The sequence below is a fragment of the Pseudoalteromonas luteoviolacea NCIMB 1944 genome (genome assembly GCF_001625565.1).
Taxonomy (GTDB): Bacteria; Pseudomonadota; Gammaproteobacteria; order Enterobacterales; family Alteromonadaceae; genus Pseudoalteromonas; species Pseudoalteromonas luteoviolacea_F.
This window is the reverse complement of record NZ_AUXS01000040.1, coordinates 1-57671: the sequence shown is the minus strand read 5'-3', so window position 1 is coordinate 57671 and position 57671 is coordinate 1. Positions and strand designations below refer to the sequence as shown.

General features: G+C 42.4%; 50 protein-coding genes and 1 tRNA gene (1 of these 51 running past the window's edge). 18 read left to right on the top strand and 33 right to left on the bottom strand.

Annotated elements, in window-relative coordinates:
• The 4 genes in view from N483_RS14805 to N483_RS14790 are tightly spaced (at most 24 nt apart) and all read right to left on the bottom strand, a layout consistent with a single transcriptional unit that may run on beyond the window.
• Window positions 1–510 carry the beginning of an ABC transporter permease gene (locus N483_RS14805; RefSeq protein ID WP_023398231.1) on the bottom strand. Its footprint begins 714 nt before the window's first position, so only the first 510 of its 1224 coding nucleotides appear in the window; the start codon lies at window positions 508–510; its stop codon lies beyond the left edge, outside the window.
• Between the two features lie 10 nt (window positions 511–520).
• Window positions 521–1810 (bottom strand): ABC transporter permease, encoded by a 1290-nt coding sequence (locus tag N483_RS14800; RefSeq protein WP_023398232.1) that lies wholly within the window; start codon window positions 1808–1810, stop codon window positions 521–523.
• A gap of 10 nt (window positions 1811–1820) precedes the next feature.
• Complete coding sequence (locus N483_RS14795; RefSeq protein WP_023398233.1) at window positions 1821–2543, bottom strand: ABC transporter ATP-binding protein; 723 nt, start codon at window positions 2541–2543, stop codon at window positions 1821–1823.
• A 24-nt stretch (window positions 2544–2567) separates the two neighbouring features.
• Window positions 2568–3836: an efflux RND transporter periplasmic adaptor subunit gene (locus tag N483_RS14790; RefSeq protein WP_023398234.1), complete on the bottom strand. Its 1269-nt coding sequence runs from the start codon at window positions 3834–3836 to the stop codon at window positions 2568–2570.
• 455 nt (window positions 3837–4291) lie between these two features.
• Between N483_RS14790 and N483_RS14785 the strand changes: the two genes are divergently transcribed.
• Entirely contained in the window at window positions 4292–4516 is a 225-nt protein-coding gene (locus tag N483_RS14785) for a hypothetical protein (RefSeq protein WP_023398235.1), read from the top strand.
• A 177-nt stretch (window positions 4517–4693) separates the two neighbouring features.
• On the opposite strand, the gene N483_RS14780 is transcribed toward N483_RS14785, so the two are convergent.
• Window positions 4694–5158, bottom strand: a complete 465-nt coding sequence (locus tag N483_RS14780) for a hypothetical protein (RefSeq protein ID WP_023398236.1) — start codon at window positions 5156–5158, stop codon at window positions 4694–4696.
• A gap of 245 nt (window positions 5159–5403) precedes the next feature.
• A complete protein-coding gene (locus N483_RS14775) occupies window positions 5404–6030 on the bottom strand; it encodes an NAD(P)H-dependent oxidoreductase (protein ID WP_023398237.1) in 627 nt (208 codons plus the stop codon).
• 452 nt (window positions 6031–6482) lie between these two features.
• Between N483_RS14775 and N483_RS14770 the strand changes: the two genes are divergently transcribed.
• Window positions 6483–8660 carry a fasciclin domain-containing protein gene (locus N483_RS14770; protein WP_036975384.1) on the top strand — a complete coding sequence of 726 codons (2178 nt, stop codon included), beginning with the start codon at window positions 6483–6485 and terminating at the stop codon, window positions 8658–8660.
• A 67-nt stretch (window positions 8661–8727) separates the two neighbouring features.
• On the opposite strand, the gene N483_RS14765 is transcribed toward N483_RS14770, so the two are convergent.
• The 3 genes from N483_RS14765 to N483_RS14755 all read right to left on the bottom strand — a co-directional run bounded on the left by N483_RS14765 (window position 8728) and on the right by N483_RS14755 (window position 14936).
• Complete coding sequence (locus N483_RS14765; protein ID WP_023398239.1) at window positions 8728–9603, bottom strand: ROK family protein; 876 nt, start codon at window positions 9601–9603, stop codon at window positions 8728–8730.
• Between the two features lies 1 nt (window position 9604).
• Entirely contained in the window at window positions 9605–10852 is a 1248-nt protein-coding gene (locus N483_RS14760; protein WP_023398240.1) for an MFS transporter, read from the bottom strand.
• Between the two features lie 1111 nt (window positions 10853–11963).
• Window positions 11964–14936: a TonB-dependent receptor gene (locus N483_RS14755; protein ID WP_023398241.1), complete on the bottom strand. Its 2973-nt coding sequence runs from the start codon at window positions 14934–14936 to the stop codon at window positions 11964–11966.
• 512 nt (window positions 14937–15448) lie between these two features.
• On the opposite strand from N483_RS14755, the gene N483_RS14750 reads away from it, so the two are divergent.
• A complete protein-coding gene (locus N483_RS14750) occupies window positions 15449–16315 on the top strand; it encodes a helix-turn-helix domain-containing protein (protein WP_023398242.1) in 867 nt (288 codons plus the stop codon).
• A 128-nt stretch (window positions 16316–16443) separates the two neighbouring features.
• Window positions 16444–17232, top strand: coding sequence for a serine hydrolase (locus tag N483_RS14745; protein WP_023398243.1), 789 nt, complete (start codon window positions 16444–16446; stop codon window positions 17230–17232).
• Between the two features lie 61 nt (window positions 17233–17293).
• Here N483_RS14745 and N483_RS14740 read toward each other — a convergent pair whose 3' ends face one another.
• Window positions 17294–19798, bottom strand: a complete 2505-nt coding sequence (locus N483_RS14740; RefSeq protein ID WP_023398244.1) for an ABC transporter permease — start codon at window positions 19796–19798, stop codon at window positions 17294–17296.
• Entirely contained in the window at window positions 19788–20507 is a 720-nt protein-coding gene (locus N483_RS14735) for an ABC transporter ATP-binding protein (protein ID WP_023398245.1), read from the bottom strand. The genes N483_RS14740 and N483_RS14735 overlap by 11 nt, the downstream gene beginning before the upstream one ends.
• Here N483_RS14735 and N483_RS14730 point away from each other — a divergent pair.
• On the top strand, window positions 20506–21132 hold the full coding sequence (locus tag N483_RS14730) for an arylesterase (RefSeq protein WP_036975387.1): 627 nt from the start codon (window positions 20506–20508) through the stop codon (window positions 21130–21132). The two genes, N483_RS14735 and N483_RS14730, sit on opposite strands and share 2 nt — an antisense overlap.
• A 141-nt stretch (window positions 21133–21273) precedes the next feature.
• Window positions 21274–21894 (top strand): hypothetical protein, encoded by a 621-nt coding sequence (locus N483_RS14725; RefSeq protein ID WP_023398247.1) that lies wholly within the window; start codon window positions 21274–21276, stop codon window positions 21892–21894.
• Between the two features lie 44 nt (window positions 21895–21938).
• Here the strand turns inward: N483_RS14725 and N483_RS14720 are convergent, their stop codons facing one another.
• The 4 genes from N483_RS14720 to N483_RS14705 all read right to left on the bottom strand — a co-directional run bounded on the left by N483_RS14720 (window position 21939) and on the right by N483_RS14705 (window position 26080).
• On the bottom strand, window positions 21939–23192 hold the full coding sequence (locus N483_RS14720; RefSeq protein WP_023398248.1) for a sensor histidine kinase: 1254 nt from the start codon (window positions 23190–23192) through the stop codon (window positions 21939–21941).
• Between the two features lie 4 nt (window positions 23193–23196).
• Entirely contained in the window at window positions 23197–23907 is a 711-nt protein-coding gene (locus N483_RS14715; RefSeq protein ID WP_023398249.1) for a response regulator transcription factor, read from the bottom strand.
• Between the two features lie 283 nt (window positions 23908–24190).
• Window positions 24191–24607 (bottom strand): winged helix-turn-helix domain-containing protein, encoded by a 417-nt coding sequence (locus N483_RS14710; RefSeq protein ID WP_023398250.1) that lies wholly within the window; start codon window positions 24605–24607, stop codon window positions 24191–24193.
• 366 nt (window positions 24608–24973) lie between these two features.
• Window positions 24974–26080 carry a DJ-1/PfpI family protein gene (locus N483_RS14705; RefSeq protein ID WP_023398251.1) on the bottom strand — a complete coding sequence of 369 codons (1107 nt, stop codon included), beginning with the start codon at window positions 26078–26080 and terminating at the stop codon, window positions 24974–24976.
• 257 nt (window positions 26081–26337) lie between these two features.
• On the opposite strand from N483_RS14705, the gene N483_RS14700 reads away from it, so the two are divergent.
• Both N483_RS14700 and N483_RS14695 read left to right on the top strand, forming a co-directional pair.
• Entirely contained in the window at window positions 26338–26805 is a 468-nt protein-coding gene (locus N483_RS14700; RefSeq protein WP_023398252.1) for a DUF3293 domain-containing protein, read from the top strand.
• A 314-nt stretch (window positions 26806–27119) separates the two neighbouring features.
• Entirely contained in the window at window positions 27120–29507 is a 2388-nt protein-coding gene (locus N483_RS14695; RefSeq protein ID WP_023398253.1) for an ATP-binding protein, read from the top strand.
• Here N483_RS14695 and N483_RS14690 read toward each other — a convergent pair.
• From N483_RS14690 to N483_RS14680, 3 genes are all read right to left on the bottom strand, one after another.
• Window positions 29487–29813 (bottom strand): cupin domain-containing protein, encoded by a 327-nt coding sequence (locus tag N483_RS14690; RefSeq protein ID WP_023398254.1) that lies wholly within the window; start codon window positions 29811–29813, stop codon window positions 29487–29489. The two genes, N483_RS14695 and N483_RS14690, sit on opposite strands and share 21 nt — an antisense overlap.
• A gap of 79 nt (window positions 29814–29892) precedes the next feature.
• A tRNA-Ala gene (locus N483_RS14685) sits at window positions 29893–29968 on the bottom strand.
• A gap of 167 nt (window positions 29969–30135) precedes the next feature.
• Window positions 30136–30663, bottom strand: coding sequence for an NADPH-dependent FMN reductase (locus N483_RS14680; RefSeq protein WP_023398255.1), 528 nt, complete (start codon window positions 30661–30663; stop codon window positions 30136–30138).
• Window positions 30664–30783: 120 nt separating this feature from the next.
• On the opposite strand from N483_RS14680, the gene N483_RS14675 reads away from it, so the two are divergent.
• The gene (locus N483_RS14675) at window positions 30784–31680 is read left to right on the top strand and encodes a LysR family transcriptional regulator (protein WP_023398256.1); all 897 of its coding nucleotides are present in this window, start codon (window positions 30784–30786) and stop codon (window positions 31678–31680) included.
• Between the two features lie 11 nt (window positions 31681–31691).
• Here the strand turns inward: N483_RS14675 and N483_RS14670 are convergent, their stop codons facing one another.
• The gene (locus tag N483_RS14670) at window positions 31692–32426 is read right to left on the bottom strand and encodes a substrate-binding periplasmic protein (RefSeq protein WP_023398257.1); all 735 of its coding nucleotides are present in this window, start codon (window positions 32424–32426) and stop codon (window positions 31692–31694) included.
• 395 nt (window positions 32427–32821) lie between these two features.
• Here N483_RS14670 and N483_RS14665 point away from each other — a divergent pair, with 395 nt between their 5' ends.
• From N483_RS14665 to N483_RS14655, 3 genes are all read left to right on the top strand, one after another.
• The gene (locus N483_RS14665; RefSeq protein ID WP_023398258.1) at window positions 32822–33205 is read left to right on the top strand and encodes a hypothetical protein; all 384 of its coding nucleotides are present in this window, start codon (window positions 32822–32824) and stop codon (window positions 33203–33205) included.
• Between the two features lie 404 nt (window positions 33206–33609).
• Window positions 33610–34251: a response regulator gene (locus tag N483_RS14660; RefSeq protein WP_023398259.1), complete on the top strand. Its 642-nt coding sequence runs from the start codon at window positions 33610–33612 to the stop codon at window positions 34249–34251.
• A gap of 222 nt (window positions 34252–34473) precedes the next feature.
• Window positions 34474–35109, top strand: coding sequence for a cohesin domain-containing protein (locus tag N483_RS14655; RefSeq protein ID WP_023398260.1), 636 nt, complete (start codon window positions 34474–34476; stop codon window positions 35107–35109).
• A 151-nt stretch (window positions 35110–35260) separates the two neighbouring features.
• Here the strand turns inward: N483_RS14655 and N483_RS14650 are convergent, their stop codons facing one another.
• The 3 genes from N483_RS14650 to N483_RS14640 all read right to left on the bottom strand — a co-directional run bounded on the left by N483_RS14650 (window position 35261) and on the right by N483_RS14640 (window position 38821).
• Window positions 35261–36418, bottom strand: coding sequence for a PQQ-binding-like beta-propeller repeat protein (locus N483_RS14650; protein WP_023398261.1), 1158 nt, complete (start codon window positions 36416–36418; stop codon window positions 35261–35263).
• An 87-nt stretch (window positions 36419–36505) separates the two neighbouring features.
• Complete coding sequence (locus tag N483_RS14645) at window positions 36506–37888, bottom strand: winged helix-turn-helix domain-containing protein (RefSeq protein ID WP_023398262.1); 1383 nt, start codon at window positions 37886–37888, stop codon at window positions 36506–36508.
• Between the two features lie 180 nt (window positions 37889–38068).
• Window positions 38069–38821 carry a hypothetical protein gene (locus N483_RS14640; protein ID WP_023398263.1) on the bottom strand — a complete coding sequence of 251 codons (753 nt, stop codon included), beginning with the start codon at window positions 38819–38821 and terminating at the stop codon, window positions 38069–38071.
• A gap of 563 nt (window positions 38822–39384) precedes the next feature.
• Between N483_RS14640 and N483_RS14635 the strand changes: the two genes are divergently transcribed.
• Both N483_RS14635 and N483_RS14630 read left to right on the top strand, forming a co-directional pair.
• Window positions 39385–40146, top strand: a complete 762-nt coding sequence (locus N483_RS14635) for a hypothetical protein (RefSeq protein WP_023398264.1) — start codon at window positions 39385–39387, stop codon at window positions 40144–40146.
• 591 nt (window positions 40147–40737) lie between these two features.
• Complete coding sequence (locus N483_RS14630) at window positions 40738–41574, top strand: hypothetical protein (protein ID WP_023398265.1); 837 nt, start codon at window positions 40738–40740, stop codon at window positions 41572–41574.
• Window positions 41575–42041: 467 nt separating this feature from the next.
• Here the strand turns inward: N483_RS14630 and N483_RS14625 are convergent, their stop codons facing one another.
• The 3 genes from N483_RS14625 to N483_RS14615 form a co-directional block, all read right to left on the bottom strand.
• On the bottom strand, window positions 42042–42647 hold the full coding sequence (locus tag N483_RS14625; RefSeq protein WP_023398266.1) for a glutathione S-transferase family protein: 606 nt from the start codon (window positions 42645–42647) through the stop codon (window positions 42042–42044).
• Window positions 42648–42773: 126 nt separating this feature from the next.
• A complete protein-coding gene (locus tag N483_RS14620) occupies window positions 42774–43187 on the bottom strand; it encodes a VOC family protein (RefSeq protein ID WP_023398267.1) in 414 nt (137 codons plus the stop codon).
• Window positions 43188–43353: 166 nt separating this feature from the next.
• Window positions 43354–44259 (bottom strand): LysR family transcriptional regulator, encoded by a 906-nt coding sequence (locus N483_RS14615; RefSeq protein WP_023398268.1) that lies wholly within the window; start codon window positions 44257–44259, stop codon window positions 43354–43356.
• Between the two features lie 125 nt (window positions 44260–44384).
• Here N483_RS14615 and N483_RS14610 point away from each other — a divergent pair, with 125 nt between their 5' ends.
• Together N483_RS14610 and N483_RS14605 are read left to right on the top strand one after the other, a co-directional pair.
• A complete protein-coding gene (locus tag N483_RS14610) occupies window positions 44385–45071 on the top strand; it encodes a pirin family protein (protein WP_023398269.1) in 687 nt (228 codons plus the stop codon).
• A 29-nt stretch (window positions 45072–45100) separates the two neighbouring features.
• Window positions 45101–45316: a hypothetical protein gene (locus tag N483_RS14605; protein WP_023398270.1), complete on the top strand. Its 216-nt coding sequence runs from the start codon at window positions 45101–45103 to the stop codon at window positions 45314–45316.
• 58 nt (window positions 45317–45374) lie between these two features.
• Here the strand turns inward: N483_RS14605 and N483_RS14600 are convergent, their stop codons facing one another.
• The 5 genes from N483_RS14600 to N483_RS14585 all read right to left on the bottom strand — a co-directional run bounded on the left by N483_RS14600 (window position 45375) and on the right by N483_RS14585 (window position 52529).
• A complete protein-coding gene (locus N483_RS14600) occupies window positions 45375–46223 on the bottom strand; it encodes a hypothetical protein (protein ID WP_023398271.1) in 849 nt (282 codons plus the stop codon).
• A gap of 232 nt (window positions 46224–46455) precedes the next feature.
• Window positions 46456–46668, bottom strand: a complete 213-nt coding sequence (locus tag N483_RS27025) for a hypothetical protein (protein ID WP_023398272.1) — start codon at window positions 46666–46668, stop codon at window positions 46456–46458.
• 12 nt (window positions 46669–46680) lie between these two features.
• The gene (locus tag N483_RS14595) at window positions 46681–48750 is read right to left on the bottom strand and encodes a S8 family serine peptidase (RefSeq protein ID WP_023398273.1); all 2070 of its coding nucleotides are present in this window, start codon (window positions 48748–48750) and stop codon (window positions 46681–46683) included.
• Window positions 48751–49014: 264 nt separating this feature from the next.
• Window positions 49015–51105, bottom strand: a complete 2091-nt coding sequence (locus N483_RS27290; protein WP_023398274.1) for a S8 family serine peptidase — start codon at window positions 51103–51105, stop codon at window positions 49015–49017.
• 584 nt (window positions 51106–51689) lie between these two features.
• Entirely contained in the window at window positions 51690–52529 is an 840-nt protein-coding gene (locus tag N483_RS14585) for a helix-turn-helix domain-containing protein (RefSeq protein ID WP_023398275.1), read from the bottom strand.
• A 448-nt stretch (window positions 52530–52977) separates the two neighbouring features.
• Between N483_RS14585 and N483_RS14580 the strand changes: the two genes are divergently transcribed.
• A complete protein-coding gene (locus tag N483_RS14580; RefSeq protein ID WP_023398276.1) occupies window positions 52978–53856 on the top strand; it encodes a DMT family transporter in 879 nt (292 codons plus the stop codon).
• 41 nt (window positions 53857–53897) lie between these two features.
• The gene (locus N483_RS14575) at window positions 53898–54425 is read left to right on the top strand and encodes a hypothetical protein (protein ID WP_023398277.1); all 528 of its coding nucleotides are present in this window, start codon (window positions 53898–53900) and stop codon (window positions 54423–54425) included.
• 45 nt (window positions 54426–54470) lie between these two features.
• Here the strand turns inward: N483_RS14575 and N483_RS14570 are convergent, their stop codons facing one another.
• The 3 genes from N483_RS14570 to N483_RS14560 form a co-directional block, all read right to left on the bottom strand.
• Window positions 54471–55487 carry a serine hydrolase domain-containing protein gene (locus N483_RS14570; RefSeq protein ID WP_023398278.1) on the bottom strand — a complete coding sequence of 339 codons (1017 nt, stop codon included), beginning with the start codon at window positions 55485–55487 and terminating at the stop codon, window positions 54471–54473.
• 114 nt (window positions 55488–55601) lie between these two features.
• Entirely contained in the window at window positions 55602–56600 is a 999-nt protein-coding gene (locus N483_RS14565) for an AraC family transcriptional regulator (RefSeq protein WP_023398279.1), read from the bottom strand.
• A gap of 6 nt (window positions 56601–56606) precedes the next feature.
• On the bottom strand, window positions 56607–57380 hold the full coding sequence (locus tag N483_RS14560; RefSeq protein WP_023398280.1) for an SDR family NAD(P)-dependent oxidoreductase: 774 nt from the start codon (window positions 57378–57380) through the stop codon (window positions 56607–56609).
• Between the last annotated feature and the right edge of the window lie 291 nt (window positions 57381–57671).

Below are 57671 nucleotides of genomic sequence, written 5' to 3'. Positions count from 1 at the left end.
AGGCTCAAAATCAGGGGACTCTAAATAACCACGTGTCGCATTGTCGCCCTCGTTAAAGTTTCTGCCAAGGTGAATTGGCGCATCTAATAACGTAAAGAAATCTTGCCCAACATAGTAGGTAGGTATGCCGCTAAATTGACGGTCAACGGGCATATCTTCTGGGTGATTAATATCTTCAATTGAATGATAGTTCCCGCCACGCATTAACGGTAACTGGTTGGTATACGTCACCCTGTCTACCACTTCGAGATTTGCCAATGCAGCCATGTCTTCATCAACGACTGATAAAAAGAAATCTGCATCTAAGAAAGCTTCTGATGTGGGGCGTACTTGGAATGCCAACACATTTTCCATATCAAAGCCAACATCACGAGATAACTTTTCATTCGCTTCAATACTTAGCAATAAGCTGTTGCAAGCTAGCCCGATAGTTAGAACCAGTTGAAAAATGAGTAAGCCCGTCGCAAACTTGCGCAGTAACATTGATTTAAATAGTGCTTTTATGTTCATCAGCCTGCCCCTACTTTAAAATACTTGCCAATGGCGTACGAGCGCCTTGAACCAATGGGTAAATCGTACTTAATAAACTCGATGTGAGCGCCACACCGAACCCAATCACGACCATATGCAAGGGTAATTCTGCTACCGGCGCTAGGTCTTCAAAAAGCTGACGGTACAAAGCCAACAAACTGATTGCCAGCACCAAGGATACCAATGCACACGTTATACCTAAAATAACGCTTTCAATAACCCCTTGATAAAACACCTGTTTGCGACTTGCACCAACAGCGCGCCTTAAATTGGACTCAAACTGCCCTGCTTGATAGCGCGACAACATTAAGCTATTGGCATTGAAAATACATACGAGTAGAAACAGCCCAGTGGCAAATGTAAACGCCAATAGATCTTTGTCTATCACTTCGTTTTGCTCAAGCCACGCATTGACATCATATAAGCGATTGTCGACTTCATGACGATGATTACCTTTCTCGTGCAACTGCTGTGCATAGGTATCAATAAAGGTCTGAAAAGCGAGTTGCTGCTCAGCGTCTATCAGTTCAACAAACGATTGAATGTAGTATGCATTTATCTGTCTTGTTTCACTTAAGGTGGTGTAGTCATCGGTTGACAATGTACGGGCGTGTACGGCCCAGTTATTATCAATCGCCACTTCAATTGGCACAAAAATATCATCGGTTTTGTTAAACGCTCGCCCTTCTGTTGCATGATAAAATAGAGGCTTCATGATCCACGGTTTTAGTACCCCGACGATATTATAAATTTGGCCTTGTAACTCTAACTGTTCACCAACACTGTTTTCGCCCCCAAACAATTTGATGTTAAGTTCATGGCCAATCACGATGCTGTTGCTGTGCTCATTTTTCCACGTTTCGCCAAACGCAAATTCAGCCCCCATCATGGCGAAAAAAGACGCTGTGGTTGCACGCGTTGCGCTTGAATAACGCGTTAAGTCTTGCGAATCTGCACGACGGCTGTAAACGTGGGTCGCATAGTGCATCGTAGCGCGATGCGCGACTCCTGCATCAACAATCGCTTTGGCATCGCTATACCTTATGGTGTGCATACTACCAAAGGTATTATTTGCCCCCGCGTACGTGTTCATATTCACACTAAATATTTGGTCACTTTTTCCCGGAATAGGGTCCTGCGACATCAATGACAGCATGGATAAGTTGGCCAGTAAAGTTCCTATGCCTATTGATAAAGTAAGCATGATCAAAGCGAAAAATAGCGGTGTTCGTCTAAAGTTTCGTATGCAAAGTTGGACATAATAGGTAAACATTTCCATTGTGAGCTCCTTAAATCGACAGCGGTTCTTGACTGGTTTGTTGCGCCTTACTGACTGGTGCGTAGATGCTGTAGTCTGTGATCTGCCCATCAATGATTTGAATATTGCGATTCACCTCACGAGCCTGATCCGGATCATGGGTCACCATAATAATGGTACTGCCCTCTTTGTTAATGTCTTTGAGCAGGTCCATGATCTGTCTCGCCATTAAAGAGTCGAGGTTACCTGTTGGTTCATCCGCTAATAAAATTTTAGGCTCTCCAGCCAAAGCTCGAGCGATGGCAACACGCTGCTGCTGACCACCAGAGAGCTGGCTTGGCAAATAGGCATGACGACTGGCAAGGCCCACCAACTCAAGCGCATGCTCAATACGACTGCGTCTTTGCTTTGAACTCAGGCCGCGATAGCGCAGTGGCATGTCCACGTTGTCGTAAATACTGTAATCAGGGATCAAGTTGTAGTTTTGAAAGATAAATCCTATTTTTTCATTTCTCAGACGAGACAGGTCGTCGTCTGACAAACCATTTACACTTGTCCCATCTAAGATATATTCCCCTTCATTAAAGTCATCGAGTAATCCAGCCACGTTTAAAAACGTTGATTTACCCGAGCCCGATGGTCCTGTCACAGCGACAAACTCGCCAGCCTCAACTTGCAGATTAAAATCGCGCAGTGCGTGAGTTTGAATGGTTTCACTGCGATATACTCGGCTAATATTTTTCATAGAAAGCATAATGAGATCCTTAATTCTTATTAATTATTTTGAAATTTTAAAAGTTTTACTTTGGCTGAATGCGTCATAATCTGAAATGATCACTTCATCACCTTCTTGAACACCGCTGAGTAGCTCTACGTACTCTACACTCGATGCCCCCACTTGAATATTCATTAATTGCGCAACTTGGTCGCGAATAACAAAGGCTTGTTTACCACCAAAACTGGTTAAAAATGGTCCTCGTTTTACTTGCAGAACCTGCGATTTTTTCTCAAATTCGATTCGCCCATTTACACGTTGGTTTTGGCGCAATTTTACATTGTTGCCAGATGCCAATTTAACTCGCACAGCAACTTGGTTTTGCTTAATTTCTGGTGACACTGAGCTGATCGCACCCTGGTACTGTTGACCTGAAAATGTGATCTCAACATTTAAGCCAATGCCTAAATCATCTGCATAAAACTCAGGCACTTGTAACTCTGCTTCATATTCTGACAAGTCAACTATGCTCATCAAGGCCTGTGCATCTGCCACTTGCTCTTTTTGTTGCACTAGCCAACTTCCCACCACACCATTGACAGGTGCACGTACTTCTAGCGCGCGCTTTCGGCGCTGTAACTCTTGCAATATTTGAGTTTGGCGTTTAACAGATAAGTCACGAGTTTGCGCTTCAAAATCTAGGCGCTTTTTTGCCATGCTGACACGCTTTTGAGCATGTTTGTGCATTAGCTGAGCTTCAAGCAGCGTATCTTGACTGCGCGCATAATCTAACTCACTTATCACTTGTTTATCGAAAGATTCTTGCGAGCGCTGCTGTTCACGCTTTGCAGCATTGAGGCGTACCACAGCTTCATCTAAGCTGCGTTCTAAGTCCAATTGCGCCTCTTCATCTGCCAATGTGCCTCGGTCGGCATCTAACTTCAATTGCGACAATAACGAAGTCTGCTGTTCTATTTGCGCACTCAACTCAGGGCTTTCTAAAGTGGCTATCACTGTGTTTTTTTCAACAGTATCTCCAGGTTTAACTAGTAAAGTAACTTGACCCGGCTCAGGGCTATAGACCTGTGGAGCATTGGCAGCAACCAAACGACCAGATACTGATGCATCTCTAATTAGGTCTTGTTTAATTACCTTAGCGGTAAGCAATTGTTCGTATGAAACCGTTTTGATCCCTGAGTACCATTGACTGATCGCCGGGATAGACAGCACAGTGAAAAGTGTCATAAATACCGCTGACACAACATATTTAAGTTTGCTTTTTGCCTTACTTGGCGCGATGACTTCATCCTGAGACTGAGTTCCTTTAATCATAATCCTATACCTGTTAATTGATATACCTAGGTATAAGCGAGGACAGTGCCAAAATTTCAATAAAAATAAACCATTGAAAAATATAAACTTTTATAAATATGGGAAATAATTGGTGTCCGAATGGACACCAGCGCTGTCCAATAGTGTCACAGTGACACGGGTGTGGACACTCAGTGTCCACACCCGTGTCCGTCCACCTGTCCCGTCGCGATTTTCATTAACTTGTCAAAATTTCAACGCGGTGAACTAGGGCTAAATGCACTACAGCGCACCATTGATTCAGCGCTGCAAATACAACTCTTGTTTCCAATAAAGATACTCCTTCAATACTGATCACGCGGTTGTACATGAAATGCGATCAGATCACATGGTCAACAATTGAACAATTCAATCTCATCTTTTAGGGTAAGTACCAACTTAATTCAATAAACCACAATGGAAACAAGGGAATAACTATGCATAAAATTAAACTATTAATCTGTTCAATGTTCGTGGTCTTCGCTAGCAGCGCAAGTGCTTGGACAACCTCTCCAGCAGGTGTTGTGGAAAACTGTACTTGGCAGTATGTAAATACGTATAAAGGGATCGGTGTGTATATTGTTGAATACCGCTCTGTAGGCAGCTGCCGCTACAACACAAAGCTATATGATTACAGAGTGCGTGAGATCCGCTACTACTAATAAACCATCGACAGGATAGCGAGTTGATACACCAGTTCATTATTTCCTAGATATACGCTAGTAAAAGGGAGTTTACTCCCTTATTTACTTTTACGAAGCTTTGATCAAACTACCAGTATTGTATCTAGCAATAAGTTTGATAACACAGCACCATCAGCTCATCGCCAATGGCCATTGTTAACCATGATGTCGTCGTATGTGCGTAATTAATCCGCTGCTATCAAATTCTAGTGACACTATATTGGTTGTTTTGTAGTCGATGGTTTTGTCCAAGTGTGCGGGCTTAACTTGGCCAGATTCTGTCATTTTAATGATCACGACATTACGTCCAATCATCATATTATTAATTTCAATGTGACTGTGGATGACTTTATCTTTGAGTTTAGCAACCATGTCATCTCGTAGTACGGCTTTACTGGTGTATGTAAAGTTGTATTTAACGTGTTCGTCTACAAATTCATCGGCCAATAATGAGAGAAAATATTCAATATCTTTACGCGTTGAATTTGGCTGTTGGCGTGCATTTTTCGCCGCAACAAACCCATTGGCTTTTGCGACTAGCTGCGCGCGGGTTAGATCACCTTTGGCATATGCCAGACAAGAAATAAGAGATAGAATTGTGATTAATAGTGCTTTTTTCACTGCTTGCTTCCTTTCACTGACATTTTGGCGACAGTAATCGCGATTTAAGTCGTTCAATTACGCCGCTCATGCTATTCACTAACTGTGATGTTGATATATTTAGTTAATAGAGTAATGACTAAATTAGCGCCTTCCAAACTAACCTCACATTCCCTTTACTCATATTAAGACCCCGCATAGGGTACAACTCTAATATAAATAACCATGACTGTAAAATCATGCGCAATATCTCAAGTAAAAGCCCCCTAACTTTGCGCTAACGTCAATTTTTTTTGTATATGAGCCGTGTAACTTGCAAGTATATCAAGCCGCTGTTGGTGACTTTTTTGTTGCACACCATGGGCAATGAATGGCGGGATAATCTCCCAGCCCATGAAGGCAAATACATCCTGATACAAGCCGTCTATTTTTGCTTGATAGTAGTCGAGTTCAGACTGATTTTTAGCCCCTCCAGTTGTGATAGAGTACATCACTTTTTTCGCTTTTAGGGTTGCACCTTCCCCATAGGCAAACCCGGATGTAAGCACTCGGTCAATCCACCCCTTTAAAATGGCCGGAAATGACCACCACCACAGTGGAAATTGCAGCACCAAAACATCACACTCTTTAAGCTTGTTTTGTTCGTGTTTGATTTGCCTAATAAATGCATTGTTTTCCAGCGCAAAGCGCTGTGCCTTGGCAAGATTGAAAGACTCTCCATCAGGAAACCCTATCACGTCATCGTGTCCCGCTACGGGGTTAAACGAGTCAGCATATAAATTAGATTCACTATATCTAATGCCCATACCGCTCAAAGTTTCGATGGCAACGCAGTGTAGTGCATAATTGAAAGAAGACTTTTCTGGGTGGGCTACGACTAAGTGGACATGCATTGTGGTTCCTTTGTCAGATATTATCTTTATACTCTATTTAAATCATAGAGTTGTGAATCATGAAAAAGTTCCTCTACAGCGCGCCAAACTAAAACTCATTATTTACACCAGCTCAAACTTGATACTTTTGCAGTTTGTCGGTATCTAATCTCACCTTGTTTCAGTTGATGTTAACCGAACTTAAAGTGTACAAAATACAGCCGATTAAATTCTTTATCATATTTAGGTTAAAGTTTTTTGTCTTTTTTTAAAAGCGAGTTAGCTTAACTTTAAGTATGGTGGATTAAAAATAAATATCAAATAAAATCAAACATATAAATCAACAACCATTGATTAAAAACATTGCTGTTGTCGAAATAAAAATTTAAGAAAGTTAGTTTTTTATACTTGAAACACCTGATCTGAATTTAAACCAAGCCCGTATTGCCGGAAAATTAACCACTCCAATGGAGATGATCGTGAAAGTACTTGCAAAACTGGCTATTGTTGCCATTGTTGGGCTTCTCTCTGCTTGTTCAGATGACGACGACCCAGTTATAACCCCACAGCCACACCAACCAGAAAACTCAGTCTATGACGCTGCAAAAGCAGCAGGGTCATTCAACACCTTAGTTGCAGCGCTCGATGCGACTGGGTTAAACGCAACACTAGATGATACGAACAATAAATTTACCGTGTTTGCACCCACTGATGCTGCTTTCGAATTGTTGGGTACACAGGCCATTAATGACCTGTTAGCTGACACAGATACACTCAGCAAAATTCTAACTTATCATGTGCTCAATTCCGAAGTGAATGCAGAAACGGCGTTGACGCTCGCAGGACAAACAGCTGACACCGTAAACGGGGCAAAAATTGCACTGTCTCTATCTGGTGAAAGTTTGCTGATCAACACCGCAACCGTTACACAAACAGACATTCAAACTGACAATGGTATAATTCATGTTATCGACGCCGTGCTCATGCCACCTGTAGAATCAACACCATCCCAAAATATTGCGGAAGTCGCGACCCAAGATGGTAACTTTACTACTTTATTGAAGGCGGTCGAAACCGCCGGTCTCACTAGCGCGTTGACAGGCTCTGATCCGCTCACAGTCTTTGCACCCACTGATGCCGCTTTTGCCGCACTCGGGACTAGTACCATCAATACTCTGTTGGCCAACCCCGATGTCCTCGGTGATATCTTAAAACAACACATCGTTTCGGGCAGCGTGGATGCAGTAACCGCAATGTCACTCAATGGTAAAAACGCCACAACATTGTTGGGTAATCAAAAAAGCGTGGCCATTGACCCGGCAGCTGACATGCTAAAATTCGCTGGGATCAAAGTTACACAAACGGATGTACGCGCATCAAATGGGATTATTCATGTACTGGATGCCGTTGTTGTTGGAGATATAACTGTGCCCGAGTCTCTTGGCTTGATCCCCGAAGTTGCCTCTAACGCCGGTTCATTCAACACCTTGATCAGTCTATTAAGTGCAACCGGTTTGGACCAAACCTTGTCTGATCCCACGGTGAAGTTTACCGTATTCGCGCCAACGGATGACGCTTTTTCAGCGCTTGGACAAGCTACATTAGATGCACTCGGCGCTGACACTGAAATGCTCAAAGATATTTTACTTTATCATGTTGTCTCTGGTCAGAGTGTGATGTCTGACGCAGCTGCCGCAATTGCTTCTTCTCAAGACAATATGGTTACGATGGCCAATACCGATATGGCGGCGCTAAGTACGGTGGATAGTAAGTTATTCATTGACGATGCAGTTATAAGAACAGCCAATGTGAAAGCGGACAATGGCGTTATTCATGTGTTGGATAAGGTCATTATGCCACCAGCTGAGAAAGTAACTTCTAACACAACAATTGCACAAGTGGCTTCGGAAACCGATGACTTATCAACCTTGGTGACGGCACTTACAGCAGCAAACTTGGTCGATACCCTGTCTGACACAAGTGCTCAGTTCACTGTGTTTGCACCAACCAACCGCGCATTTCAAAAAATTCCAGCTGATACACTCAACGCGTTATTGGCCGACCAAGCAGGATTAACCCAAGTACTGACCCAACATGTACTTGCACTCGAAGCGCCTGCTATGACTGCACTTAAGCTCAATGGTAAACAAGTTGAAACGATCGCAAAAAACATGTTGGATATTAGAGTCGTTGACTTTGCAGGAACAACCAATAGCGAAACCGATGCCGTGGCTTACGACGCAAACCAGCAGACTTTGGTCGCAGGCAAAGGGCACGACAAAGCTGGGTTCACGCTATATGTATTTGATAACGACCTGAGCTTTGCACAGAGCCAGTGCAACGACGCATGTGCAGCCGCGTGGCCCCCTGTGATTGCAACACAAGCACAAATCGCCAACATTCCTGGATTGAGTTTGATTGCTCGTCAAGACAGTCAAATGCAAGTCGCCTATTTGGGACGTCCGCTTTATCTGTATGCGTCAGACACAGCACCTGGGGACATGTTAGGCAGCGCTATCAATAATTGGTCGCATATTAGCTTGCCTACATCAGGGCTGCAAATCGAGGGCAGTAATGTGATCCAAAAAGATATTTACACCGCAAATGGGGTGGTGCATTTAATTGATACTGTGATCACATCTGTCGACTAGTTTCCTCTTCCTTTGAGTTAGGTATGGTTGTCTGAATTAGCCAACCATACCTTATTTCGAAAGGTATCTAGATACATTCCCTCTCAAAAGAAGCAACTTTATATTTTTGCTCAAACAGTGCACATGCCCCTAACAATGCTGCATAAGGAAGCTGGCTCACGCGAATATTCAATTGTTTGCACTGCTCATACTGTGTAAATGATGACAGCATATGCTCGCCAAATAAGTCATAGGCTTGGGTTACCGAGCCCCCCAATACAATCACGTCTGGATCATAAGCTAGCTGCATATGAGCAAACGCTATTCCAAGGTGCGTACCGAGTTGCTCAAATAATTTCAGCGATTCTACATTGCCTGCTTTGGCCAATTGATATTGAAACGCACCGTCCGTCCCCTGCTGATTAAAAAACTGGCCACTACAATAGTCTTCAATGGTTTTGCCAAGATAAGGCGCACTGCCAAATTCTCCTGCCAACCCATATCGCCCCGTATATAACTTTTCGTCAATCACCACCCCTGCACCAAGCCCTGTACCTAGGCAAACTCCCAATATGTTTTTACACGGCATAAAGTCACCACCATGACTTCCAAAGCGGTACTCACCAAAAGTGAAACAATTGACATCATTATGAACAAGAACAGGGACGTGAAACCGTTGGCTTAACTCCTCAGCCAACTGTACATCGCGCCACGCTGGTATATTTGTAACTTCAAACACTTCTCCGGTGTCACTATTTACAACCCCTGGGATCCCAATGGCTACGCCGATGCAATCCGCAGTTATCGTCATTCTAACAAGCTCGACAATATAGCTAGTCACTTCTTTCTTTGTGCCTGAAGCTGGCACTGGGTAGCGCTTCACCTGCCCTACACGCCCTTGTTTCGCTAAACCACACAATGCTTTAGTACCACCAAGGTCAATACAAACAATCATTCCTGACATCTTATGCTTCCTGCTCTGGTGATTTTCTTTCAAAAAGACGGAATGTATGGTTATTTACCAACGGATTTGATGAATTTGCTATATAAGCCATGTACCCCAAAGGAATAAATAACAAACATAGCGCTAGCGTCAATGAACCAGATATATACGTCACGGCCCCAATTAATGGTGAAGCCACCGCTCCGCCAACAATACCCGTGCATAGGATCCCAGCGATCGCACCGTGTCCTTGAGCAAATGAATTCAGCGCTAATGAAAATAACGCGGACCACATAATGGATAAGAAAAACCCTGCGGCAGGAAATGCAATCAATGCCAGTTCGGCAGAGCCAAATATCGCCATTGCCAAACTCACTCCCGCGCCGAGACAAAACCACACAAGCACCTTGCGCACGTCGAATAACTTCATCAAGACCAAGCCGACCATGCAACCGATTGTCAGCATAAGCCAAAATTGACTCACCACTTTAGCCCCAACATTTTTTGCATCTAGATCATGGGTTTGCTGTAAAAAAATGGCTATGGAATTCGCAATCCCTTGCTCCAAAGCAACATAGGCTGCAATCGCAAAAAAGAACTTTATGACTGTTTTATTCTTAAATAACGCCGTACAGTCACCTAAGGTGTAATTTGCCATGTGCTCGTCGTCAACAACAGCAAAGCGAGTCAGTGCACTCCACACCAACATCGCCAAGCACACCAAAGCAAATAGCCAATACATACTTAGCCACTCCATTTGCGCAGGAACCAGAATACTCATCAAAGAGTTAGAGTTTTGGGCCGTCTCAGATAATCCGACATATACAACTGGTGAGAGGGTCGCGCCAGCACCAAACAGCAATTGCGCCACGACAGATAACACGGCAAAGTGTTCACTGCCACCGGCGCGGCGTAAAAGAGGGTTGATGGCTACTTGTAAAAATGCCATGGCACTGCCAATCATAAATAGGGCAAACATGGCAAGTGCAAAGCTGGGTAAGAGTGCAAAAAGCAGCGAGCCGCTGGCAGCCAAGCTAAAAGCGATCAACATGACAAATTTTTCGCCAATACGCTGCGCTAACAAACCTGCCGGGATAGACATTACGCCATAGGCGGCGAAAAAAGCAAAAGGAAAAAAGCCAGCCAGCACAATGCCGATATCAAAGCTTTTTATCAATTCAGGAAAGATTGGACCAAGAATATTGGTGATAAAAGAGATCGTAAAGAACGTCGCGAGAACCACAAGCACCGCAGGCAAATTCTTCTTCATTACTAGTACCTTATTTAATAAAAAGGCGATGGCAAAAATAGGATCTGTTTGTTGGCAGACAAATGATCCAAGGGGAATCCGCCATCACCTTAACTCGTCAAATAAGGTTAGTGTGCCGCCAATTAACTTCATATTGCGGCACTATTCAATCCTTTATCAATACAATTCAAGCCCACCAGCAGCAACAGACAACCTACCCCTGTATGTTAGTATTTCCTGTTACCTTGTTTGCACTGATAAGCATGATTGAAAGGCTTGATTTCAATACTGATTTATCACATAACTTTAATTATAGCGTCTGAAATTGTAACCATGGATCGCAGAGGCTGCTGCGCAGTTTTGCTCGTTGAATAGCTTGATTAAAAGTAAACCTAAAGAATTCATATTCGAAACTTAACACTATAACATTCACATTTACCCATCATAAGTATTAGAAAAAATAAAGTTATAGCAACTATATATGGTATCAAATTGGCTTTGTAACTCTCACTTTTGTGCTAAAGCTGTGTCGATTACACTTTAGATATTGTACTATTTTCACCCGGCCAACCGCATAAGCCTACGATGTTAACATCTAGACTTTTCGTTGCTTTGTGACACCAGATAATCGTCATTCCAAGTCCATTTAGACTACTAACTTCAGCCATCATACTTTAGTGATTTAACATTAACATTTTGAAGTATAAGTTTATTTATAATATTGGTATAAACCCCAATCATTTTCTGAATAAGGCTTCTCAGCTATTTTACGCCTTAATTCGCCTCATGATGACTCCCTCTTTATCTCTTGCACTACAACCTATGCCGCTTTGAACTATGTTACTCACTCTGGTTGTGCTTGACATAACTGAGCACCCTTTTACGCTAGTTGCACAACTTTACATAACCAATTGTTCCTTTGTGACAGCATTAGTAGTATTGATAATTTTTGGCGTATTAACATGATGTATATGCAATTATATTAAGTTGAGATTAAATCCTCAGACTCACAGGCGCAGGCTTCATTTTTGCAATTAGCACCACTGAAGAAACATCATTGGAAATTACTCTGCTGCTAACAAAAAAGGCCGTTAAGGCCTTTGTGCTACGATAATGAAAAGGAAGTTAGTGACTACCAGCGACCACGTACACCCAGAGTAAAGCGGCGCTCATAGATATTTTGTGCCATGCGGTTGTCTTGCCACTGCGCGTATTGTGATTCATACTCTTCGGTCAAGTTGCTGCCTGACATATACACAGTAAGATTGTCATTTATGTCATAACTTGCAGACATATCAATGTAGGTAGTCGGCTCTGTCCAAACACCTATATTACCCATACCACCTGGTGTTGACACCGTATGCAAACGCTTGGAGCGGTAGTTTGCGGCCAATCTGAATTGAAACCCATACTGCTCGTACCATAAAACTGCGTTACCTGATTCTTTAGAGTTGTCTTCAAGCGGCAATGGCTCCCCACCAAAACCTTCTTTGCCACTTTCACTTTCCGAATATGTATAGTTGAATGCAGCACCAAAGCCACTCCAAAAACCGGGCAAAAAGTCAAAAGCTTGCTGGTAGCTAAACTCCGCACCTTCCATCGTGCCACCTTGACCGTTAATTTGACCATTCACTGTAACATTACGACGCACTACACCATCGCCATCTTCTGCGGCGATCTGCCACTGTGCAGATTCAATAAATGACTCTAAATCAATGTTGAACAATGCAACACTAACCAGCGCACTTGGCGAGAAATACCATTCCAATGTCACATCGGTATTTTCTGCGCGCCAAGGCTCAAGATCTGGGTTACCTTGCATGGTAGCGTTAGTTGCGATCAGTAGATCCGGGCTGATCCCTTCGCTGGCAGCCAACTCATCACCCGCTCTAGCTCGGCTAATCGTAAGACCGCCACCGAGTGACTTTAGGTCCAAACGTGTCATTGTTTTACCCCAGGATGTACGCAAAATTACATCGTCTCTCAGGTTAAACGCCACATTCACAGACGGTAAAAAGTCACTGTAAGAGCGTGCGGTTACAATGTCACCCACATCTTTTGCCACTTCACCAGGACAGTTAGTACAAATAGAATCACCCACTTCGTTTTGTACGATATCAAGATCGGTTTCTATGTATTGAAAACCCACGTTAGCACGATAAAAATCATTTGATAGATCGGCGCGCCAATAAACAGACTGCGTTTGCTCTTCTATTTTATAAGAGCTTCCAGGCACTCCACCTCTGATATTGCCCGGATAGAGCGCATTTTGAAATGCAAACGGATCATCAAGTTGGCGCGGATCAACGAAATAGTATTCACCTAAATTAACTGGACCAAAGTCGCTGTTTTTTTCCACCCACCCTTCTGGCAAACCAGTAAAATTAAATGGTGTATTAGCTCCCATGGTAATATCGCCATCTACGACACTAACTTCCCCATCACCATTTGTATCAAATGCAGCCAATCCCTGATCTTTCCACATGACATTGACACTGCCCTCGCCCACAGGGTTGGAAAAAGGCGCGAGCAAAACAAACTGATCACGTGTTACGTCACGCTGACCAACTCGCACGCCAAATGACATCTTTTCAAGGTGCTTATAGTCAAACTGATACTCACCATCCAATCGCAAAACATCTAAGCTCGCTTCTTCGTCATAGTTATTTTCGGAATAGGTAGAGACAATGGCATAGCGGTTGATATTGGAGCCAAAGACCTCTCCTTGCAGCTCACTAGGCCCAGTCAATGAAGGATGTTTGCCTTTGAAATTCAAACGCATCGGAATAGGGTTTGGCCCATACCCGCCAGGATTTACAGCAATTGGACCTGTGCCATCATTTCTTCGTAAGCCATGGGCAAGGCCATTGGTCAGGTAACCCTGAGCGACGTTTTCAGTGTGGCTACGCTCAGCATCCGCAGTAATAAAACGCGCTTTACCGGAAAAATTACCGTCTCCTTTAAATTCTAACTCAAAATTAAAGTTTGTTGACTCACGCTGGTTAGTATGACTTTCTGAGTGGGACACAACACGCGGTGAATTGAGCGTTATATCTTGCGCTGTATACAGGTTGTGGCCATTATCTAGCACACCCCGGTTAATGGGGTCATGCTGATCTTGCCAGTGCCAGTGACCGCCCCAAGCATTGTCAGCTGTGATCCCTTTATGACGATCAGCATCATCCATATCCGTATAAAAAACATCACTACTGAAGGTCCAGTTGTCACTTAACTGAGCTTGGAAGCTTACCGTTGCGCCGAGGCGCTCACGCTCAGTGAAGCGGTTCATAATACCGTAACTCACATAAGTGAATTCGGCGTCATCAGAGTCCCCATCACCATTCATATCCTGTTTGGGACAAAACCAACATGACACTTCTTCGTGGTTTTCAAACGGCGCATATGCCCAACCATCATCAGTCGAACCATAGCGGTAGTTTGCCAGGTTTGCCTCATCGTACGAAAGGGTAGCCAGCACCGCAAAGCGGTCACCGTTATAGCCTGCGGACACCATAAACTTTGGATCTGTTTCTTCTGAGTATGACCCCGTTGAAGCCTCCGCCAGTGCCGCACCACTGAACCCCTCTTCCAGATCAAAGGGTTTACGCGTTAATAAATCAACCGTACCGGATATACCACCTGCAAGGGTGTCTGCGGTTGGCGATTTCATCACGTTCATAGAGCCAACCAAGCTGGAGGGAATATCGGTGAAGTCCGGCTGCACTTTAGTGATAGAGCCTGCACTTAAAAATTGCTCTCCGTTAAGCAAGGTTGTTACCTGAGGCATACCACGGACATTGATAGTAGAACCTTCACCAGCACTGCGACGAATTTGGATCCCCGGAACACGTTGCAGAGAGTCAGCAATGGTTATATCCGGTAATTTACCGATATCTTCAGCTGTAATAGAGTCAACCACACCATCGGCAAATCGCTTGGTATTTAAACTTCGTTCGGTAGAGGCTCTGATCCCGCGAACCTCGATAACTTCAACTTGCTCTGCTTGAACACCTGCATCTTCTGCATATGCGCCAACAGACAGAACAGCAGCCATAACAGCAAAAGATACGCGTGACCGTTTAAATGGAGATAAATTATGTTTCATCACTTTTCTCTCTGATCTATTTTTTTATCTGTTTTTGAAAAGAAAATTAGAGAAAACTCAACACTTATTAACTAAGTAAACACCTTGACCTAGTCGCCCAAGGGTACTGAGCGCCTGAATAAATCACGTAACGAAAAATGCTACTTAAAATTAACAACTCTAATTTCAACCTTTACATATTTGAGCAGTCAGGGAGACAAGATGTTTGCATTTTCTATCTCATACAGGTACAAATCTATCAATAAACAGCGCTGTCATCTCAGTGGATGAACCTTTATTAGGTATTAATCGTGAAAAACATGGCAGTTCCCGAGGTGAATATGAAGTGGATAGATAAGTATTATGATTGATTTGAAATGTATCACCACGTTTTACATAGGTGATTGAGTATTTAAATATATGTAACAAAGAGTAATAACGCTTAAAGGCTTAAGCGTCGAATAATTACCTTACAACATGTGCTCGTTAAATATTTTTAAAACATATAAAGAACAAAAATTAAGGACAATATTATGAGAGCGATGTGCGAAAAAATCATACCTTCAACCAATTGTTCTTGGCGATACTGTTTATACCAGTTAAATGAAATTCCATTCAATTGGCACTATCACCCAGAGTATGAGATATGCCTCACATTAAATAGTAAAGGTGTGTGTCATATTGGCGACTATATTGCGCCATTCGGTGACTATGACTTAGTCTTATTAGGACCTGAACTCCCCCATACATGGCAGTCAAAACCTAATCATGATGGCAGTATGCAAAAAGTATATGTCGCACAGATCCCAGCACTTTGGCTAGAGCAGCAACTGCGGCTCAACAAAGAGTTTGAAAGTTTGCACACCCTGCTGCACAAGGCAAAGTGCGGATTAAAGTTCAGTGAACACCTTGCTAGGACCACTGAGCAACTGTTTATCCAGATGGCTGAAGCTAACCCTCTAGAGCGATATGTACTGTTATTTAATATGCTCAACTTGATGGCGACCAGCGACTATGACACGCTTTCTAGTATGGAGTTTAGCTACGCTAATCAACAAGATCCGGCGAAAGACAAATTTGATCGCGTGATCAACTTCATCTATGAAAACTATACTGAGCAATTAAATGCGGACCTATTAGCTGAGCAAGCCCACATGAGTACCAACCATTTCCATCGATTCTTTAAAAAGCGCACCGAAAAAACAGTCACAGAATTTATCAATCAGTTACGTATTGCCAGAGCCTGTAAATTACTGATCAGTTCTAAAGCACCCATTACTGTGATCAGCGATCAATGCGGGTTTAATAACCTGTCAAACTTTAACAGGCGGTTTCTTGCGATTAAGGCCTGCACCCCGAGTCAATTTCGCTCTCGAATACAGCACAAAGCCCTGCTGTAAAAATGCTTTATCCACAAGCTAACAACTGACTTTAACACTAGGATTGTCAAAAAGGGGTCAGTTCAGGGTAAAGTCAGTTGTCACTAGGTAATTTGCACACAAAATAAAAATAGATCCAAGGAACAACCATGCGGTTTCAACTCTGTGCGCTGCTCGCCAGCGGGCTAATACTCTCCACTTCTCATGACACCTTTGCCGAAGAAGGGTGTCAAAAAGATCAACGCTGTACCATGGTGGTTTACAGTGAACAAACAGATAAATGGCAAGTCATCAATAAGTCCCGGGCAGAACGTGCTTTTAGCCCTTTCTCTACATACAAGATCCCCAATACGCTGATTTTGCTTGAAGAGCAAAAAATTGATACCAAGACAAGCTATAAAGTTGATACCCAAGCATACCCGGTAAAGAAATGGTGGCCGAGTGTCTGGCAAAGTGACGATATTAAAGTGAAGGATGCATTTAGCTACTCAGTGCTCCCCTTATACCAAATGTGGACCAATTCACTAAGCAAGCCCGAAATAAAGACCTATTTGTCACAATTTAACTATGGAAACCAAGATATCAACGGTCCGCTAGACGAGTTTTGGCTCAATTCAAGCCTGCAAATCTCAGCAATGGAACAAATTGAATTCTTACGTCAACTCGACGATAAAACGCTTGGATTAAGCAAGCAAACTTACCAAACTTTCGATGCGATTTTCTTAAAACAAAGTACACCTGAGTATCAGCTATACGCTAAAACAGGAACAGGCCCTATTGCTAAAAAAACATACTTAGGTTGGTATGTAGGTAAAATAGAAAACGCCCAAGGAACACACTATTTTGCATTTAATATGCATGCCCCCTCATTCAAAGAAATGGTGAATGTACGTGTGGATAAAGCACATGCAACGCTCAAGGCACTGAAGATAATTTAAAAGAGCAACACCGTTTCACGCACAAAAAAAGAGGTAACTTCGTTACCTCTTTTTTAATTTCCTAAGCAAGTTTTCTCAATAAGCCTTGGGTGTTTTGCCGCATCGTACTGGCCACCATAAAGTAACCTATCGCAGCCACAAACAAGGCACCACTTGCAGGACCCAATGCCCAAATATATGGATGCAGCTTACCGTCTACTTCAAACAACTCTCGTTGGATGATAAGTAAAGTGACGTCACTGACCAAGGCAGCAACAAAGCCCGCCAAAGCACCCAATAGTAAAAACTCATACAAGGTTGCCAATTTAATCAAGCGTCCACGTGCGCCTAAAGTACGCAAAATAACGATCTCCTGCATACGCTCGGCTAGGCTCGCCTGTACCTGAGATATCAGTACTAAAGCACCACTGGTTAACACGATAGCCAATACGAAACTGATAGCCAAAGACACTTGGGCAATCATTGACTGCGCTTGCTCTAAACGACTTTTAATATCAATCATACTCACTGTAGGGTGCTGCCTAAGTAGCGTACTGACGGTTTTTTCATCTCCTTCACCAAATTGCGCTGCACTGAAATAAGTCACAGGAAATTTACCCGCGACAGGAGGGTTAAATATCATCACAAAATTGGGCTTAAGCGATCCCCAGTCAACGCTGCGAAGACTGGTAACCTTAGCATCAAAACTGCGCTCATTTACTAAGAATGTCAGCGTATCACCAACTTCAATCCCTATCCCTTGCGCCATTCCTCGAGAAACAGACACTTCTAATTCAGTACTATCCGCATCGAACCATGTGCCATCGACCACTTCATTGCCATCTGGTAGCTGCGTCATCCAAGTCAGATTCAGCTCTCGACCAGCCCCTTCAGTAGCCTCTTCATCTTGCTCTTCACCTTCTTGCTTTGATGTACTGCGCGCAAATTTTTCTCCATTTAATGCATTCGCACGACCTCGGAATATAGGGAAAAACTCTGTATGCGTAATTTGATTTTGTGTGAAGAAGTCCTGGATATCACTGACTTCTGATTCGTTTATATTAATCAGAAAGGCATTGGGAGCATCCGCAGGTACTTGCATTTGCCAATCAGAAATCAGGTCATTTTTGAGCACAAATAAAAACAACATAAGCTTTATCGCCAAAGCAAAGCTGATCAACTGTACAGCATTTGCGTTGGCACGCTTTTGTAAGGTCGCAATGGCCAAAGACCAGCTGCTGCCAGGGCTCAAGCCTAGTTTTCTGCCAGCACTAAACAGCAACCTCGAGACGCCAAACAACACCAGCATCAATATTGCGGTCCCACCAAAGAGAAAAAGGGTTGTTTTTAACTCTCCACTGAAAAACCACATCAAGGCAAAAATAGTGGTCACAGACAGTGCCATATGAACTCTACTCACAGCCAGTTTATCCCCTAAATTACGACGTAAAACGCGCAGTGGCGGGATATCAAATAAATCGAGTAGAGGCTTCAATGAAAACATCAATGCGCACACCACACCAATGGTAATGGCTAAAAACCACGGCTTGAAACCCGCAGCAGGTAATTGCGTGTCCATAAAGCTGGCGAGATAATCAGTCGCCACAGCTTGCAACCCATAGCCAATTACTATGCCTATTGAGACTGAAAAAGCTGTCACCATAGAGAGATGAAGCAAAAAGATATTGCGAATTGTAGCTCGACTACCACCGAGTGTTTTCATCATGGCAACCGGATCGTACTGACGCTCACAGTAACGCTTCGCAGACACAGCCATTGCTACCGCAGCTAGCATTATTCCGAATAACCCAGCTAGCAATAAGAAGCTCTCTGAACGCGCAAGGTTCTCACCTAGTGGCGACTGACGATCTTTTATTCCCTGCCACCTTTGATTTTCTCTCAATTGAGGCTTCAGCCACCCATAATAATCTGTCAACAGTGCTTCATCACCCGAAAATAACATGCGATAAAACACTCGGCTTCCTGGCTGGACCGCCTGTGTTGTCTCAATATCGGTGTAATTTAGTAAAACACGTTTATTCCCCGCCAACGAGAAAAATGGTGCATCTGGTTCACTGACAAGGATTTTACTGGCGCGGAACATACCTACGCCAATTTCAACTTGGTCACCAACATCTAAGCCTAGACTATAAAACATCCCTTCACTGAGCCAGACCTCGCCAGGTTTAGGTACATCTCGCACCTCATATTCAGCTTGGGCAAAATCATCTTTGAGCTTGACCAAACCCCTTAAAGGATAACCATTAGACACCGCTTTAATCGAGCCCAATACCAATTCATCATTGGCAAACAGCATAGAGTCAAAAAACATTTGTCGTGCCGTGTTCAGACCTAAACGTTCAGCTTCAAGAATATAATCATCATTTAAAGCATGGTTGCTCACTAAACGCCTATCAGCAGCAATAAAGTCTGCTGATTTTTGCTCAATGTTCATCCGAATGCGCTCTGTCACAGATGACAAGCTAAATACTGTTAGTACAGCAAGGGCTATCGCCGCAAAAATAATGGTCAACTCACCACGACGCAGCTCTCGCCAAAATAAAGTGAGTGCTAACTTAAACCACATGAACTGTTGCTCCTTCACCATCGCGTATTTTTTCTAGCTGGCCACCCTCGATGTGAATAATCCGATCGCACTGCCGAGCGAGCGCTTCATCATGGGTAACCAGAATTAATGTAGTCCCATTTTGCTTGTTGAGGTCGAAAAGTAGCTTTTCTATCAGGTGACCATTTTTACTGTCTAAGTTTGCCGACGGTTCATCAGCAAACAGGATTTTGGGCGAACCGATGAAGGCCCGCGCTATCGCTACTCGTTGTTGCTCTCCGCCAGAAAGTTGCGACGGATAGTGACTAACTCGATGGGATAGGCCTACTTTTTCGAGTAATTCCGAGGCCTGTTGTTTCGCGCCGCTATCACCAGCCAACTCGGCGGGCAGCATCACATTTTCCAGCGCTGTTAAGCTTTGCACCAACATAAACGATTGAAATACAAAGCCCACTTTTTCTGCTCGTAGGCGCGCACGCTCTTCTTCATCTAATTTGTGTAGTGCCGCACCGTCCAAAAATACTTCACCAGCCGTTCCTGTATCCAGTCCAGCAAGCAAACTGAGTAGCGTAGATTTACCTGAGCCGGACGTGCCCACAATCGCAACAGACTCTCCTGACTTGACAGTGAAATTGATATCGCTAAGGATATCTAAGTCACCTTCAAAGGTACTGACTGTTTTGTTAAGTCCTTTGACCTGAATAACATTTAACTGAGAAAGTACTGACATGATTCGAATTTTCCTAAAACTTGTGCTGTTCCTCGCATGCCTCAATCAACCCTTTGGGGCAACAGCTAGCGAGACTAAAATTATGATCATAGGTGATAGCTTAAGTGCGGGCTACGGACTTAAACAAGACCAAGACTGGGTTAATTTGTTACAAAATAAGTACGCTGAAACGAAAAAATCGATCTCATTAATCAATATGAGTGTCTCTGGCCAAACCACGGACAATGCGCTGCTCACCATTGACGCCCAACTTAAAGCGCACCAACCTAGCCATGTATTAATCGAATTAGGCGGAAATGATGGTATTCGCGGTTTTCCAATTAAACTGATCCGCAAGCACCTCACAGAGTTGGTTGCAAAAAGTAAAAACAGTGGCGCAAAAGTCGCGTTAATGGAAATTCAAATTCCGCCAAACCTAGGCCCAAGATACACCAAAATGTTTACCGGTAACTATCAAAAGGTAGCTAAAGACACAGGGGCTTATTTGATGGATTATTTTATGGTGCCGATTGCAATCGACAAGTCGTTAATGCAAAACGACAACCTGCATCCCAATGAAAAAGCCCAGCCGCTTATTAGAGACTTTATGGAAAAGCAATTTGATGTATGGCTGAGTAAATCATAACAGGCTGAATTAACAGATATACCGTTGTACCCAATTGCGCTTTTGGGTACAATTTAGTCGTGATTTTAGTGTTAAATGACCCATCTGAAAGTCAAAATTCACTCCCCTTTATGGAAACGCTATATAATTAAGGAAATTAAAATGAAGAAGTATTGTGTAACTGCGCTGGTCGTCGCGACCTTATCAGGCTGTGCATCAGTTGACATGCAAAGTTATGTTGATCCGAAATTTAAAGCCACCCAATATTCAAGTTTAATGGTTGACGCTGCACTTACTGACTTAACCATGAAAACACTCATTGAGGACAGAGTTTGTAAACAAATCAACCTCAAACTCAGTTCAGTTAAGTGTGTCAAAGCAATCGACGTCTTCCCCCCAACACGAGAGTTCAATCAGCATACTTGGCAACAAGCGTTTGCAAAAACAGGTGCACAAGCGCGATTACAAATAGAGCTACTATCACAAGAAAGCCAAACCTCACATGCTTTCAACGCCAACTCGACAACACCTTCTTACTCATCAGTAGGCACCCCCTCTACTAACTATACGTCGTATACCACAGTACACCTGACCGACAAGTTTCAAATTACTTTGTTCGACAAAGGGGATCAAAATAAAGCCATGACAGCAACAGGAGTTGTAAAAGCGCAGAAAACCATTCGAGATCACAACAAGACCATCGCATCGATGCTATCAGAACGAATTACACAAGAGCTCCTCGATAAGGGCTTAGTTAAGCAGCCTACATCTGTAAAACTATAACTGGGTAAGCAAAGGCTGAAACTTGAGGCACAGGCCTCAAGCTTCTAATTTTTTGGGCAGGTGAGGTGGAATGCACTTCCCTGTTCGCTGCTATCTAGCGACAAGTGAATATCCAACCTCTGACACAACCTGAAAACAATCGATAAGCCCATACCTAGCCCAGTGCTCGAATCACCCTTTATCCCCGATTCAAAAATTCGCCCTTGTATGTCACTCGGGATCCCCTGACCTGTATCAATAATACTCAAGGTATTGTTGGAAAAGCGCACCGTAACCGTGCCTTTTTCTACATGGGAAAATGCATTTCCAATCAGGTTGCTTAATATCAAGTTTAAAGCACTTTCACCAAGCGCAATGGTTGCACTACTTGGTACGTCAATCTCTACCGAAATATCTTTACTGTCAATTTTATGGGCTTGTTGCAAGACACAGCTTTCAACCAAGGGAAGTAACTTTACTTCTGTTTGGTTAATCGTCTCTTCTCTGGCTAATGCTAACAAGGTTTCAACGCTTTGCGCCATTTGCGCCTGTGCAGATACAGCTCGCTCTACCAAGGCTTGTTGTTTATCATTCAATGCTTCTTGCTGTAGCAAGGTCAGCGCCCCTTGTGTGACCGCAATGGGAGTACGCAGCTCATGTGACGCATCTCTGGTAAATGCTTGCTCTCTATCAATAAATTGACGAATTCGATCCAGAGCCTGTTCAAGCGTACGTGCAAAACCGCCTATCTCATCATTCACGAATTGATTGGAAAAATTCTGTGGCAGCTTTTCAACGGGTGCCTGCGCAACAATATCAACCAACCGATCGAGGGGTTTAAGCAGCTTCTTAGCCATGGCAAGTGACAAATAGGCCAGCAATATGGCAACAATCAACACGATTACGAGCGCCACCAGCAAGAAGTTAAACATGCCCATTTTTATTTTTCTCACTACCAGCTGCTCACTGACCTCGGCCAGTAAAACGCCTTTATCTAACCACATTAGGTGATAGTGCTTATCGTCTATTGAGGCAAATTCAACAGCGCGTGGCTCCTCGATCAATGCCTCTTTTATAAACGAGGGCAATTGCTGCTTATGCTCCAAATATTGAATAAAATCAAGTCGAGGTTGAGGTGTATTGCCTAAGTTCAACTGCTTGGAGACATATGCGGCTTCATCTTTGAGCAATACATTAAATAGGTGATCCTCGATTGTATATGCAAAAAGAAAACAGACGAATCCAAACAAAAAACTGATAAATACTGATATGCCAACAAAATAGGCAATGATTCTAGTGCGTAATTGACGAGCTTTCATAAGATTATGCTATATCCAAGGCTAGGCCAACACTGTGAATCGTTTTAATGATCGCAGTATCAAATGGCTTATCGATCGCTTTTCTAAGTTGATAAACATGTGAGCGCAGCGCATCTGAGTCAGTTGGATCATCTCCCCAAATTTTGTCACTGAGTTCACTACGACTCAGGGGTCTTGGGTGGTGCTCCATTAAAAGCTGCAAAATCTTAAGTGGGATCGGCTGCAAGATAATCTCTTGACCGCCTCGCTTCACTTGCTGAGTTTGGGCATTGAGACTTAAGTCACCAAGCTGTAGAGTTTTTTCACAGTTAAGCAAATGGCGCTTAGCAAGCGCCAAGCACCTTACAAATAACTCCTCCAAGGCAAATGGCTTGGTTAAATAGTCATCAGCACCTGTTTCAAATCCGGCTAACTTATCATCCAGCGCATCACGTGCAGTCAACATAATAATAGGAATATGCCGACTGGCTTTATTTCGCAAAATATTACACACCGCCAATCCATCCATTTCTGGCAGCATGATATCGAGAATAATGCAGTCATAGTAGTTCTGTAATGCCAGATCTACGCCTTGCTTACCATCGTAAGCAAAGTCCAAGACTAATCCACGTGGCTCAAAATACTCTGCGATATTGCGACTGATTTCGAGATTATCCTCAACCACCAGTACTTTAAATTGCATATCCATTTTGCGCATAGACGAGTGTTTTTCCATGTTAATACCGTATAAATTGGGTTATTGCACACAGCTTATCATGCTGATCTGTGAAATGATTGTGAAATAGCAGGGGGCTTGGTAAAAAGTGCGTATGAGCCGCTCTATCGATTTTACCAAGCATGAATACTTGCGCCACCTTAAGAAAAAGTGGGCACCAAGTGGACAGTAAAAATGAGTTATGACCCTCATCAATTAACTTAAGCACGAAACATGAATTTTTTTATACTTATTTTTAAAATTAAGAACATTTAGCTCTGTTTTCTCGTAACTTGGTGCTTATTTATGTTAACTTTCCTTTTCTCATCGGGGACTGATTAAACAGTCGTGTTAGCCATTGAAATAGGCCAGGACGGGGGTCTAACTTCACGTTTAAGTTAAAGCTATACCCTTTTTTATAATGGGTTCTGATTACTTCACCTTCTAAATTATGTTTTGAAATACTGCGACGTAGTTCTGACACAGCACGATTTATCGCGTTGTTGTCAACATACTCTTGTTGCCAGATTTCTCGACACAATTCATCGCGGCTAATCACGCGATCTCTGTGCTGAATAAAGTAAACTAACAAGTCGTAGATCAGGGGTTCAACTTTAACCCTTTCACCGCAGAATGTTAACGAACGTTTCCTTTTATTCAGTGCATAATGACCAAATACCGCAAAGGTAAAGTCAGTATTTTCTTTATCACTTAAATTCATGATCAACAATATACTTCCTTTATATATGACTTTAAAAGCCCTTATATTTTATCGCTCTAGGCAGTAAATTGGTATTAACTAAGTCATATTTTCACATGACTTTTGTTAATAGAAACATATTACCCAATTGACCACAAAAGAGACAAAAAACCTTAACAGTCAACCATTGATACACAAGTTTTATACAAAAAAAACACATATGAGAACAAAAAACCTTCGCTTTATTTTATAAAATTGCCGTTTATTTCAGTATTCATGACAGTCAATTATTTAGGCTTTTTTTATCCACATTAGTAAAATTCATGATGTAGTATTTTTTTCTTAATTTTGACTCGAAAGGGCCTATTTCTAGGCCCTCATAATTCGCTAAAGAGATGCTATAAACGATTTGATTTTTTCGTTTTCAGGAAACTGTTTCGCGCTTGTTTGCAAAACCTCCAGTGCTTTATCTGACTGATTCATACGCACATAGGCTTGAGCAAGTGTGACTGCTAAAACGGGATGTGAAAACTTAGGTAACACATACTCTAATAGCTGCGCACTGGCATCAACTTGATACTCTGTCGTAGCGTGTTTAATTTGAAAAACACTTAGCATGGCAAGCATTTGCATATCATAAAGTGCCGGCGTCGCTTCCAACTTTTGGATAGCAGTATCTTGGTCTCTTAAAAATAGCTCATATAATTTAACACTGGCATCATCTTGATAGGGCTGAGCGGACAATAGCTCAACGCCCATAGCTGTCACCATTGCACGAGCGGTATCCACGGTTGAAAATGGATTTTGGCCTGTGATCAGTCGGCCGTCGACAGTGACTTGGTTTAACATCACGCCATCTTGTTCGAATTTTGCACCGCGCTCTTCTAGTTTGTCTTGCAATAAAAATGGGAAATCTTTTAACCACTTAGAGCCAAATGCATGTTCTTCCGCATTGGTAAATCCATTCACTCGCTTACCTGCTACCAAGTAACGCCCATCACTCAATTTTACGTCAACAAAAGCCGCTGGCCCATGGCACACGCCAGCAACCACACCACTATTTTCATAAATTTTTGAGATAGTTTGCTTTAGCGGCTCATGTTGATGTAAGTCGAACATAGGGCCCTTACCACCAACAACAAATATGCCATCAAATTTACTGGCATCAATATCTGCCAGTTTATAGCTGTTTGTCAAAGACGCTAAAGCGGCCTCATCGTTCAGGAATTTTTGGTTATAAATTGCTGACTTATCATATTCGTCCGCGACAGGTTTACCACCTGACGGAGAAGCAATGGTCACTTGAATACCATGGCGTTTAAATACATGATACGCTTTGCTTAATTCACCAAACTCGTATCCTGGCTTTACAAGTTCTTGGTTTTGATTTACTTCACCGTAGCTACTGATCACAACTAATACATTAGTACTATCTTTTGCAGCGACGACTGAACTAAAAAGTGCAATACTGGTTAGCATAACGAGGCTTTTCATAACGACTCTCCTTTTGGTTGGAAGTATCACAATAAAGGAGTGGATGTGAAACTGGTGTGAAGTAAAGGGCAATTACTTTCGTAGAAGTTACAGTGTAGATTTAAGTAATTAAATTGATTGAGGTTACTTACCTGTCAAGGCTAGAAAAATTTACTTTGTTATTTTTCTTAGTTCTTGCTCTGTAGTTTCAAACTCTGGCAATAGTGAGTGACACAGTTAAAATAAATGGAATATTCCAAAAATCAAGAATAATCACGATGATTAATATAACTGCCGATGCCAAAAATCAGCATATTTCAGAAAATATATGGCAGCTGTATAAAGAGGTGTACTTCTATCCTCTAATGCCAGTTCACCATTATAAAAATGGTGCAATTATAAGCGTATGGAATACGCATGGTCATCGGTTAAGTCGGAAGAAGAATACCAGCTTACAACAAAAATATATTGCGTTATTGTCTCGGTTACCGTCATCAGTTAAATATCTATATGGTGGTAATCATGACATGTCTTATCGCGAGTTGAGTATTTGTCTAGACCTCCCACTAACACTTGCACAATCTATTTCCAAGCGCTATAACCAACGCGCTTTTTATTACCTAGTTGATGGTAAAATCACTTTATACAATAGCCATAATTTGACACAGTTTTACACTTTTAATGATTTGATCACCTCACGATTACGTCGGGTTACGCTACCTAGCAAAAACATAGCCCTTTTGTGAAACATGATGCTCACTGCAACACCTTTAATCCAGCAAACTCATATATCAGGTTCATAGATTTACGCCGACACTTTGTTTTATTCATCATTTTTATTGCATCAAGCGTTCATACATACATTAACACCCTAAATGCAAAATTTTTTTGATTTAGAATAACAAATATTAACACGGGTATTTTTAAACTTTTAAGAATCACCTTAAGCAACTGAATTTAAATGTGTTATTAATTTCGTTCATCCCTAAACTGACTTTAGCCCTCGCACCAACTAATTCTTGACTAAAATAAGAGTTAAATAAACAGCCCTGCTGCGCCTATGCAACTTAAAACCCGGCTTCCTCTGGTGTTAGCTATTACAGCTCTAGTGCCCATGCTTGTCATCTTTTTCATTGCGATGCTTCACAGTGCACGTCAAGCGGGAGAAATGAGTATTCGAGCAGCGCAATCAGAGGTACTCAGTGCGGCCGCACTATTTAATGCCTACTTTTCTCAACGGAAATCAGAAATTTCAACCCTAGCGCGCCAACCAGCTCTTCGAACGATGGACTTTAACCAAATAAAGCCTATCTTAAACACCGAAAAACAATCACACCACGGAGTATACGAAAAGTTTATTGTTGGGCGTGCGGATGGCAGCTTTCACAATACCGAAGGAGGGAATCCGTATCACAATATGTTGCGCACCTTTGATGATTCAGATCCACAAGCCAAGATAAAAACCATTAAACAGCGAGACTACTGGCAATACACCATTAATAATAATATTGAGCAACTTCCTAGAGTATATGTTTCTGAACCCATGATCTCATACACCACAGGCGTTAAGCAGATTGTTGTTGCTGCGTCAATTTTAAGCCATGACGACAAGGTCGTTGGCTTATTAGGAGGCAGTATTCCCTGGCGTGAAGTCGACCGCCTCATCGTTAATGTCAAAAACCATGTACTACAACAGTTCGGCGAGCAAGCCAAATTTATGCTGGTGTCTAGTACTGGGATTTATATGTACCACTGGAATGCCAATAAGACCATTGAGCATCAATATAAGGATGGCAACTACGTGCTCAATGATATTGGCGAAAAAGCCAGTACAGTCAACAGGATCACCAAAGAACAAGATCCCTTGCTTAAAGCACTGGGCATAAAAATGATCGCTGGGCTTGAAGGGCATGGACAACTAATGATAGACAGTCAGACACATGCATTTATCTTTTATGCACCTATTCGTGCTGCCAATTACAGTCTTGCTGTAGTTTTGCCTGAACAGGTCGTTTTTGCGTCGGTGAAAACCCTTAAAGAGAAGTTACTGCTGACACTCACATTTGCTACATTATTGAGTATGCTTGTGGCCTGGTGGATAGCATATCGACTGTATAGCCCTATTTCACGTTTAACATATGCTGCAAAATCGCTTGCCAAAGGTCACTACAAGATTCATATCAAAACCAAAGGCAATGATGAAATCGCTGAATTGAGTCGTACATTTGAAACTATGCGTGACACCATCTACGCGCGAGAAAGTGATTTAGAGTCCAGAGTAGAAAAACGAACACAAGCACTTGAAAAAGCGAAGCGCGAAGCCGAGTTCGCCGTTACTGCAAAAAGCCGCTTCTTAGCCAACATGAGCCATGAGATCCGCACGCCCATGAATGGTATATTGGGCACTATCCAGCTATTAGAACAAGAGGCAAACTTCAACAAAGAACAAAAACACCTCCTTAAGCTGGCCAGTGTTTCAGGCAGTAACTTATTGACCCTCATAAACGACATATTAGATATCTCGAAACTTGAACAAGGGCAAATCAATTTATACGAAGAACCTTTTGAGCTAAAAAGCACCATTGCACATTTACTACACCTTACGCAGTCAAGGGCTCAGTCAAAGCCTATTGCCTTATCACACACCATAGTGGCTGATACGCCTCTTGAAATTGTCAGTGATAAACACAGGTTACAGCAAGTACTGCTCAACCTATTGAGCAATGCCTATAAATTTACTATACAAGGTGAGATATCTATATTGGTTCAGCTCAACCCAAATGACGCGACACAATTGTTATTCACCGTTACAGACACTGGTATTGGCATCAAACAAGAGCAGCAAAATAAAATTTTTGACCCGTTTTGCCAAGAAGACGACAGTACCACAAAGCGTTTTGGCGGAACTGGACTTGGGTTGAGTATTTGCAAGCAGCTAGTTAACCTTGCTGGCGGGATAATATACTGTGAATCCACACCAAATGAGGGCGCAACATTCGCGTTTACTTGGCCATTTAAGCCTTGTTGCTTAATCGAGTATAGTGCTGCAAAAACTGATCAGTGTATGCAACTCAGTGGGAAGGTCTTACTTGCTGAGGATAATGCAATTAATCAGGTTGTGATCAGTGCTATGTTGGAAAAGTTTGGTTTGCGTGTCGTATTAGCAAAAGATGGCCAACAGGTATTAGAAAAAGTTGCACAAACCTATTTTGATCTGATCCTCATGGATATACATATGCCTAAAATGGATGGTATTGAAGCAACCAAACACCTGAGAATGCACCCCCAGTATAGTCAAATGGTGATCATTGCGATCACTGCCAATGTGTTTTTAGAAGATATCGCGACGTATTACAGCGCTGGCATGGATGACTTTGTCGCGAAACCCGTTGAAATGGCAAAGCTAGAGTCTGTATTAAGCAAATGGCTAGGTGTAAAAAACCGCTAACCAAATAGTATCAGTATCCGGTTTAGTCCAGCTTACTTTATGTTTGCAGTGCGCCGGAATATTAATATGCTCGCCGACAACCAAGGTTACAACTCGACCATCTGAAAACGTGAGCTGCCCCTCACCTTGCAGCACTATTACCCACTCATTTTGCGCTTGGTCATACCAACCTGTTTGCGGAGAAGTATGTCCTCTGGAGATAATACGTTCAATTTTTACATCATCGCTGCTTGCAATGACTTCGAAAAATTCGTCTGATAAATCTCTGGGTATATCTCTAAATACACTTTGTTTGTTTTCAACCATGCGCTCACCCCGATTTTGGTGGATACATTATTTAAATTGTGCAGTTTGATGCTGTTGCAAGAATATGCTGGATAAGATTTGGTGGAGCTAGGCGGGATCGAACCGCCGACCTCTTGCATGCCATGCAAGCGCTCTCCCAGCTGAGCTATAGCCCCAAGTAAGACGCTAAGATTCTATTATATCTTATTAATTTGTAAAGCTGTTTTTTACGAAGTGTGAAAAGCTCATGATCTTAAATTGCAAATGTGGCTGTAAATTGCAGCTGCTCTGCGTTGATGCTGGCAGCTGCAAAAACAGTATATTTGGGAACAAACTTGTTATTTTAGTTTGTTAGTTGTTTTAATGCATTGCTCAAGGCGTCATTGATTTCGCCATTAGTTAATTTACCCGCTTCCATATCAAAGTTATCAAAAAAGCTAGGAACTGATAAATGCGCTTTTACATCAGCTGCAAAATACGGTGCAGAGTTCACCGCGGCACCTAACACACTTTGTGCTCCACCAGGACCTGGAGATGTTGCCAAAAGTACCATCGGAGTATTTTGATACACTTTCATGTCAATACGAGAGGTCCAGTCAAATATATTCTTGTACGCTGCTGTGTAAGAACCATTATGCTCAGCAAATGAGACAATAACTGCATCTGCAGCGCCTATCTTGTCGTAAAATTTCTGGGCCTGCTCTGGGATCCCATTGTCTTTTTCTCGGTCAATGCTGTAAATCGGCATTTCAAAATCATTCAGATCTAAAATTTCTATCTCTGCGTTCTCAATTTGTGACGCCGCATACTTTACCAGTGCATTGTTGATTGATTGACGGCTGTTACTTGCTGCAAATGCTAGTACTTTCATGATGTTCTCCAAATTAACTTTTTATGGGTTGTCGAATATGTTTGCTCGACTTGATGACAAACAGTGTAGATTAAGTTTTAATAAACATTAATAGGGCAAACGTAAACTTACTATTTCCATATGAATCATAATGTGTTTGACGGTATTCCTGTCTTTATTAAGGTCGTACAATGTAATAGCTTTGCATTGGCCGCAGAACAACTTGGCCACTCACCATCTCATGTCAGTAAAGTTATCAATCGTTTGGAAGCTCGACTGGGCGTCAGGTTACTCAATCGAACAACCCGAACTTTGGCACTTACCCCTGACGGAGAAGTGTACTATCAGCATTGTGTGCAATTACTCAGTGATGCCGAACAAACACTGCAACTGCTTACGCATCAGGAAAATAAACCCAAGGGGGTGCTTAAGATTAGTTGCCCTGTCGCATTTAGTTTGGACTACCTCAGACCTGCAGTCACAGAGTATTTACGCAAATATCCTAATGTCACTATTGAATGGGAGCTCAATGACCGAGCGGTAGACGTGGTTGGTGACGGCTTTGATTTGGCAATTCGTGCAACCACCCAACTCGAAGAGTCGAGTTTGATCTGTAAACGTATTTACCGCTGTAGAACTTTGGTTGTTGCTAGCCCAAAATACATAGAGCGATATGGAAAACCCCATCATCCTAGAGAGCTAAGCAAACATCACTGTATCTGCTACAGCAACCTAAAGCATCCAGATCGCTGGGAGTTTACAGATCAAGCAGGTAAGTCATTTACCGTTGATGTTAGAAAGCGAGCGAATATTAACAACGGGCATATGCAAGCCGCGATGGCAATTGACGGCATAGGTATATCTAGGTTGCCCGAATTTTATCTGGCAGATGCCATTGAGCAAGGCCAGCTTGAAATCTTACTCGAAGCCTACTTGCAAAGGCCTGTGGAAGTCTATGTGGTTTATCCCAGCCGCAAGCACCTATCACCTAAGGTTAGATACTTTATAGATATATTGTCATCCCAACTAGCATCATAGGACCTATCACACTATTGGTTCAGTGCACCATATTGGCGATAGATGGCATCAATCTCGCCGTTGCGCTGCATTACTTGTAGCGCTCGATTCAGTTCCGCCTGCAATTGCTGTAAATGGGGTTGTAATCGCATATGCACTGGCAGCTTGCTAATTTCAAATACGACTTTGAACGAAGCATAATGGGGATTATGCTTTTGATAATACGCCGCTGTAACATCGCCAATCATCACGTAGTCAATTCGTTTGTGAGCCAACTGAGACAATAGCTCTTTTTCAGAAACGTTGTCATAAAGTACAATTTTGTTCTCGCCAAAGTGAGATTCAAACTGTCCGTATCGATAACCCCTTACACGACCAAAGACCTTACCATAGAAAGATTTTGGGTCGGCGGTTGGCCGTTCACCTTCACGACCCAACACCACTTCCTTAGAATATGCATAAGGCTGCGAATAGATCCCAGGGTTTTTTCTTTGTGCACGCCAAATAGGATTGACACCTGGTTCAATGTCTATTTTTCCCATATCAAATAGCTTTTGACCACGCGCCACAGACCAAGGCACCAACTTAAAAGTGTGCCCAGTGAGCTCGCCAAGTCGAGCAAACAAGTCGCTAAAAATACCTGAGGGTTGATGATTGTGAATGTAGTTGTATGGCGGATTCGCGCCGTGATACACCAAAACACTGAATTCCTTTGCAACCACGACACATGAATAAAACAACGCCGCCAAACCGAATAAATAGTACATAACTTATACAAATTAACTCATCCTTTATCAACTTAGCATAAATTTTACACATATTATGGTTTTGCGCCTTTATTGCTCAAGAAAAACGCCATTTCTTACCTAATTTATAACACTGCTAATAACAGCACTAAAGCAAAAGAAACAATAATTCACACACCGGAATAAATTGACTATTTAATACCCATAAATTTCATTTTATAAATTTTTTCTTCATTTTTTTGACTTTAATCATAAATATTAACTTCATTTATTCGTTTAATAATGGTGTGCGAACACAAGATGATTTGTCTTGTAGTTTGATGTTGTGAAGGAAATGGCACGACATAAACAACCCCGTACACTTAACTTTTTACCAGCCAATAAGGCTATTTATTCTCAAGAAAAGGAAACTAACTATGAAAACTGGCGTATTATTCTCACTAATTGCCGCTGCGGCCGCTGCCAATGTTTCAGCTCAAGAGCTGTCTGCACAGGCGGGCTATGCAAGTGTTCAAGAGGTGCTTGAATATGGTCGTAAGTATCAAGCTATCAGAACACAGCTTAAAGATGCAGGCTATCGCTTCCACAATTGTCATACTCAAGTCATTAATTATTTTGTGACGCCAATGCAGCCTGAATACCTATATGCACAAACTGAATGTACTTACTCGACGCCAAGTGGCGGTAATTACTCGCTCCAAACAGACTATGCAAAAGTCACCATTGATGTGAACTTCAATCAAGAGCACGGACTGTACCGCGAAGGCGATGTAACTGTGAACTACATGACTGTTTACTAGCCATACAATTACATAGCAATTATTCATACCGGTTAGCAATAATTCGCCATGTAATAACAACTCAATGGGCGCACCTTAAAGGTGCTCCTATGGCTGTTAAACCCCAAAATAAAGCTACTTATAGCCAGGTAAAACGGTTACAGCTAAACGCACAAACACCACTAAATAAGCCTTATTCAATTTTGTGCATTATCTTAACGATATTCATATGCACCGTGATCAATTACATATAAAATACTTACCCATCTGATAATCATATACTTTAAGTTACTGTAGACAGGCAAACTCGACTACTGCCCGATGAAAACAGAACAAAAAATCGACGCTATTTATTAATAAGGCAATAGTCTAGAACTATAATCTCAGCCAAGCTTTTGCGAGACAAGTATATACATGGAGTTAAAATGGGTAACGGAAAAGAAAATAGTTTAACCATATTAATCGCGGATGATCACCATTTAGTGCGTCAGGGCTTACGTTCTCTTATCGAGAGATCACAAACTCAATACAATATTAGTGATGTCGCCACTGGCGAGCAAGCATGGCAATTTATTTCCCAATATCAACCCGATCTCGCCATATTAGATATTGCAATGGGAGATTTGAGTGGTCTCAAAGTGTGTGAACACGTAAAGCAACGAAAATTAAAAACCCGCATCATTTTTCTTAGTATGCATGATGATATTAAGGTAATTCACCGTGCGTTTGAGGTCGGTGCCGACGCCTACCTCTCCAAGAGTGAAGCATTTGATACTCTCAATCAAGCCTTGCAAACTGTCGCTGCCGGTCACTCGTTTATTAGCCCAAGTATAGAAAGCGAATTAGCACGATATAAGGCTGCTAGCACACAGTTTCTCCTTACAGCAAGAGAGAAACAAATCGTCAGCTATATCACTCAGGGAAAATCCAACCGACAAATTGCCGATACACTGTGTATTTCAATAAAAACTGTTGACAATCACCGAACAAAAGCAATGAGAAAGCTTGGTGTTAACAAAGCAGCTGAATTAGTAAAATATGGCTTGGAAGAAGGGCTAGTTGTGTAGATCAAGCTCAATTTAATGGTCAATTGGGGTAAATACACTATTTATATTTTTTTGACACAATAGTATTTTACTCTGTAATGGAAACTAGAATATGGCAAACGCCGCAATACTGAAATTTTCAAGTTATTGGCTACAGGTCGTATTTAATAAAATTGATTTACGCACTAAGCTATAGATTAGTGTAACTACATACTTAATTTAAAGATAAGATGAGAGTGCCAGATGGAAAAGGTAATCGCTATATATTTGCTTCTTTTTGTGACCGCTATCAGTGCACGTGACGATTCGATTTACATAAGCCTACCAGTAGACCATATCAAAACAGGAAGCGAGTTTTATGTCGATATTATGGCCGACGACATACCAGCCATATATGGCGTACATTTAACACTCAAATATGACCCTACAAAATTAATCATGTTGCCGCCACACAACAAAGAAACATCACCGCATCTGGAACATGGAAATTTGTTTAATCATAAAGCGCTAACAGAGCAAATTAATCTGGCAAATCCTAATTCGGGAACTATCAGTTACACAGTTAGCCAATCAATGCCAGCAAAAAATATCTTTAGCACCAACCGAATTGCACGTGTTTTCTTTAAAAGTCATGTAGATGCAACCAAAACAAATATCGTTATAGATACAGCCTATTTTGTTACCAAAGACGGTCATAAGCTACACTACCCAACCCAGCCATCGGTGGAATTACAATTTGCTAACTCTTACGCCCCACCTAACAGCCCTACAGCCGACTTTTCGTTACCGAGATATTTGTTCCTTGTCGTTCTAGCCTTTTTATTTGGGGTGATCACGCTACTTAATCATAAAAGTGCATTAAGGTATCATGCTGACTAGATCCGGAGGGTATTTTTAGCTTGTTTACCTTGATGCTCGTTATTTATTGCCCCATTGCTCTCTTAAAAAATTAATGAGACAAGCTAGGGCTTAAAAAATTATAAAGGCACCATATCGTGCCTTTATAATTGGCTAAAGCCTCTTCGCTTGCTTACTGCTGGTAAACATGAATAAAACCATCGAGGTCTGGTACCAACACCTTACCGGCTCCGATTGCCGGTGAAGCATACACGCCACCATGTACAAACCCAGGGATCAATTTAGGTTGATACTGCCAAACCCTCTCTCCAGACGCTCTTTCTAGCGCCATAAACCCGCTTTTAGTAACGTACCAACCCGGTTCATCATGACCTGTAGAACCGATATAAACATGCGATTGGTCAACCACAGGTTGCCCCCAACTCCAGCCAGGCGTCGCCACTTGCCAAACAATCTCTCCAGTTTCTACTTCCATTTTAAACAGTAACTTGGCATCTGAGCTACCAATATAGAAATAGTCATCTTCAATGTCTGCAATAGCGCTCGACTCAACCCAAGAACCACCTGGCAATGCTTTTTTCCACACGACTTGCCCCCTGTGAGGGTCTAAACCATACAAGTAAGTATCACGAGAGCCAATAATGAGTATATCGTCGAGCACAACTGGGCTCGAAGGTATCGCGCCTTGAGTTTTAAATTGCCAAGCAAGTTCACCCGACAGCTTATCGAGTGCGTAAACATGGCCATCCCAACTCGCAAAAAATACTTTACCCTGATAGATGCTTGCAGTCGCTCTTATCATCCCACCAGTATTAAAACGCCACTGAATCTTGCCTGTACGTTTCGATATGGCATAAAAATTTGAATCAGCACTGCCAACATAGACAAAATTACTGTCGGCCACCGGGCTAGATTTAGTGTAGTCAAACTCCCATGGAGCATGGTTGGCCGGCAGAATACGATTGTGATCACCATCATTAAGACTGGTCTTCCAGAGCAGCTTTCCATTCCAGCGATTCAACGCATAAAGATAACCATCATCACTAGAAAAAAACACTCTATGGTGGTCAACAAGCGGCTTCGAACGAACTTTATCGCCTGTGGTGAATACCCAACGAGTTTTCACTCTATCAACATCAAACGCATACACCTTGCCATTATCACTACCAAAGTAAGCCTGATGATTTTTTAGCGTAATGCTCCCCCAGTTTTCACTGCCAGTCTGATAGCTATATAAATAGTCCCCGCTTTTTGCCAAAGCAGTGATTGTCGGCAAGATAGATAGCAGCCCCAAAATGAAGGCTGCAATTAATTTTTTATAGATTGTCATTATGCACTCCTAATTAAATTCGAGTGCGACATTAACTTGACGTAAAAAAGATGTCCTGAATACCTTCTAAAACTTTCTTAGTAATTATTAAGTGCCTGATGTATCAGCTTTTAAAATGTAATCTTGTATTAATTGATTAAATCCACTTTCCTGTTTTAGCGGTAAAAAATGAGGATCTGCTGCAATCCACATGAAGGCATACTGACCTGCTAGTCGCGATTGTTCCAAGTAATGCAGCGCTAACTGAGTCTCTCCAATGGCTGCAGCATACCGAGCTTGGGACATCGGCGCTTCATAGTGTCCAATATCGGCCTTACGAGTATCATGATAAAGTAGCCAACGATAGACACCTTCTATACCTTGGTCGTCAAATTGTTGCTCGACCATCGCGATTTCTAAGTCACTATACCCTTCAAATTTCATGACCCAAATAAGCTCTTTAACAGCCAGTTCAAACTGACCGAGCTGTTCATAAATTGCTCTCAGGCATACATGGTAAAATCGATTACTGTGTGAGTACGGCCTCAATTTATCTAGGGCTAAAACCGCTTCATCAAATTGTAAACTCATCATATAAACCCAAGCCACGCTTTCACTTGAATAACCATCAGGCTCAAGGGATTGATAAATTTGAATGTGCTGTAATGCTTCTTCTAACCGACCTACAGCAAGTAAATATTGGCCGTACATATGATGCGCTTCGCTATTTGGAAGCGCATTTAAAAAGTAAACTTCAACATCTTGAGTATTCATTTCCCCCATGAATAAAAGCTTGCCATAGAGTAAATTCGCCTCTTTATGTTTGGGGTCCCGCGAGAGAATACGCTCCAAAATTGCCTTTAGGTGTTGCTTAGCTTGATGGTAATCAGCTGCCTGTGGGCGAAGCTTATAATAATAAGCCTTTGCCAACCATACCAAAGGTTCTGTGAGTTTAGGTTGCTCAACCGTTATTGACTTAAGCAAACCAATTGCCCTGTCTATATCCTCTGGGTGACTAGTTATAATAAAGCGGGCTTGATTAAATGGTTCAGTCAAATGGGCAGGGATCTCCTCTTTTACGGGCTCCCGTGGCATCTGCCAAAAAACAAGCAATGAAATTGCAACCAAGCACAACGCAGCTTTTAATAAAAAACTATCAAGAGATGATGGCAATGCATCACACAAGGGAGGCCCTATCCAGCGATAACCAATGCCGGAAATTGTTTTAATATACTTTGGCGATTTAGCATCATCACCAAGTAGCTTTCTGAGTCCATTGATTGTCACATATATCGCATCTTCGCTAACAACACGCTGCCCCCACACTTCCGAAAGGATCTGAGATTTACTGACATCTTGATGCTTAAATTTTAAAAGCAAAACTAACAGAGCATACTGTTTAGAGTCTAGTTCCACTACTTTCGTGTCATTATGTAAGCTCAACTGCCGATGATTTATGACCCACTGTCCTTTGTTGGCGGTCTTGAGCATAATTCCTACCTAAGAATAAAAATCTATTGTTATTTATATTTTAAAAAATACTTGAGTGAAATATCGCCACTAGCATAATGGACTTGAAGTGTCTTGTTAAGGAAATGATCAAAAAAGTTACACTTGTAATAAATTTTAAATATAAAGGGATGAATAATCTCATCCCTTTATCCGTTAAAGTTAATAATAGTTAGTACTTAACTCACCAATTTGAGCAAACTCATGGATAGTCCACTCATCAAACAGCAGTGTCATACCGCCGGCATTGACACATCTTATAGCGTAAGTGAGCGATGAACTATACGCGTCGTAAGCGGCTTTTCCTCCATGGCTATAAAAATCACTGTGTACATTTTCGACGCTGAACTTTCCGTTAAATAATGCTGGCACATCGCCATTTGGAAATCGAAGAATACTGCACTGTCCATCAGGTGCAAATGTATTAACTGATAGTTGGCTCGTCAAATATACCGACTCAAAGTACCCGGGCACTCTACCATTTCCTGCATTCCAATTATCAAACTGTATTGCTCTATCATAAGTAATGGCGGGGGCTGCTGGCACTTTATGATGCACACTATAACTGCTGCCTTCAGCGTCATAGCAAGTGACTTTGAGTACCTTAGCTAAGGTTTCGTGACCCTCAGCTACAGGACCTGATATTGATTTATTGTCAGCCACTTTCAGCTGCGCGATTAGTTTGTTACCCGCTTCATTGTAGAGCCCTGCATCAGTGCAACTGGCCTGCTCATTCAGGGTTAGGTATGCCGCAAAATAGTGCGCAGAACTAGTTTGCACCATGACACTTTTCACAGGTCCATGATTATATTGAGTTATTCTACCTGCGTTGCTATCTGCATCGTAAACTGGTTCTAATGCGTATACATTTCCAGCTATCAAAACACTGGCTGCGAGAGCATGGGACAATTTCATAACAATCTCCTTTTAAAATCACCGCTTAATAAGTCTATTATTTTTACTAATTATTTTAAGTACACGAATCTCCACCTATGCGTTTGCAAAACACCTCAGTCATCACGCTAAACGCATCGGGTCAACGCAATCAATACTTGTAATGTCAGCAATCAAATTCGCCGCATATCTGTGCCATGTACCTCACTAATAATGACGATTTAAAATAATAAGTCAAACATTTTTACTTAATTGATTTTCGGGTTTTGTACGTTAGACTTATTCAGATAAAAAAGATAACCCCTTGTAACTTATAAATATAATTATTATATAGTTGTCAAAAATAAAAGCTCAGGCTCTTCTATTCAATAAGTAGTCCAAACAATTTTTACCGTATTTAATCCACTTATAATGCGGTAATACGTTTATCTAATCGGACCCACACCTGACATTCCTAAGATTGAGTATTGAAATATTTTAATTCGCTTCCCTTTAAATGGATAAATTCAATCAAAACTTTACATAAAAACCCCCACCAAGTTACCATTTGTTTTCATTTACAAAAAAAGTTTAAAGGAGATAACATGAAGTTTTTTGTAATGATGAGCATGATGCTCGGCAGCTTTTTAATACCTTTTACATCCTTGGCTTTTGAGGGACTGTATTTTAAGACCGTTGAAGGCGAGGAAATTAAAGTTATTCCTACTTATGAAAATCAACGCATCGTCAATCTCTCATTTGAGACAGACTGTTATTCAAACAATGGATACTGTATGTCTAATAGACATGCAAACGATATCCTCGAAGGTTTTATCAACAGTAGCCGCAATAAACGATTATACACATACCGATATGTGACCGCAGATCCATGTATGGATCCGCGTAATGGTTGTACGCCTCATGGTGGTGATGATATTCAGACTGTAGACATTAATAACGAACCTGAACGTGTTTCGCCGATGCGCACAACACAGCTTGGGACTGGTTCAACGATTGCAATTGTTGATTATCTTAAAAAGTCCAATGGTAAAAATGATAACCCGACTATCATCATTACTAGTTACAAACTGACTAATGGTAAAAGAGTACCTGTCACAATGTGTCGGCCAGTTGAAAGATTTTGTGACATAATAGACATGGATGTGACTATCAACCCAGGCTCTGGTGTGACGGTTAATTTTGAGGAACGTGTAAATTCGCTAGCAGAAATAGAGCGTTACAATGCAATTTGGAAGTCACTATCTAAATTTTTTGAAGGTGAGTATACGTGCGTCATAGGTGAGACCGGTACTTCATCTAATGGCATTATGAAAGGACAGCTGATTTGTTATTGGAGCCCCTATTAACCTCCATCCGCTTAACGCAACTTTAGCGTCTCAATGAACGACTAATGTGTGAGCTAGGCGCTTCTGCCTCGTTCACACTTCTAGTATTGCCTTGCACACCAGTTTAAAATAGCCAAACACAGCTAAATCTTAAAGCTCCCCTTAGCTTTGAACAATGCGAACGCGACACAATCGCAGTAAATAGCCTGCTTTTTAGAGCCCATAAGCTAGGCGCTAAGAGGGGGAATAAGTTACGCATAAAACACTTTATTTCGCTTTTGAAGTGGTGGAAAAATCGCGAAGATTTATTCTACCTATACGTGTCCATTGATTAGGTCTTTGGGAATCATGCGACAAGTAAAATTCACCGACGACAAACAGACTTGAATTCATTAACAAGTCCAAGCAACTTTTATCGTATTACCGTGTTTACGCTACTTAAATACGGTAATACGTTTATCTAATCGGACCCGCACCTAACATTCCTAAGATTGAGTATTGAAATATTTTAATATGCTTCCATTAAAGACGGCAAATTAAACAAATGGTAATATATGCAACCAATATGTTACCATTTGTTTTCATTTACAAAAAAAGTTTAAAGGAGATAACATGAAGTTTTTTGTAATGATGAGCATGATGCTCGGCAACTTTTTAATACCTTTTACATCCTTGGCTTTTGAGGGACTGTATTTTAAGAGCGTTGAAGGCGAGGAAATTAAAGTTATTCCTACTTATGAAAATCAACGCATCGTCAATCTCTCATTTGAGACAGACTGTTATTCAAACAATGGATACTGTATGTCTAATAGACATGCAAACGATATCCTCGAAGGTTTTATCAACAGTAGCCGCAATAAACGATTATACACATACCGATATGTGACCGCAGATCCATGTATGGATCCGCGTAATGGTTGTACGCCCCATGGTGGTGATGATATTCAGACTGTAGACATTAATAACGAACCTGAACGTGTTTCGCCGATGCGCACAACACAGGTGCGTACCCAATCAAATCCGCCGCAAAGCCAAACAGGGCCAGTAGATAGTTATTCAAATGCCTTAGCAACACAGCTCGGGACTGATTCAGCAATTGCAATTGTTGATTATCTTAAAAAGTTCAATGGTAAAAACGATAACCCGAATATCGTCATTAACAGTTACAAACTATCTAATGGTAAACGAGTACCTCACACAATGTGTCGACCAGTTGAAAGGTTTTGTGACAACGTAGATTTTGACGTAACTATCAACACTAACTCTGGTGTGACGGTAAATTATGAAGCGCGTATAACTTCAAGAGAAGAAGTTAAACGCTTCAACGCAGTTTGGGACTCTCTATTCGGTTTTTTTGAAGGTGAATATACTTGTGTCTTAAGTTCGACCGGTACAGCATCTAGTGGAATAATGAAAGGACAACTCGTTTGTTATTGGAGTCCCTATTAACCTCCATCCGCTTAACGCAAATTTAGCGTCTCAATGAACGATTAATTGTGTGAGCTAGGCCCTTCAGTCTTGTTCACACTTTCTAGTTTTACCTTGCACACCTGTTTAAAATAGCCAAACACATCTCAAGCTAAATCTTAAAGCCTCCCCTTGGCTTTGAAAAATGCGAGCGCGACACACTTCGCAGTAAATGGCCTGTTTTTAGAGCTCATAAGCTAAGCGCTCAAAGGGAGATCGGTCACGCATAAAACACTTTATTTCGCTTTTGAAGTGGTGGAAAAATCGCGAAGATTCATTCTATCCATACGTGTCCATTGATTAGGTCTTTGTACATATGAAACAAGTACAATTAACCGACGAAAAACAGGCTGAATTCAACAAATAGCCACAAGCACTATTGTCGTATTGCCGCATTTAATCCACTTAGATACGGCAATTTGTGCAACTAATCATGCCCACTTAAGACATTATTTTTCAGGTGCACTGACATAGTGTAAGCCGCTTTCAATTCTGGCAAACCAATCGGCAATATTGCCGAAGTCACTGAGGTTTATGCCCGACTTTACAGCCAATTTTGGATACGTGTACAACGCAATATCCGCAATACTCGGTTTAGTACCTAGCAAATAGTTTCTGTCGTTTAAGTGCTTATCAAGATAGGTGAAAAAGTGAATCGTCTTGTCGTAGGTTTGCTCCAAATCACCAGGTTTTCCAATCACTTTGATACCGCGATATAAATTTGGACCATTGAGCACCTCTCCGGCTGACATAGATAAGAACTTCTGTATCTCGGCGCGAAGTAAAGCATTTTGCGGATACCAAGTTTTATCTTCATCGTACTTTTCAGCAAGGTATACGAGTATCGCATTTGAGTCACAAATTACCGCATCACCATCAACCAACACAGGTACCTGACCCAACGGGTTTAGCGCTAAAAAATGATCGGATTTGTGCTCTTGAGTGTGTGGATCTAACAGCTTTAACTCATATTCTATCCCTAGAATAGATAAAAAGTGCCTAATTTTATGACTATTTCCAGAACGTGAAAAACTATATAAGGTGATACCTGACATACCAAAAGGATCCTTTTACTGTAATTTTATATCTGCGTCGGGTGATGGCTCACCCGGCTACCACAGATAGTTTTTCATAGACGCCCTACCGAGTAAATGAAGTATTTTTGAAGATTGCAACACACGTTAATCACTGTTGCGCTGAGCAGGTAAATCGCTTTGATACTCTACAAACTCCACCTCAAAACCATCAGGGTCAATAAAGTAAACATTTTTACGATAAGGGTGCTGCGCACCGGTCTTGTCCACCTTATAACCCGCATCATTCAAGCGCTTAATCACACCTTCTAAACAATTCACGACATAAGCAAAGTGACCAAGGCCGACCTGATGTCCAGATAGCACCTTGTTTTCGCCTTCGCCATGATCACTAAAAGCAAGATAATGGAAGTCGTCACCAAAATGAAGCCACTGTCTTGGCTTGCCAAACCACTCCCCATGACCTTTACTTCTCACCTTCCAATGGGGAAAGGCAGCCCGATAAAAGTGCAGTGCCGACTCTATATTTTTGACTACAAGATTGACATGTTCTAAGTACATACGCGCGCCTTATTTGTTTTCCATGGTGTGATTAAACGTTGAGTTTTTATCAAAAATTAATTGCGCTATATAAGCTTTGATGAGTGTTTTCATTGTCTTTCCTCCTTTGAGTTGAACACACCTTAAAAGCTCAACTTAACTTGAGGTAAAGACTTTTTTATACTTTTTATAGATGTGACAAGCGCTCAGCAAATACACTCTGGATAAACTCTACAAAGGCGCGAACTTTGGGAATGTGTAAACGGTTTTTTGGATACAGTGCATACACCTCCACTGCAGGCAACTGCCAGTGAGGTAGGACACGAAGCAATATGCTTTGTTCTGGTTCTTGTGCACACATGTAGTCTGGCAATATGGCGGTGCCCATCCCATCCAAGACCATTTGTTTAAGCACCACGTAGTCGTCAACACGCATTCTTGGGACAACTGAGATATCACACTGTTGCGCCCCATTTTGAAGACGGATCATTTCAGATTTTTGAATACTACTCATCAGTAACACAGCGTGATTTTCAAGCTCATGAGGCGATGCTATCGGACCGTACTGCTTCATATAACTGTAACTTGCGTACAACCTGCGAGAAACACATCCTAAGCGTTTGGCAATCAAACGAGAATCGGCCAATTCGCCGATACGTATCACCAAGTCAAACCCTTCATCAATCACATCGACACGGCGGTTTAGTAAACTGAGTTGTAAATTGACCTGTGGGTGCGCACGCATAAACTGACTCAGTACCGGTTTAAGGATCTCATGCCCCATACCAACAGACATACCAACTTTGAGTTCGCCGGATACCTCGGTAAGCGCTTGCGCAACACTGGCATTGGCCAACTCAACCTGCTCTTTAATTTGCCGACAGTGCGTAAGGTACGTTCTGCCGGCTTCAGTTAAATGTTGCGAACGGGTGGTGCGCTGCAAAAGCGTGATCCCCAAATTCGCTTCAAGTTGTGTAATTTTTCGGCTTAAATTGGCCTTTGGCATATTGAGACGCTCAGCCGCCAAGGTAAAACTGCCCGCATCAACGACGGCTAAAAATAACAGCATTGAATTCAGATCTGTTTTCTCCATTACTCACCCCTATTGTTGTTGAATGTGGAAAAGTAATTTTATTTTATAGGTATATATAAAACAACCGGCTTTCCTTAGACTTTACTCATCACTTCGAAACAGATTAAACACAAAAGGAAACCACGATGAATATTCTTTCTAGAGACACATTACAGTTAGGCGGATTTGCAGGGATCACAGAGCACAGACTTGTAACCGACAGCCGAGTATTTGCAGGACGTAAAAAGCCAGAAACATTTGAAGGGTTGGGCAGCATGGTCTACCTTGCAGACGCTCGTTACTTGCCACACGGCCAATCAGGTATGCACCCACACAGCGAAATTGATGTCATTTCAATTGTGCTAGAGGGGCGCGTCAGTCACGAAGGTTCGCTCGAGCACGGCAAAGATTTAATCGCAGGTGATGTGCAAGTTCAAAGGGCGGGCGGTGAAGGATTCAGCCACAATGAAATTAACCCAGATGACCAACCTAATCGCATGTTACAGGTGTGGGCACTACCAGAAGTATCTGGGCAAGCTGCTGAATATAAGTCTTATACACCTAAAACAAAAGGTACAACACGCATTTATGGCGGCAGCCAATCACAAACAGATACCTTTGCCAGCGCCACGACAATGGACATCGTCCATTTAGATACCGCTGACAGTATCGAGATAACCAATGATGCCTTGGTTTATATCATTGCAGGTAACGCGGAGCTGCGCCACATAGATGGATCCATTGATATAAAAGAAGGTGATTTAGTTAGAAATACAGAGCTAAACATCGTCGCTAAAGCGCATACACAACTACTCGTTGTCTCTCATCGCTAACCTCAGTTTAATCAATAGGAGCAATGACTATGAAAACCACAACACCTAATCAACATGTATTGGCTTTGATCAACTACATTGCATTACTGCCACTGGTGTATTTTATTCCTGAACTGATAGCGCCATTTATTGGCGCAAATAAACTGCTGCATGTTGCCATTGCTGTAGCACTTATCGTGCCCGTGATCTCTTACGTCGTCATGCCGATAGCGGTAAAGCTACTTTCAAGGAATAACGCACAATGATGACTGCATAGTACCACCCACAGTGTGGGTGGTTAAGCTGTCTATCTACGATAAGTTATCAATGAAATGACAAGCCATACATAAGCACGCGGCCTGCATTATAATAGTCAGCCGTACCCGTTGCAGAGATTCTGATTTTAGAAGTTGTTACGGCCTCAGGTAATCTGTAAAGCTCTCTGACAAATCCCTTGCTAGGAATACTAGAGGTAAACTCAAAGTCACCCTTTTTGGCCCAAGCGCCATTTTCCCATGCTTCCAGCGTAAATGTCGTTAATCTATTGCCTTGACCGTTATTGTACGTGCCTAATTTGAAAGACTGTATGGTAAAGTTTCTTTTCAGCTCTATTGAAAACGACATGGGGAAAGGTAGACCGCCCGTGTCTGACTGCAAATAAATACCTTTCGTTGCATCATCTGTATCCATCAGGCAAGTCTCATTCAGAGGTCTGGTGTAATCAAATTCCCCTCCAGAGAATACCGGATCTGAGTCCAGACGGACAACATCAGAACATGCAGGTGGGGTTGTTAAAGCATCACTGTATTCAAAGCCAAAGTCCCCCTTGCTGCCGTTAGAGCCGTACCAAGTGCCAGTCCAGACATTTGCGGCGTTTCGAGTACCTGTAAACCATTTTACGTTGCCATTGTCATTGAGTTTAAAGTGAACTCTAGGCTCTAGACCACTGCCGTAGAAAGCGTTATTGGTTTCTTCAACTTCACCTGACAAAGTCACGTATTGGCCATCGTTGCCAATAAGCATATTTCCCTGTTGAGTTAAGTTTATTGAAATCGAGTTGGTTGCATGGTTAACACCATCAAGTGAATCATCAAAATTAATCACAACGTTTTGCGCAAATGCACAGGGCGCTGCGAAAAGTGAAGCCAGAACAATCCTTTTACTAAGTTTCATGTATATACCTTTAAGTTAGTTGTTTTTTTGATCAATTACAGATATCTACCGCTATAGACTCCGAGCGAAAGAAAATAATTACAAAATTTTGTTGTGAAATTGTTACATGTAGGCAAGGTTAAATATATCCACCAAAAGCTTGGTTTCCTCATTCACGGTAAGCTGTGCTCATGTTTGTGCATTCACAGTCTATAGCTATAACTGAAATATTGACTAAGTTAAAGGGTTCGTATCAGTCGAATATAGAGGTTAGAAATATTTTACCGGGGTTTAAGGGGGAATGGGCAAGTGTGATATCGGGGTCAAGCGGCGGATAGGAACTTTGCTGCCAAGGCGTGTCCTTTAACTTAACAATGTAGTGGTGAGCCGTGCTCTGTGCGATGGCAATGCAAGGCAGCACCATACTGGTGATCAGTAAAGATGAACATTGGAATTTCATAGACATTGTCAACCCCCTTTACAAACACGAATCGAGCTTTGCCCATGGCTGTCCAGCACCATGATTTTGCGCTGGCTTTATGCCTCGATTCCACCAGCGAGCCCGATATTCTATGTCATTGAGGTGGACTGTTTTTCCTTGACCATAAGCGACTGTCGCCGACCATGGGGTACTGCCAGTGCAACCCGGAGGCTTTTCACCAATTTGAATTTGTTGAGAAAACTCCGCTGATAAACCTTCATTGTCGGCGACACGTAGGGTAACAAGGTAGTTGCCCGCTTTGGCATATTGGTGACTGACAGCCCCTTGTTGTGAGGTGAAGCCATCACCAAAGTCCCACAGATAAGTCACTATCTCGCCGTCATCACTAGAGCTATCGATTAAGTGCAACGTTAACTGTTCCGCCTGGTAGGTAAAGTGTGCTGTTGGCGCACCATCATTGGTTGTGCAAGTGCCATCAAATTGCCATACATTCGGATACGCGGCAGGCTGCGCGCCAGTTCCCCAATGAATCGCGGTGTATTTGTTGTTTTGATATTTTACTTTGTCCCCTTTTCGGTATTCTGTACGGCTATTCCACAGTGGTCGGTCTTCACAAATTGGCGCTATACCATCATCAATACCCAGCTGCTTTACCTTAAACCCTTGAATGTTATCTGTGTTTGTCACCTTTAGTTTGACTACATAGACGCCCTCTTTGGCATAAGCATGGGTAGGTGATCGCTGTGTCGAACTGTTGCCATCACCGAATTCCCAAAAATACGAAACGATCCCTTGGTCATCATGCGATGCATCTTGAAATGACACGGTTAAATGCACCGCTTCGTGGGTAAAGTCGGCCATAGGTAAACCCGTTACTGGTTGGCACTTGAGGTTTTTTAGGTACTCATTAGCGGCAAAGGCTTTAACAATACCGAATCCATAGTAGTCATCTCGGCCTAGCTCTCCTCTATCTTGAGCAGTTGCTTGCAGCGCGTTGCGGATCTGCGCATTGCTACAATTTGGGTGATGCCCCCAAATTAATGCAGCAACCCCCGAAACATGGGGCGTCGCCATAGAAGTGCCACTCATGGTACCGTAATCGCCAGAGTTTAAAGTAGAAAGCACGTCAACACCCGGCGCTGCCAGCTCAACCTGATCATTATGGGTCGAAAAGCTCGCGCGTTCACCTTGTTCATCAACTGCCGCAACCGCAACAACATTGTCATAAGATGCCGGATAGTGCTGACTTTGCACGCCACTATTGCCAGCGGCGGCGATGTGCAATACGCCTTGTGCATACGTGTCATTAAAAGCAATACGCTCAGCTTCTGAGGGCTGCCCACCCCCTAAGCTCATGCTAGTAATTTGGGCACCCGCAGCAACACATTGATATATTGCGGCGGCAATGTCTGAACCATAGGCCCAACCTCCGCCGTTGTTGAAAACTTTGACAATATGCAAGCCTAGCGTGCCTGAAGGGTTCACGCCCACAACGCCAAGGTCATTGTTACCAATCGCGGCGACGGTCCCGGCAACATGGGTTCCATGGCCATGACCATCCTGATACCAATGACCGGTGTTGTGCTCTCCATAACCATCACTACCTGTGATACCTAAGTTTGGCAAATCAGGGTGGCCCAAAGTATAGCCAGTATCTAAAATACACACTTTTCGGTGCGGTGCACCGATATCACGGAGTAGATCTGCTTCGACCATTCTAATGCCGTATGGTGTAGTCTGCGCACTTAAATATCGCTTGGGGTCCACTTCAATTGATTGAACATCAGGATGGTTTTTTAAGCTGAGATACTGATCCGGCGTTAGCGTTAACGCCATTGCATATTGCTCTAAAAGATGTTGCTGTGGCTGCGTTGATAGTTTTTCAGCCTGTATATTGAGATACCCCTTGGCATGTTCAAGTTGTTGAGTAACTGATAGGCCCTGCACTTTAGGGGCATTAAATGTCACGATATAGCGATTATCCTCAATGGCTACATGTTTGCTCTGCTGGCCAGCCACGATGAGATGAGAGAAAAAAGATAAAGACAAAACTAAACCCCAAGCAGTTATTCTGTTGGGCTTAAAAGAGACTTTGGCGTTATTCATAATTAGCTCAATTGAAACACCTTGGTCACACAAACCGTGACCAAGGTGGATTAGAATAAAAAGGTGGGCGAACCCACCCCAGGTTGGTTAGCTAATACCAATCGGCATGAACAGAGTCACAAGAATGGCAATTAAATTGCATTCCCCCGGCAATACGTTCCAGTTGACGCTAACTACTCAAACGACTTGCCATGGGTTATCAGCAAATTTGCACACTCAAATTTATGCCCCTATGCATACTGATTGGTAAGTAATGAAACCGAATTAGTCACACTGCCCGTTGTTGATCCACACATCCCAACGGCCAGAATATTGCTCAGGGTTTTTCCGTGTGGACCATTTCGCCGTGTATTTGACGTTATTGAGATGGACTTGATCGTCCTTCACGTAGGTTTTGTTGGCTTGCCAAGCAGGGAGTCCACCGCACGTTTGAACACCTTGATCGACTCTCAATATCATCACTTTACTGCTAGAAATCTGAGCTTGGTCTTGTACCGTCAACGTAATTGTATACTCACCTTTGGTGGCAAAGGTGTGGGTAGGCGCTTCGTGTGAGGAGAGATTGCCGTCACCAAAATCCCATTGATAACTGACAATGCCATTGTCATCCCAAGAATTATTAATAAATTTGACAGTTAAGCCATTTGCCTGAGCGCTGAAATCCGCTGTGGGCGCAACGTTAGCTGCATAACAACGACCTTGTTTTTGCCAAATATCAGGATAACGCGTTGGATAGGTTGCAAACGTGTCTTGTTTCGCAATGTATTTGTAGTTTTGATAAAAAACCCGATCGCCAGGTGCATACGTTTGGTGCACAGAAAATGCAGGCAGCCCTTCACATTCATCGGGTAGGCCACTGTTAACTATCACCTCTTGCTGGCTGATACTCGCTTTGCCTTGAGCATCGGTTGCAAGTAAAGTGACATAATAACGACCATCATTTATATAAGTGTAAGTTGGGTTTTGCTCCGCTGAAGTATCTTTCTCTGGATTGTTCACATCGTTGAACTGCCAAAAATGACTAATAACAGCGCTGTCATCGATGGACTGATCAATAAAAGACACCGTTTGTGCGTCTATCGAATGGCGATAGTTTGCAACGGGTTGCTGATTGAGTGCACCGTCGCAACCATGTTCAGTTAAGTAGTCACTTGCGGCCTTAGCCTGCACGATCCCGTAGCCATAATATTGGTCTCGACCATCCGTGCCTCTATCTTGCGCACTTAATACCAACGCATTGCGAATATGCGCATTGGAACATTCACGATGATTACTCCACACCAGCGCGGCAACACCTGTCACATGAGGTGTCGCCATAGACGTGCCACTCCATGCTGCATAACGGTTACCAGGTAGTGTTGAGTTAACCTCAACTCCCGGCGCTGCCAGCTCAACTTGACCATGAAACTGGGAAAAGCTCGCCCTGTTGCTGTGTTTGTCGACCGCAGCGACCGATATTACATTGTCGTAAGACGCTGGATAGTGCTCCATTGAAGAGCCATTGTTGCCGGCCGCCGCGATATGCAAGATACCTTCGGCATAGGTTCGATTAAACGCGTCGTTTTCCACCGCAGAAAATGACGTGCCGCCCAAGCTCATATTAATGATATCAGCGCCAGCGTCAGCACACTGCTCTACCGCAAACGTAATTTCAGATCCGTAAGTCCACTCTCCCTTATCATCAAATACTTTGACAATATGCAGCCCAACTGTGCCAGACGGGTTTACACCGACAACGCCGAGGCCATTTCCGCCAAGGGCAGAAATGGTGCCTGCAACATGGGTGCCGTGACCATGCCCATCATGAAACCAATCGCCAGTGTCGTACTCACCATGACCATCATCTCCGGTTACGCCAGTACTCGGTAAGTCAGGATGATCAGGTGAATAACCGGTATCCATCACACAGACTTTCACATTGCTTGCTTGTGCATCTGACAACAGCCTAGCTTGAACCAAATCTATCCCATAAGGAATTGTTTCAGCAGCCAAATACCGCTTTGGATCTACTTCAATATACGCTGTATCTGGATGCTTTAACAACGCTTGATATTGGCGCTCCGATAACTTTGCAGCAAACGCATTTTGATTGGGTAAAGCACGTAAAACTTGGCTATCGATGTCTTTAGCTAAATGTACCATCAGCTGTGTTTTTGCCAGTGCAAGATGCTCACCTTGCATACCCTGAAGACTCAAACGCTGTGAAATTGCAGCGTCATTCATTTTGACGATATAACGCTGTGAATCGTCCTGTGCGAGCAAATTATTGGATAATAAGGCACCTAAAAGCCCCAAATTGATCAGCGACAGCTTGCCGCATCTTCGTTTGTCTGTACCAACATATACATTATTCATGATGACTGTCCTTACATGCTCATAATTAAATGTTTTGTATGCTACTAAACTCAGTGCGCCACAAAACATCTTTTATTTCAGCCACATGCAATCTCTCATTTAGCGATAGTTCACTATGTTGAGTGTGTTACTAACTTTTTTGCAATCTTAGTGGCCATTGCAATACACCAAGCTAATCACACAAGATGTGGCCCCGAAAAAACCGCCCTATTGTCTGTTTCATTTTATCTATAGAAATCATAAGCCCGAATACAATGTATACAATATAAAATTGATTGTATACATATTTTTAACCTTTGATTCACACAAGGTGTTGTTTGAAGTGCGATGTTGAGCGCAAATTGGGCATGTTCATCAGCTAAGTTCGCTGACAATTTAAAACAGATGTAACAGCAGGATTGTGATCTTGAAGCTTACAACTCTGAGTGATTGATATGTAAGTCTATTGTCTCATTACATTAATGGATACATGTAAACGTCAATGTTGTTTGGTCAGTGCTAAATCCGCTACTGTGCAACCCCTCTTCTATGCAAAAATAGTGTACCGATTGTACATATTAGCATCCATTATCACTGCTAATTGCTTATATTGGCTGTTTTCCAAGCCACTGAACTCTAAATTGTTGGGGTGAGACACCAGTTTGCTTTTTGAAGAAACGGCAAAAATAACTAGTGTCGTCATACCCCAGATCATAAGAAATTGTTTTGATGTTTTTATTTGAAAAAGCAAGTAAGCGCCTTGATTCAACCAGTACTTTTTCGTGCAATAATTGCGTCACGGATTTACCAAACTGTACTTTGGTTAGCTCACTTAATCGCTTATTTGTCATAGCTAACTGTTGCGCGTAAAAACGGGTATCCTTGTGCTGAGAGAAATTGTCGTCGATAAGCTTCAGTAATTGGATCATTCTTTGGTCTTGCCGAGTCTGCGAGAATGCCTCAGGGCCTAGATATCGCATGACATAGCGTAAAAAAGAGACCAGAAGGTTACTCATCATATCTCTATCCGGAGATGCTAAAGCTAGCTCATCCTCAATGATCTTTATTAAACTCCTTAAGTGCTGATCACCTACTTTATCTAACGTGATGAAAGGAGCATCGCTGCGATTTTGCAAAAAGAGTTTACCGATAGGCTGCTGACTTTTAATCTGCGAGTCGATAAATTCGGCGTTAAAGGAAATTGCATAAATATTGTCCGGCAGTTCGTGAACGTCATGGACCTGCCCAGGTGTAATAAAGAACATTCTGCGCGGTAACATAGCATACTCTACAAAATCTATACTTTGTTTTCCCTCACCAGAAAGGACCCAAAAAACCTCATAGTATTCATGTCGATGGGGTTGTGGAGATTCAGGCACTGCATCAACATCTAAAAACTCCACATCAAATGATGTCCCTTTAGGCAGCCTTTTGGTATCTAGCATGTTTCCCCCAACAATTAAGCGTTTTGATAAAATTGGCTATCACGCCCAAGATTGCAACCTCTTAGAATAGTCTCATTGCCCATGACTGTATTTATTTCACTTTGCCTCGTTGCACAGTTGTAGATAGTCAAAGTATGCATTACCGCGGCAAACTTTAAAGCGCATAATTAGACTAATTTATAGGATTATTTGAACATTTTGGTAAACCAACCTAATTGAAGGAAGATAAAGCAAACTCTTCATCAAAAATTTAAAGTGCTATCTAGAATAACTCGAAGAAGAGACAAAGTGTTTTAGATTAAAGACTTAAAAATACTGCTAAAGTAATTACTGAAAACACCAAACACTTCATGGGCAAAAAGTGCCACAAAATAGAAAGATCGTCCATTTATCAGCACCTGAGAGAGTGAAAAAATAATTGCACATTTTTTATATCTCAGGTGGAACAATGAACATAAATACTCTGTTTTCAAACACGCAGTTTCTAGGATTATCTACCGCGATACTAGGGATATTATTGATGAGCTTTGACCCCATATTCATTCGATATGCGGGTGTAGGCGGGACTGATACTATTTTCCTTTTCGGGTTGTTTACCGCGATATCCATGCCTGTCTTTTTAGCCATAATAGATAAAAGAGGAATTTACCGCGCAGTTAAACAAAGCGGTTGGCCGCTTATCGCTGCTAGTCTGTTGATGCTAATCGGCAGTAGCACCTTCGTGGTCAGCATAAAACATACCACAGTGGCAAATACTTTTTTAATCCTTGCGACTACGCCGGTGATTTCAGCACTATTTAGCTGGCTCATTTTACGTGAAAAGTTAAACAAAGATATCTGGATGCCCATAGCCTTGGTGCTCTTTGGCGTCATTATTGTTGCAAGAGGCTCGCTGTCTTCACTTAATTGGTTTGGAGACACCATGGCACTGATCTCAGTAACAAGTCTTTCTTTGCTTTTTGTTTTACTTAGAAAATACCAACAAATAAGTAAACTCGCGGCAGTTGGCTTGGCAGGCATGCTGTTGGCCTTAACCATGCTTTATGATGCCGAGCCGTCAAGTTACTCCACCAATACTTGGCTAATAATGGCTGCAATGGGTTTATTTACAGCCCCATTAGGTAGAGTGCTGTCTATGAAAGCGACAACTTACATTAGCGCCGCTGAAGTATCCATGACCCTCGTGCTCGAAGCCGTCTTTGCCACCTTTTGGGCCTATCTATTTTTTCAAGAATTCCCCCCTTTAGATAGCATTTTTGGCGGCGGGATCATCCTCTTGTCACTCACAGTCTACACCTGGAGATCCGTTAGATCTCAAAAGCTTTGATCTAATTCTCTGATTTTATTCTCTTATCATTAGGAGGTTTTATGAAAAACCAATCACTGCCTATTTTTATTAACGCACTGTCTAAGATATGGGGGCCTTTAACAGCCGATCTGACTAAACACAGTAAACAACTTTTAGAAACACTCGCAGCCAATTGCAAGGATGATGATTGGGTACACACGTTGCTCGCAAACAAAACTCCCAATACCATTGTTTATCGCAGTGAAGAGCACGGGTTTATCTTGCAAGCCCATGTAGAACAGCAAGGTGACTATAGCGTCCCCCACGATCATGGCAATGGTTGGGTTTTGTACGCAACAGTGACAGGTGCTGTTGAGATGGGTGTGTTTCATCAAGTTATTCAACCAGATGGCACGCTTACAGCTGTGCAAAAAGATAAATACCTGCAAAAATCCGGGCAGTGTCATGTTTATTTACCCGGAGATATTCACGATACAAAAGCCTTGCAAGATGGAACGCTTATGTTTCGACTCACAAGCTGTGATTTTGAAAAAGAATTCAAAGAAGGCCGTTTGATCCGTTATATCCATAACTGCGATAGATGGTAGCGCCTCCTTACTGGGCTTTAATAAAACAGGCTTTTAACAAGGAAGTTAAATACCTTTTAGCTTGCGCATAAGATCAAAGCCGAGCTTAGTGACTTTTTGCCCTTTGAGTTTATGCAACCCTGAAATATTAGATAAAATGATATAGCCTGACTTATTTTGTAAGTCTAGCAACATAACTGAGCTATAGCCGCCAGTTCCTCCATCATGAAAATACACGGTATCGGTTTTATTTGAGCTATCTAATACATACCAACCTAAAGCCATTTTGGTAAATCGTTTTTCATACGTAAGTTGCTGTTGGCATTGTGTCCAAGACAACATGCCGTCAAATTGTGCAGCGGCGAATTGACCGAGATCTTGAACGGTCGACAGTACAGCTCCAGCTCCTTGCAATACCCCTAAATCCCAATTGTTGATTGGCTCGCCACTTTTACTCAGACCCATAACCAACTCACCATGAACATCACGCCAATTACAGAAACTACGATGCATATTGAGCGGTTCAAAAATACGTTTTTGCAGGAGCTGCCCGTAATTCATGCCATCCATCTTAGCCAGCACATAGCCCAGCAATCCCATCCCTAAGTTGGAATAATTGTGTGTGCGTTTGGTGTTGAGTTTTATATCATGGGCAAGATGCGTCAGAAGATCTGATTCCAAATAGGCAGCATAAGGGTTGTTTTTACGCTTAAACATTGCCTGCCAGAGCAGCCCTGGCGGCAGTCTGGGTAGGCCGGATGTGTGTGTTGCCAAAGACTCAAAGGAAATTTCTGCATTGTCACGAATGTCAATCGCTAGATGTTCATTTATAGCATCATTTAAACTCAGTTTTTTCTCACACACCATTTGTGCTAGCACTGCACAAGTAAACAATTTAGTTAATGAGCCTATTTCGAACACCGATGTACGGTTGTCGACTTGCTCAACACCTTTGCGACCGTGCCTCGCACCATAGTAGTGACAGTCACCGGCCACAAACTTAGCCACTGCCAGTTCAGTGTTGGGCGAAAACAAACCTACAACACTATTTATTGCTTGTATTTCTTGATCGTCAAACTGCATATTCGTGCCCTTCCTTCTGTGCTGCTTTTATTGGAGCACATGCGCGGACACACAACAAAACGAATAACGTAAGCAAATGTTTATATTGAAATAGATTGCATTGCGCTGAACACGCTATAGCGGCAACTGCTCCCGGTAACTCCCAGGCGATACCCCACACCAAGTAGTAAATGCGCGAATAAATGAATTAGATTCTTGATAACCCAATAAAAAAGCGATTTCACTGAGAGACACATGCGACCTGCTAAGATAATGTTTGGCCAATTGTAGGCGCACATCTTGTAACACGCGGTGAAAAGTAGTTTGTTCCTCGGTTAGCTTGCGCTGTAGGGTACGTTTACTCATAGTCAGCTTTTGTGCTACAAATTCTATATCGCTGTGCCCTGCTGGCAGGGATTCAACCAGCACCGCACGCACACGCTCCACAGTTGTGGCCGTCGCTGTGAGATCCGCCAGCTTTTGCTTCAGCCCACCTTCGAAGTAAGTCCACATACCTGAGTTTGCCGTCAAAAAAGGACGCACTGCATCTTCTGCTTTAAACATCAAAGACAACTTGTTACCAAGCTTAGGTTTACACCCAAAAAATGCTTCGTATGCCGCTAAATTATTCGGTAATTCCGGTAATACCACAGCCAAAGGCGTCACTTCATGACGAGTTGCCAAGCGCAACAGCTTAGTGAAAAATACCATTTCAGTCAGTGCTAACACGGTTGGAACTGCGCCTTCATACCCATAACAAGACAGTGCCATTTCGGTGCTCTTTTCACTCACGTCGAGATCCATTTTCATTGGGCCTATTAACGGTTTGTAATGTTGGATCCGAGACAGAGCCGTGTTTAGATCAGGGCTACAAAGCGCGGCAAACAAGGGGGCGTCGAAAACCTCAACGGTCAAATGTTCAGCAACCAATAAAGGCACATCCCGACCCTCTGCGGCCTTTTCAATCGCCAGCCACCAAGCGAAATACTCTTTAGGTGAAAGCATTACCGAATCTCTATTGAGTATGTCCGCCGGCAACTTGGAATAAGCCACCACTGTCTCAACATCAATATTCATGTCTTTGAGTAATATTTTACAATTGGAATGCACCGTAAACTTGCTAGCAATTTTCATAACTTGTTACTTTTCCATTGATTGACGCGATAACTTAAGCACCACTTTGCGTGGCAATAAAGGTGTGATCCAATTTAGTAAAAACTGTAATTTATGCTCATTAAAGGCCACCAGCTTACCTTTTTGCATCGCTCGATACCCACATTCAGCCACCGACTTTGCCGACTTCGCATGTTTCCACACATCAACGCCCTCAAGGTTCCCCGCCGCCACAAAACCTGTATTAACCGCACCAGGACACAGTGCAGTGGCCGTCACGCCGGTGCCGTCCAGCTCTTCTGCAACAGCTTGTGTATAAGAAGTCACGTAGGCTTTTGTTGCGTAGTATACCGCCTGCAATGGTCCCGGTAAAAATGACGCCGTGGAAGACACATTTAAAATGCGCCCGTGTTTTCGGGCAATCATGCCTTTTGAATATAAGTGAGTAAGATCGGTCAATGCAGTGATATTTACTTGTACCATTTGTTGATCCGCTTCAAGATCGCGCTGGTAAAACAACCCGTGGCCCCCAAAACCAGCATTATTAATTAGCACATCAATGTCGATATTGAGCGCATTGGTTTTATCAAAAATACGCTGCGCCGCGTACGGTTGAGATAGGTCTTCAATTATCACAGTCGCTTTGATGCTGTATTTTATTTCAAGCTCTTTTGCCAACGCATTAAGCTTATCTTGAGAGCGAGCAACTAATACCAAGTCGCCCCCTTGCTGCGCGTGAAGATGCGCCAGTTCTAAACCTATACCACCCGATGCGCCTGTAATAAGTGCTGTATTTGCCATTTGTTTTGCCTCTGCTTAAACCCCGCTGAACAATTAAATCCAGTATAAACATTCAAAACACGCCACACACTGACAATTTGTGACACCCAATATGCAAAAGGCGACAACATCACTCAAAGTGTGCCAATGTGGAAACCCCCATTACAGTTTGAAAGTAGTCAAAGTCCGTGTTGCCACAAGCTATCAACTACCTCAGCCGCCACCCTGACGAAGGTCAGGATCCATCTCACGCTATGCCATCAAACTCAACTGCACCTCAGCCGTCATCCTGACGAAAGTCAGGATCCATCT

Bases quoted from the DNA above. Each gene is read 5' to 3' on its own strand.
- N483_RS14800 (WP_023398232.1), bottom strand. From the start codon at position 1,810: ATGGAAATGTTTACCTATTATGTCCAACTTTGCATACGAAACTTTAGA.
- N483_RS14795 (WP_023398233.1), bottom strand. From the start codon at position 2,543: ATGCTTTCTATGAAAAATATTAGCCGAGTATATCGCAGTGAAACCATT.
- N483_RS14790 (WP_023398234.1), bottom strand. From the start codon at position 3,836: ATGATTAAAGGAACTCAGTCTCAGGATGAAGTCATCGCGCCAAGTAAG.
- N483_RS14785 (WP_023398235.1), top strand. From the start codon at position 4,292: ATGCATAAAATTAAACTATTAATCTGTTCAATGTTCGTGGTCTTCGCT.
- N483_RS14775 (WP_023398237.1), bottom strand. From the start codon at position 6,030: ATGCATGTCCACTTAGTCGTAGCCCACCCAGAAAAGTCTTCTTTCAAT.
- N483_RS14770 (WP_036975384.1), top strand. From the start codon at position 6,483: ATGATCGTGAAAGTACTTGCAAAACTGGCTATTGTTGCCATTGTTGGG.
- N483_RS14765 (WP_023398239.1), bottom strand. From the start codon at position 9,603: ATGTCAGGAATGATTGTTTGTATTGACCTTGGTGGTACTAAAGCATTG.
- N483_RS14760 (WP_023398240.1), bottom strand. From the start codon at position 10,852: ATGAAGAAGAATTTGCCTGCGGTGCTTGTGGTTCTCGCGACGTTCTTT.
- N483_RS14755 (WP_023398241.1), bottom strand. From the start codon at position 14,936: ATGAAACATAATTTATCTCCATTTAAACGGTCACGCGTATCTTTTGCT.
- N483_RS14750 (WP_023398242.1), top strand. From the start codon at position 15,449: ATGAGAGCGATGTGCGAAAAAATCATACCTTCAACCAATTGTTCTTGG.
- N483_RS14745 (WP_023398243.1), top strand. From the start codon at position 16,444: ATGCGGTTTCAACTCTGTGCGCTGCTCGCCAGCGGGCTAATACTCTCC.
- N483_RS14740 (WP_023398244.1), bottom strand. From the start codon at position 19,798: ATGTGGTTTAAGTTAGCACTCACTTTATTTTGGCGAGAGCTGCGTCGT.
- N483_RS14730 (WP_036975387.1), top strand. From the start codon at position 20,506: ATGATTCGAATTTTCCTAAAACTTGTGCTGTTCCTCGCATGCCTCAAT.
- N483_RS14735 (WP_023398245.1), bottom strand. From the start codon at position 20,507: ATGTCAGTACTTTCTCAGTTAAATGTTATTCAGGTCAAAGGACTTAAC.
- N483_RS14725 (WP_023398247.1), top strand. From the start codon at position 21,274: ATGAAGAAGTATTGTGTAACTGCGCTGGTCGTCGCGACCTTATCAGGC.
- N483_RS14720 (WP_023398248.1), bottom strand. From the start codon at position 23,192: ATGAAAGCTCGTCAATTACGCACTAGAATCATTGCCTATTTTGTTGGC.
- N483_RS14715 (WP_023398249.1), bottom strand. From the start codon at position 23,907: ATGGAAAAACACTCGTCTATGCGCAAAATGGATATGCAATTTAAAGTA.
- N483_RS14710 (WP_023398250.1), bottom strand. From the start codon at position 24,607: ATGAATTTAAGTGATAAAGAAAATACTGACTTTACCTTTGCGGTATTT.
- N483_RS14705 (WP_023398251.1), bottom strand. From the start codon at position 26,080: ATGAAAAGCCTCGTTATGCTAACCAGTATTGCACTTTTTAGTTCAGTC.
- N483_RS14700 (WP_023398252.1), top strand. From the start codon at position 26,338: ATGATTAATATAACTGCCGATGCCAAAAATCAGCATATTTCAGAAAAT.
- N483_RS14695 (WP_023398253.1), top strand. From the start codon at position 27,120: ATGCAACTTAAAACCCGGCTTCCTCTGGTGTTAGCTATTACAGCTCTA.
- N483_RS14690 (WP_023398254.1), bottom strand. From the start codon at position 29,813: ATGGTTGAAAACAAACAAAGTGTATTTAGAGATATACCCAGAGATTTA.
- N483_RS14680 (WP_023398255.1), bottom strand. From the start codon at position 30,663: ATGAAAGTACTAGCATTTGCAGCAAGTAACAGCCGTCAATCAATCAAC.
- N483_RS14675 (WP_023398256.1), top strand. From the start codon at position 30,784: ATGAATCATAATGTGTTTGACGGTATTCCTGTCTTTATTAAGGTCGTA.
- N483_RS14670 (WP_023398257.1), bottom strand. From the start codon at position 32,426: ATGTACTATTTATTCGGTTTGGCGGCGTTGTTTTATTCATGTGTCGTG.
- N483_RS14665 (WP_023398258.1), top strand. From the start codon at position 32,822: ATGAAAACTGGCGTATTATTCTCACTAATTGCCGCTGCGGCCGCTGCC.
- N483_RS14660 (WP_023398259.1), top strand. From the start codon at position 33,610: ATGGGTAACGGAAAAGAAAATAGTTTAACCATATTAATCGCGGATGAT.
- N483_RS14655 (WP_023398260.1), top strand. From the start codon at position 34,474: ATGGAAAAGGTAATCGCTATATATTTGCTTCTTTTTGTGACCGCTATC.
- N483_RS14650 (WP_023398261.1), bottom strand. From the start codon at position 36,418: ATGACAATCTATAAAAAATTAATTGCAGCCTTCATTTTGGGGCTGCTA.
- N483_RS14645 (WP_023398262.1), bottom strand. From the start codon at position 37,888: ATGCTCAAGACCGCCAACAAAGGACAGTGGGTCATAAATCATCGGCAG.
- N483_RS14640 (WP_023398263.1), bottom strand. From the start codon at position 38,821: ATGAAATTGTCCCATGCTCTCGCAGCCAGTGTTTTGATAGCTGGAAAT.
- N483_RS14635 (WP_023398264.1), top strand. From the start codon at position 39,385: ATGAAGTTTTTTGTAATGATGAGCATGATGCTCGGCAGCTTTTTAATA.
- N483_RS14630 (WP_023398265.1), top strand. From the start codon at position 40,738: ATGAAGTTTTTTGTAATGATGAGCATGATGCTCGGCAACTTTTTAATA.
- N483_RS14625 (WP_023398266.1), bottom strand. From the start codon at position 42,647: ATGTCAGGTATCACCTTATATAGTTTTTCACGTTCTGGAAATAGTCAT.
- N483_RS14620 (WP_023398267.1), bottom strand. From the start codon at position 43,187: ATGTACTTAGAACATGTCAATCTTGTAGTCAAAAATATAGAGTCGGCA.
- N483_RS14615 (WP_023398268.1), bottom strand. From the start codon at position 44,259: ATGGAGAAAACAGATCTGAATTCAATGCTGTTATTTTTAGCCGTCGTT.
- N483_RS14610 (WP_023398269.1), top strand. From the start codon at position 44,385: ATGAATATTCTTTCTAGAGACACATTACAGTTAGGCGGATTTGCAGGG.
- N483_RS14605 (WP_023398270.1), top strand. From the start codon at position 45,101: ATGAAAACCACAACACCTAATCAACATGTATTGGCTTTGATCAACTAC.
- N483_RS14600 (WP_023398271.1), bottom strand. From the start codon at position 46,223: ATGAAACTTAGTAAAAGGATTGTTCTGGCTTCACTTTTCGCAGCGCCC.
- N483_RS27025 (WP_023398272.1), bottom strand. From the start codon at position 46,668: ATGTCTATGAAATTCCAATGTTCATCTTTACTGATCACCAGTATGGTG.
- N483_RS14595 (WP_023398273.1), bottom strand. From the start codon at position 48,750: ATGAATAACGCCAAAGTCTCTTTTAAGCCCAACAGAATAACTGCTTGG.
- N483_RS27290 (WP_023398274.1), bottom strand. From the start codon at position 51,105: ATGAATAATGTATATGTTGGTACAGACAAACGAAGATGCGGCAAGCTG.
- N483_RS14585 (WP_023398275.1), bottom strand. From the start codon at position 52,529: ATGCTAGATACCAAAAGGCTGCCTAAAGGGACATCATTTGATGTGGAG.
- N483_RS14580 (WP_023398276.1), top strand. From the start codon at position 52,978: ATGAACATAAATACTCTGTTTTCAAACACGCAGTTTCTAGGATTATCT.
- N483_RS14575 (WP_023398277.1), top strand. From the start codon at position 53,898: ATGAAAAACCAATCACTGCCTATTTTTATTAACGCACTGTCTAAGATA.
- N483_RS14570 (WP_023398278.1), bottom strand. From the start codon at position 55,487: ATGCAGTTTGACGATCAAGAAATACAAGCAATAAATAGTGTTGTAGGT.
- N483_RS14565 (WP_023398279.1), bottom strand. From the start codon at position 56,600: ATGAAAATTGCTAGCAAGTTTACGGTGCATTCCAATTGTAAAATATTA.
- N483_RS14560 (WP_023398280.1), bottom strand. From the start codon at position 57,380: ATGGCAAATACAGCACTTATTACAGGCGCATCGGGTGGTATAGGTTTA.